Genomic DNA, 57413 nt, shown 5'->3' with positions numbered 1-57413 from the left:
ATCAGGTCGTAGATAAACCAGCCTAGCGCACCGAACTGTATCTGGAAGGCGGGGCCGGAGAGGATGTAACTGGCTGCGAACCGGCGAAAGCCGCCGTGCCGGAACACCTCCCACCCCGATGATCTGCGCGTGAAGATCAGGCCTGCACCCACCGATCGGTCCCTAAGAGCGACGATCATTTGCCGGGCATGCTCCGGCAGCGCGGCAAAGCGGCGCGTGCCGCTCAGGAGGCTCCGACGTGTCCAGCTGTCAGATAGCGCGACCATTCGGACGGTCCTGCCGTGCTGGTGTTTCTCCGCTGCCCCGTCCCTGCTCGACCGGGCCGGGGATCGCGTGCGCGCGTCGCTGAGACGTATCGCGAGCTGCGCGCAGTAGTCCGTGCGCGCTCATGGCTTCCGAAGCCGTGCGACGCTCTGAGAGCATGCGCGCATTCGATCATGCTTGCATGCTCTCAGGCGCGCACGAAAAAGCCCCGCTCGAGGGCGGGGCTGCCAGATCGTTGCGGCGCAGGCCGTTCGAGCCCTACTTGCTGCCGCCAGTGACGCCGGTGGGCGCGGTGCCGGCCGAAGGACCGGTGTTAGACACATCAACGTGCTGGGAGCGGACCGTCGTGTGCGTCGAGTGGACGGAGCCTGGTCCCGTGCCCGGCTTCGGGATCTCGGCACCAATATCGAAGGAGCCGGGAGACTGCGCGACGCCGTTGCCCGGGAGCAAGACCTGCATGGGCTGACCGTCATCGCCGTAGACGACTTCCGCCACATGGGGCTGGCCGTTCTGTTCGCTCTTGAGCGTGACGTGGTGGTCCTTCGTCGTCGGCATTATGGTTCTCCTCCCGATGATCGGGGCGGCGCGAATATCAGGGCGGCACCCCGGGAGCAAGCACGCGCCGTCGGCCTGGTGCAGCTCGCCGGCGGCGGCAAGGCCGAGGTCGCGCTCCGGCAGCGGATCGGCCGCGGGGCGCGCCGCAAGAAGACCGGTGCCAACATCTTCTTCGTCTCGGACCACTCGACCGGCCCGAACAGCCGCTTGTAGGGCCACGCCCGGGATCATCGAGGGCACCGACGGCTTCCGCGAGGGAATCCTCAAGCCGGGTGCCGAACACCCGTGGCATCTCGTTTCAACGTCGAAGCGGGCAGCGTGAGCGCACTTCGGCTAAGGACGGCGACATCCATAAACTTCGCCTGCCAAATGGGCGTCGAAACTATGCACACAATGTTCGCCAAAGCGCACATCTAAATTGTGCAGTTTTATTCTAACGATTTCGTTGCCAGTCTTTACACGAACCCAGGTGCCCCAACCCGGAAACTCACCTAATTTCGGCCATTTATACCCTACGGTTTTTCCTTTTGCGCATTCCGTGCCAGTGCCACCGCATTTTTTGCCAAGAATTTTAGGATTGTTTACTGCGGCGGGATCAAATTCAACGTCCAAAACGACTTCTGCGGCACAAACATTGGTCGCTAAAATGCCGAAGATTGCTGATGCAATGAATGTTTTGATTTTCTTTGGCAAAGCGGCACCTCAAAGCGATGACGGCGATCTTCAGCATGCCCGACGTGAGTTGCAATCGGCTCAGATCATCGCGTTTCGGCGACGAAGCGCGCAGCATGACGGCTTCGGAGGACTCTCGAAAACTTATTACTGGGTGCTCATGCGGTCTGTTGGTGGAGTAGGTTTATGGTGGTTGGATGCAAAACTTACTACGAAAAATACGATCGACCCGATAACCAAAATTATTGTGCGAACAATAATCCTATGATCATATACAAATTTAACGATATTTGTTTCGCCGATATAAGCAGCGTTGCTAATAACCAAATACCCCGTGCTGAATGGCAGGGAGAATACGCTGAAGATTGCGCAAATTATGAGTGCGCCTTCGTGCTTCACATGCGTTCCCGCGTTGGCGATTAAGATATAGACTACGATGACGGACGGAATTATAGCCAGGCAGGCAACTACATTCCCCTTACGCATGTGACCTTTCCGATCTAATCGGCCGGTTGGCGCATATCCTGGATCCATAAAGCAATCTTAGTAGAGCTTACTTACCAATTTCGGCTCAAATCGCGCGTTATCATCGCTATGATGTCTCCTATGCGCTCATTCGCAGGAACCGCGGCATGACACCCAAACAGCAGTTTGCCGTCCACCTCTTCGATGAGCGTGGGCACGCCCTCTCCTCCTACGACGTGCAGGAGACGGTCATCCAGCAGCTCCGGACGGAGAACGCCCGGCTGCGCGCGAACCTCGCCAAGCTCAACCAGATCCTGGCCAAGTCGAAGGCGGCCCACGCCGCGAACGCACCGCCCTGCATACACTAGCGGCGGCGGTTTTCCTCATCATTCACCAATGGCACAGTGTGCCCAAAGCCATCAGTCAGTGCTGAAATGATCCGTCTGGTCAGCGTCCCCTACTGGATGTCCTGTGCGGCGCCCCAGGCTGAGCCTCGCGGGCGCAGAGGAGCTGGTCAACTTCGACAACTTCGTCCCCTACGGCGAGGCGGATCCGGTGCTGATGGCCGATGAGGCGCTGTTCCACAGCAAGGGCAAGCCCGAGGCGTCGATGCCCAAGGTGACCCCGCTGCCGCCGATCGCAGGTCTCGGCCTCGCGCGGCCAGGCTCCCCGGACCTCGCCAAGATGCTCGCGGGCTCGAAGCTCCCGGTGTCGGAGCTGGGCAAGACGCTCAACCAGCTCGGGAAGGCCGCGGCGCAGGCCGGCTCCGAGATGCAGAAGGTGATCGACCAGGCCTTCAGCAGGGCGCTCAGCGATCGGGTGCGGTGAGCTCGGGCTTCGGCGACTCCGGGTGAAGATTGCTCCAACCTCCCCAGATCCCCTGGGCGCCCCAGGCGAGCACGAGGACGATGCCGATTGCGACCACAGTCAGAATGATCTTGGTGGACAGAGGCGCGCGCCTGTCGTTGTCGTTCATTCCGCCTGTCATCCGATCCCGCACCCTGGCTTCCGATGCCATTTGCTTACCGGGCATTCGTAAACGTCAGGGCGCCGGCAGCACCGTGCCGACCGTGTTGAGCGAGCCGTTGGTCTGATACGAGAGCTGGAGCGCCTGATGCGACGGCCACAGGGTCTCGACCCCGATGTAGAACACGGCGATCCCACACGGGAGCAAGATCGACGCGATGGCGATCCGTGTGCCCAGACCTAATCCTGATGCCTTCTTCATGATGTCCCTCCGCTGGTTGCGCGGGTGGTCATCAAGGATAGGCCGGGCCGAGGTGGTTGGTTCCCGCTACGAGTTCGCCCTGTGTTCCCGTAGCGGTTAACGGCTCGTGAACGTATGAGGGGCGTATGCGAGCATGATCGTCTACGCCCAAGCGCGAGTTCACCCGTGAAGACCCTCGCTGTGCTCTCCCAGAAGGGAGGCGTGGGGAAATCCACGATCGCCCGGCTGATGGCTACTGCCTACGCAGGCGTTGGCTGGCGCGTAAAGCTTGCCGACTTCCATACCAAACAGCTTGCCAACGTGGGGTGGGCCAGGCTGCGGATGGCCGCAGGGGTGCAGCCCAAGGTGCCGGCCGAGGCGTTCGCGAATGTCAGGAAGGCGCTGACACAGCAGACCCAATACGACCTGATGGTGTTCGACGGGAAGCCCAACTTCGACTCGGTTACGCTTGAGATCGCCCGGGAGAGTGACATGATCCTCGTCCCGGCCGGCGTGACGCTCGACGACCTGGAGCCGCAGGTGAAGTTCGCCCACGAGCTCCTGAGCCGCGGCGTCGAGCGGGCCGACATCCTGTTCGTCCTGAACAAAACGCTCGACAGCGCCGCCTCGGTCGCCGACGCCAAGGGCTACGTCGAGGCGGCCGGCTACCGCTGCGCGGCGACCGATCTGCCGCACAAAACCGGCTACCAGCTCGCTCAGAACGGCGGCCGCGCGATCAACGAGAGCCAGTATCCCAGCCTGAACGAGCGGGCCGACGCGCTCGCCCAAGAGATCATCGACCGCTTCACCGAGCTCGCAGAGACCAAGAAATGAGCCGCCTCTCCGCGCAGCCGCCCCCTCCCAAGGACGAGAAGCCGAAAGGTCGTATCGGCCATGCCGTGCCCAAGCGCGACGAGGCGCCCCAGAACATGGCCGCGGCCGACGGCAAGCTGTGGTTCGACATGTCGTTCAAGGTCACACGGGAGCAACTCGAGGCGTTCCGGCTCAAGGCGGCCAAGCGGAAGATGAAGCAGAAGGACCTTCTCCTCGCCAGGTGGGCTTTCTACTGCAACAACTTCCCGGTGCCCGACGTGTAGGACCCAAGGGAGATCTGCCGTGACCTACCGGGAGCGCCTCGCGCTCTCCGAGGCCTTTCACGAGTTCGAGGACCTCACCGGCCTGCACCTGTCGGAGGCCGAGCTCGAAGCCTTCGAGGAGCAGGCCCAAATCGAGGGCCTTTCCATGAGCGCCTACTTCGAGCGCTCGCTCGACCGGGTCAAGACGGCGCAAGCCGAGCTCCGGAGCGAGAACGTGACCAAGCACTGAGTGCGGGACCCGGTAGTGGATCCGCGGTGTTGGCCCGTAGGGGGTCCACTCTTCGGAGTGCCCGCAGTGACCTACAGAGAGCGCCTTATCTACAACGAGGATCTCCAAGACCTCGAGGATCGTCTGGGCTGCCGGCTTAGCAACGTCGAGCTTGGGGAGATGGACTCCAGAGCGCACCAATCGGGGCTTACCCTGGAGGAGGCCTTGGAGCATGCAGCCTTGAACGTGGAGCTCCACATCGACGAGCTGCTGCGCGGAGACGGAGTGCTGCATTGAGCGAGCCCTACGACCTCCTCGAGCACCACAGGCTCTAAGACGTGCTCAAGGGCGCGCGCGAGGTCCTGGCGATCATGACGCCCGAGGAGCGCGCGACGGCGATCGCAGAGGCGCGTGCCAAGGGTATCGAGGTCGAGGTGCTGGTAGCACGCGCCATGGGCGTGCTGCTGCGGGAGTTCCAGCTCGATGAGATGGCGCGTAACGACATGCAGCGCGCCAAGGCCAATCTCCCGCATATTGGACCCAAGGGCCTATGAGATCCGCTTTCGCTGCCGTCGCTCTCATTCTTACTGCCGGCCCCGTGCTCGCAGAGCCACTCCCTCAGGTAAACGTGGCTGCCGTCTGCAAGCGCTACTCATTGCGGCCGGAGAACCAAGCCAACTCCGAGGGTCGGTTTTCATACTGCCTGGAGAACGAGCAGAGGTGGTATGACCTCCTGAAAACACAGTGGGGTGATGCTGCCGAGGTAGACCAACGCACATGCATCTCTAAGACAGATGCTACAGTGGAGCGCTTCTACAGCCGCTTGGCGAACTGTCTGACGTTTGCACCTAGCGACCGAGATAGGCCGCCGCCCCAGAAAGAGTTCCGCTACTGAGGTCCGGGGTCGGGAGCGTGGCCCGCCGGCTAGAAGCGGCCTCCCAAGGTAAGGACGACGATGACCGAGGCGCTGGACGAGGGGCCGTTCTTTCACGGCACGATCGCGAAGCTATACGTCGGTGATTTCCTCATCGCGGGATACCGATCGAACTATCGTCCCGACGTGGTGATGAACCACATCTACTTTACCTCCCGTGTGGACGGTGCGGGGCTCGCCGCCGAACTCGCGGCGGAACTCATCGGAGGCGACGCAATCCCGCGCGTTTATGCGGTGGAGCCGACCGGGCCATTCGAGAACGACCCGAACGTGACCGACAAGAAGTTCCCCGGCAATCCCACCCGCTCGTATCGCAGCCGCGCCCCGCTCAAGATCATTGGCGAGATCACACACTGGACGAGATTGACGCCCGAGGCGTTGCAGATGTGGAGAGAACGGCTGATCGCGCGGCGCCCAGAAGAACGGGGCGAGATTATCAACTGACCTATACTGAGCGAGAGACCCAATGTCGGGAGCGTTGCTGGACCGTTCACCTGGTGTAGGCGCGTCTCCCAAGAATCGAACCGGGAGTATCTCATACCGAGCATCCGGCGGCGCGAAGCTGAGTGCCGTCTCGCACCAACAATCTGACCTCTGCGGGATAGGCAGGCCTTGGGTGGATCAGCTTCGATCCATCGCCAATGAGCGCTGTCCTCGTCTCCGAGCTGAAGAGCATGATGATGCGAGTGTTGTTTTGCGCCGGCATGCTTTCGCTTGGCTTGATCGTCGGAGCTCAGGCGCAGCCACGCGCTGATGCCGAAGGCGCGGGAAGCGCCACAGTATCTGAGCCGTGCAGTGGCGAGATGGATGACGACCAGGTCATGAAGTGCTTGAACCAGCAAGGTGAGAGCGCGGAGGCCGTGCTGTCGAAATCTTACGCGAGTAACGCGAAGGCACTGGACACGGCTTGCAGCGAAATCTTCATAAGAGGTCAAGGCGCCTGTCTCGAACGTGCCCTCCAGCTCGCCGATAAGAAGCTCAACGAAGCCTATGCTCTCGCCCTGAAGGCAATTGCCAAGAACGACCGTCCGAACTTCGGGCCAAAGCTTGATTGGCGCGGGGACCTCAAGCGGGCGCAGCAGGCTTGGCTCCACTTCCGCGAGGCCGATTGCAACAATCTGATAGGCGACGAATGGCGTGACGGATCTGGGCTGGGTCCGGCAACCGTCGCCTGCCAGTTGGGACATACCCTGTCACGCACCGCGGAGCTGCACCGTCGCTACGATCCAAGGCAGTAAGGGCGGGCACTTACCTCGTCCCAAGGTCGGGAGCTTCGCTCGACCGCTCATCGGGGTAGAGAGTGCCTGGTCTCCCAAGGATGGATCCGGGAGTAGAGAGGAGACCCGAGGCATAGCCTCCAAGATCACGCCAAATCTCTAGGACTTCGATGCGACGCGCAGCTCTCGGCGCTCATCTCAAGTAACAGCGCGAACTGTTGCTCGCTCGCAAATCACAGAATTTACAGATTACAAAGAAATTATAGATCACAATCTAAGATATAATATTTTTTATGTGAACGCTACAACGTAAACCCATCGAGGCGGATCATCTCTAAGGCATCGCGCATGGCCTCAATTGAAGTTTCATGCACATATTTGCCGCCGGCTGTCTGATCATCGTGGCCCGTGATGTCGTCGCTGATGGAGCGAGGCACGCCCGCCCGAGACAGGGCCGTTTTCAAAGTGTGGCGGAATGAGTGGAAGACCTTTCGGTCGTCGTTGATCCCGACGCTCGGCAGGTAGGTCCGATTGAACCAGCGCGGCAGCACCTGCGAGTAGGGGATGTTCCGCGCGCGGTCGGCGCCCGACTTCGGGAGGGCAGTTGCCTTGCGATACCAGTCCGGGAACAGATGCGTCTCACCGGCCGCCCGTAGCGCTGCGATGTGGCACTCTATGCCGAGCCGGATCAGCGTTGAGTGAACTGGCGTTAGGCGCACTGACCCGCGCGTTTTCACCTGCTCCTCAACGGCGAAGGCGAGAACGCCGCGCTCATGACGCACGCTATCCAGCCGGAGCTGCCCAATTTCGCTCGCCCGGAATCCGGTGTGTAGCGCGATCAACGTCGCCCACTGCCGCTCGCCCAGAGAAGCGCCGTTCTCGAAAAGGGGCGGCGCGAAGATCTTGGCGAGGTCACCGGGTGTGAACGGCACGCGGGGTGCGGCAGTCCCAGCGATCTGGTCGACCTTGACTCCGCCCGCCGGGTTGTCCGGCAGCACGTCGTTGTTCACGCACCACTTGAAGATGGACTGGATGCGGGCGAGCCACTTGTCGTTGATTGTCGTGGCGTTCAGCGTTGGGAAGGGGATGGCCCGCGCTTTGTTGCGCCTGATCGCCTCTGGCAACGTCGCATCGGGGAAGCGCTTCGTGTAGTTGGCCGGGGTGTCCATGAGGGCCGCCTTGTAAGACAGCACGTCGCGCCGTGTGATCGTGTAGACCGGCCGGGACTCGCCCAGGTGTTCCTCAAACATACGGACGGCGACGCCGTATTCGTAGGCGGTTGCGGCCTGCGCCTTCTTCTCCGCCATCATAAGGGGAACGATCTCACTCACGGGCTTGGCGCTGAGCGGCCCGAGAATGCGCGGCGAAACCGAGACCGGCGCTAGGGGCTGCTCTGCCATCAAGAGCGGGCTCGTGGTCGCTGCCGCGAGGTCGCCATCATCGCGGGCCGCCGAAACGGCTAGAGCTTCGTGCTCTGCGATCGCGAGGTCCATCGCCGTCTTTCTGAACTCGGGGGAGGCCGGCGTGATCTCTGTGTGCCCATGCAAGCGGAACTTCGCTAGGATGAGGCCCACGAGGGATTCCAGCTCCGCATTCGTGGCCGCGCCTTTTATCGCGCGTTTAAGGTCGGCGACCCGGATGTCGTCGATGAAGTTCAGGCTCGCACGTTCGTCGGTCTCTCTGATCTCCTGATCGAGCTCGATCTGAGCAAGGTAGTGCTGCCGCGCCATCTGCTGTGCTGTGAGCGGGCGACCGCGACGCGCGGGTGCGCGGGACGCCTCCCCCTCCTTCGCCCTGGCACGCGCGGCGTCGAGAATTGCTTGCATTTCGGCCACGGCACTCGGCAGCTTGCGCAGGGCCGCGACCCGGTCAGCGCCGAGGGCCTGTAGGAGCTCCCGCTTGCCGACGATGCCGCGTAGTGCTTCCGGCACAGCGAGGCGCGCCGAGTAGCGCCCGCGTGCATGTAGAAGGTGACGAACCTTACCCGCCACTGCCTGCTCCGAGCCCCGATTTTGTAGCTAATTTTGTAGCATGAGAATGGGTAAAAGCTATACAAAACAGCATGTTGCCTGTGGCACCAGCGACTTACGAAGCGATGGCGGAGGCTCCCTCCGTCTCCGCCACTTTAGTGGCCGAAACCACTGATACAATTAGGAAAATCGGCCCAACCAAGGCCTTGACCCCACTTTATAACCCACATTGTGAATCGGCTTGTACCGATCCGTTTCGGACGTTGACGGCCAATGGCCTCGCGCGCAAAGGCTGACGCCCCGCCTCGCTAGGCGGATCCGGCGTGCAGTCGGGTTGAGAGCCGGCACGTGGCGGCCACGCGGATCCGCTTCAGAGCCTAGCGGAACCGCCGCGGGCGTGAGAAGTCGATCTGGACAACGGTTGGCCCCTCGGGAGCAGCCTTGCGTAGGCCCGCCACGGCCGGCGTCTGACAGTTTGTCCCGGTTGGAGCTGCGTCCCACAACCGGCGCGCGAAGGATGTCCGCACCCCCGCCTCGATCAGCCCGCGCGCCTGGGGATTCTGCGGAACCATGCCCTCGCGCATCAGCGTGTCGATCACCTCGCCCAGTATGCGCGCAGAGTCGTCGAAGCTGATCTGGTCCGCGTCGGGATAGCCGCAGCGGTGCTGCTCGAACAGCCAGTCGTGAACGATGTAGGCCGGTCCATACCCCCAGGGCGAAAAGCCAGGGATGGGCTGGAGGATAGGCGGGATCGAGCCGCCATCGGTGTACATCGGCTGCGGGATGATGGCTCGGTTGTCGGTGGTCACGAAGGTGAGCGGGTCCTTCGGGTCCGGCAGGTAGGCAAACCGGTTCTCGCCTACCCATTGCACGATGAGCTTACCCTTCAGCCGTCCGCCCGGTCCCGGCTGGGCAAGAGTCGCGCAGCCCGCCAGCGCAGCCGCGCTCAGGCTGACTGCCACGCTGCGGCGAAGGAAGCGCGCGAGATCGGATTGGCGGCCCCGCTCGGGGGCTCTGGGACTTTGGCACTTGGTCACTGCCCATCTCCCCGTTTGCCGCAAGCTTGACCATAACGAGCGTGGGGACGCATGCCTCAAATAGGGGACGCGGTCGCATCCGGCCTTGTTGCGAGCAAGCCTTCTGTGACCAGTGATGAAGCGACCCAGGTGGGTGCGTTGATAGAGTTCGCGGTCGCGCACATCGGTGCCGAGGATCAATCCGGCGGTGCGCGGCGGAGAAAATAGTTCGATTCGCGCACCCCGCTACTCCGCCTTGCATAGCCTCATCAGCCGACCTCGGTTCCGCTGCCTCGCGCTCTTGAGATAGGCTGCCCGACCGGGCGTTCGCCGCCGCGCCAGCTCGGCGAGCACAGCTCCGACCTCAGCCTCACTGATGTTGCCGGGATCGTGGTGGCCGCCGAGCCGCGTCAGTATGGCCGTCGCTCGCGATGGCGCAGTTGGGTTACCGCCTGCACAAACCCTCCACCCTTCGATCTTGGGATCGCGGGTGCGGGGCACCCTGATGGATCGGCTCAGGGACGGGAAGGGGCTGCGCGGATGCCGGTGAGCAGGATGGACCTCGCGGATGCGGGCTCGCCGGAGGCGCTCGTCAAACGCATCCTACAGGCCGAGCCGAACCTTCCGGTGCCCGTGCCGATCCAAGAGCTGTGCGCGCGACTCGGCGTCCGCCGGATCGAGGACCACGACACCGACGAGTTCGAGGGCGGCCTCGTTACCGACGCGAAGCGGTCTGACGGCACCATCCTCGCCAAGCGCGGGGGCGAACCGCGGCGCCGCTTCACCATCGCGCATGAACTCGGCCACCTCCTGATGGCGCACCACGTCCCGGATCAGCCCGGCCGGTTCCTGTGCAACAGTTCCGACCTGCTCCGCGTCACAGCGAAGGAGGGCGATCAGCGGCAACGCAGGGAGGTCGAGGCCAACCGCTTCGCCACTCTCATGCTGATGCCTCCGCACCTGCTGCGAGGAGCCATGGCGGCCTTTCGCGGGCCCGATCTGCAGCACGTCCTTGTGCTCGCGCGCGACTTCGCGGTCGGAAAGGAGACGGCGGCCCGGGCCTACGTGCAACACCATCCTGAGCGGATCGCCATCGTCGTGGCGGGCAACGGCCGGGTGCAGCGGTGCTACCGCAGCCTTTCCTTTCCCGCCATCATCTGCGCGGTCGGCGGCCCGGTTCCGACAGGTTCGCTCTATCACAGCAGTCCACATCGGCCGAGCATCGCGAGCGACACCGCCGCGTGCAGGCCCGATCTCTGGATCGATGTGAAGCGCGACCTTCGCGCACCGGACCTCCACGAGCAGGTGTACCTTCAGCGGAACGGCTTCGCGATGATCCTGCTGCATCTGGACGCTGTCCCGGAGGAGAGCGCGGAGGAGCGCAGGCTCAATGAGGGCTGGCGTCACCGCTTCCACTCGGGGCGACGATAGGCAAGATCCAGCTCTGACGGAACAGCCCTGACGGCCATAGCCTTCGGCGAATGGCGTCCCATGTCTGTGATGGCGCTTGTGAGCCGCCCTTCACCGGCTCGGCTTGCCCGCAAGAACCTTTCGTTTTGTTGGATTCAGATCTCCGGATCGATCATTAGACTTGAAATCTTTATCGGCGAGACCTCGCCACCGCTTCCTTCGGGGACCGAAGAAGGGAGAAACCTCGCGCTGAGGATTTGACTTGCGCCTCATCGTGTTATTCAGGGGCGATCCAGCCATCCACAAGCACCATCTTTGATGGCGCGCTGTCAGGCTGTTATGAACCTATGGCGAGTTGAGAGGCCTGTCTGAGCATGAGGCAGACGGCAGCGACGAGGTGCAGGTCTGCCAGGGTGCTGGCATAGCGCTCGTAATCCTTGACGAGCCTGCGGAAACGGGTGGCCCAGGCAAAGGAGCGCTCCACGACCCAACGGCGTGGGAGCAGCACAAAGCCGCGCTTGGCCTCGGGCAGCTTCACCACCTTCAGCGCGATGCCGTGCTCACGTGCGGCTGTGGCCGGCTTCTCACCGGTGTAGCCCTGATCGACGAAGGCGACCTCGACACTCTCGCCGGTCGCCGCCTGCACGGCCTTGGCCAGCCGGCTCACCTGGGCCCGATCATCGGCATCGGCGGGGGTGACGTGCAGCGCCAGGAGGTGGCCGAGCGTGTCCACCGCCATGTGCAGCTTCGAGCCCTTCTTGTGCTTGGCCCCATCGTAGCCGGCCCGCTCGCCGCTCCCGGGTGAGGACCGTAAGGTTCGGCTGTCGAGCACGGCCGCCCTCGGCTCTGGCGCCCGACCTGCGGCGAGGCGCAGCATCGCGCGCAGATCCTCGGCCAGTTGCTCGAAACAGCCGGTTACTAGCCGGCGCTGGGCCTGCGGATACACGGCAAACCAAGGCGGCAGGTCGTGAGGCATCAGCCGCCACGGGCAGCAGCTCCTGACACCGTCCGACCAGCACCAGAACGGGGACGCGCATCTCGGATCGCTGTTTGGGCGCACTGCGGCCGGTCCAGGCCGATTGCGGCCTGTCCGCTTCGAGACCTGGGTCATCGATAAGCGAACGTCCGGCGCGGCTCAGGTGAAGGCCTAGAGGCGACCCTGATCGGTCATTGGCTGGAATGAATACCAAGGACTGCTCAACGTGGCGCAGCGGAGCTTCGGATGACAGTTGAAGGGCAAGCCAAGCTCAGGTTCGCCACGCCCCCGATCATGTTTACGGTTTGCGGCGGTTGGTCGAAGCAGGTAGCGCCAACGCCTTCTCGCATCTCATGCCCGAGGAGGCCCGGTCCGCGGCCCGCCGGGCCGAGGAAGCCTTGATGCGAGGGGGCCCGCTGGGGCTGCTCCACGGCCTGCCGGTCTCGGTGAAGGACCTGATCGCGGTGGGCGGTCAGCCCTACGCCTCAGGTTCGCGGGCCATGGCGGGCAACATCGCCGCCGCCGACGCCCCCTCGGTCGAGAGACTGCGCGCGGAAGGCGCCATCATCATCGGCAAGACCACGACGAGCGAGTTCGGAGCCAAACCTGTGGGTGACTCGCCGCTCACAGGGATCACGCGCCATCCCTGGGACCTTACGAAGACCCCGGGCGGATCGAGCGCCGGCGCGGCCGCATCGGTGGCGGCCGGGATCACGCCCTTCGCTCTGGGCACGGACGGCGGGGGCTCCCTGCGCATTCCCGCGGCGCTGACGGGCCTCGTCGGCCTCAAGGCGCAATTCGGGCGCGTTCCGGTCTGGCCGACTTCAGCGACACCGACACTCGCCCATGTCGGCTCCATCGCGCGCAATGTGGCCGATGCCGCGTTGCTGACGTCGGCGGTTGCAGGCCACGATCCCCGCGATCCCTTCGCGGTGGCCGGGCCCGTGCCCGACCTTCTGGGCGCGGCGAAGGCTTCCGTCGCCGGACTCCGGGTCGCCTGGAGCGCGACGCTCGGCTACGCAAGACCCAACCCCGACGTCGCCGCCGTTGCCCGTGCGGCGGCGATGGCGTTGGCAGACCAGGGTGCGATCGTGGAGGAGGTCGACGAGGTCTTCGAGTCCGATCCGGCCGATCTGTGGACCGCCGAGTTCTATGCCGGCATCGGCACACGCCTGCGCAGCGTTCTCGAAGCACGACGCGACCTCCTTGACCCGGCAGTCGCGGATGTGCTCGACGCCGCCCTCGCCCAGGAGATGCGCGCCTACTACGAGACGGTCTTCGCGCGCTACGCGTTGCGGGACCGGATGGTCAGCTTCTTCACCGGCTACGACGTCCTTCTGTCGCCGACACTGCCGATCTCCTCCCTGGAAACAGGCCGGAACATTCCCGAAGGTCTGGAAGACCGCAGCCTCGTCTCCTGGGCCTTCTACACCTATCCTTTCAACCTAACGGGCCAGCCCGCAGCCTCCGTCTGCGCGGGATTGGCATCGGACGGCATGCCGGTCGGTCTCCAGATCGTCGGCCGCAGCCTCGGCGAGATCGACGTGGTGCGAGCGGCTGCGGCGGTCGAGAGAACGCAGCCGCAGGGCTATAACCTTCGGCCGTTTACAGGTCAGTGAAGAGCAGCTGCGGTGGGGATGGCCGGAGGCAGGCTCCTGCTCCGGCGAAGTCGGTCAATTGCCTGAACCCCGGCTTCCATGTCACCGGGCTAGGACACGAGCGGCCCTTTGCTGCTCCTCTTGAGCGAATCTTGCACCTCTTACGCGTAGGTAGCCTGAAGCGAGCCGCCACTCCGATCGTGCGACTGGTCACGGAACCGGCCTTCGCGACCGTCTCGGGGTTATATGTGTCCGTCCCGGACGGCAAACCGTTGGTGCCGAACGCGCAGGGCGGCGACCGAGAAGCTCGGCTCAGGCTCTGGTCCGCCACGGCCGAGCTTCTTTGGCCCTTCCTGCAGACGTTTTGCAGAGTGCCGTCCGACGCACAACGCTCATGAGGAAGCGGGGCGGCTGCGAGCGATGTGCCTGTACGGGTGCCCCACGGCCACCCCATAGCCGTGCGACTGGCGCGTGGCAGAGGCAGTTCGCAACCGCGCGACGCCTCAGTGCCGCATCGGCTGGATCATCGGCATCGAGGGCTGAGACGATTGCGGACTGGATGACGGCGGCATCGCCGGCATCATGTTGGAATTCATGTTGCTCATAATCCAGACCGAGCCGCCGATCAGCAGCACCACGAACAGGACGCCGAAGGCCAGCGCCATAACATTGTTGATGTTATCCGGCCCGGTGGTGATGTGCAGGAAGAACACAAGATGCACGCCCATCTGGGCGATGGCGAAGACGATCACGGCCACCGGGACCGCCGGCGCCCATACGAATTTGGCGTGCACGATGGCGAAGGAGCAGACCGTCAGCAGGGCCGCGAGCGCGAGGCCGATGAGATAGCCCCGGATGCCTTTTCCGATATCCTCCTCAGCAAATTCCTCCCCCGGTGCGACCTCGGTCTGATGCCGGTCGAGGCCCTCCGCGTCGGCGTGGTCCGCGTGGCTCATGTGATCGACCCCATCAGGTAGACGACGCTGAAGACCCCGACCCAGACGATGTCGAGGGCGTGCCAGAACAGGGCGAAGCACAGGGTCCGGCGCACGATGTCGGACCGGAATCCCTTGGCCAGCACCTGCGCCATCATGGTGAGCAACCAGAGCAGGCCGATGCTCACGTGCAACCCGTGGCACCCAACGAGCGTGAAGAAGGACGACAAGAAGGCGCTCCGGGACGGCCCGGCGTTGCGCTGGATCAGGTCGTAGAACTCCATCGCCTCGAGCGCCACGAAGCCCGCGCCCAGGCAGAACGTCACCGCCATCGCGGTCTGGAAGAGCAGCATCCGGCGGGCCGAGAGCGCGAGGCTCGCCATGCCGCAGGTGAAGCTCGACAAGAGCAGCAGCGCCGTCTCGATGGCGATCCGGCTGAGGTCGAAGATCTCCGGACCTGTCGGCCCGTCCGAGACGCCGCCCTGCAGCACCGCGTAGCTCGCGAAAAACGACGCGAACATCACGATGTCGCTGAGGATGAAGATCCAGAAGCCGTAGGCGACGATGATGCGCTTCGGCGAGGGCCCGCCGGTCCCGCGTCCGGTGGCGCGGGACTCGCCGTGGCCGTCCCGGCTATGGCCGAGATGATACGGGTCACCGCGCAGCACGGTGACCGAGGCGGGGGATGCGGCGCCGCTCATGCCGCCCTCCTCTGACCCGCGCCGTGGAGCGCCTCGAGCCGGGTCGAACGGTTCGCGCGGTTGACCTTGGCGACCTCGGAAGCCGGGATCTCGTACTCCACCGTGTCACGCCAGGCGAAGACCACGAAGGTGACGAAGGCACCGAGGAACCCGGCGGCGGCGAGCCACCAGATGTACCAGATCATCGCGAAGCCGATCAGCGTGGAGAAGAAGGCGCAGATGAAGCCTGTCGGGCTGTTGAGCGGCATCTCGATGGGCTCATACGCGGGCTCTTCGCGCAGGCGCATCTGCTCGCGGGCGCGGCTCTTGATCGCCCAGTACGCCTCCTCGCCGTGGACCTCCGGCAGGGCCGCGAAGTTGAACACCGGCGGCGGCGAGGCCGTGGCCCATTCGAGGGAGCGGCCGTCCCAGGGATCGCCCGTGACGTCGCGGAGGGAGTCGCGGCGGCGGATCGACACCACGAGCTGCACCACCTGGCAGACCAAGCCGACGAACATCACCACGACGCCGAAGGCCGAGATCAGGATCCAGGGGCGCCAGTCGGCCACGTCGTAGTGCTGCATCCGCCGGGTCATGCCGAGGAGGCCGAGCCAGTAGAAGCAGCCGAAGACGATGACGAAGCCGGTGATGCCGAACCAGAAGGCGGCCTTGCCCCACCACTCGTCGAGCCGGAAGCCGAACGCCTTGGGGAACCAGTAAGTGTAGCCGGCGAAGGCTCCGAACAGCACGGCCGAGACCATCACGTTGTGGAAGTGCGCCACCAGGAACATGCTGTTGTGGAGCACGAAGTCGGCGGGCGGGATGGCCAGCAGCACGCCGGTGGCGCCGCCGACCACGAAGGTCACCATGAAGCCCAGCGACCACAGCATCGCGGTGGTGAGCCGGACGCGCCCGCCGTACATCGTGAACAGCCAGTCGAAGATCTTCACGCCGGTCGGCACCGCGATGATCATCGAGGTGATGGCGAACACGCCGTTGACGTCGCCGCCCGGCCCCATGGTGAAGAAGTGGTGCAGCCACACCATGAAGGAGAGGATGAAGATCGCCATCGTGGCCATCACCATCGACCGGTAGGCGAAGAGCGGCTTGCCCGAGAAGGTCGAGATCACCTCCGAGAACACCCCGTAGGCCGGCAGGGCCAGGATGTAGACCTCCGGGTGACCCCAGGCCCAGAACAGGTTCATGAACATCATCGAATTCCCGCCATGGGAATCGGTGAAGAAGTGGAAGCCGAGATACCGGTCGAGGATCAGCATCGCCAGCGTCGCGGTGAGGATCGGGAAGGCCGCGATGATGAGCAGGTTCGAGGCCAGGGCGGTCCAGCAGAACATCGGCATGCGCAGGTAGCTCATGCCGGGCGCACGCATCTTCAGGATGGTCGTGACGAGGTTGACGCCCGACAGCAGCGTGCCGACGCCGGAGATCTGGATCGCCCAGAGATAGTAATCGACGCCGACGCCGGGCGAGTAGGTCACCTCGGAGAGCGGCGGGGCGGGCCACCAGCCGGTGCGGGCGAACTCGCCCACGACCAGCGAGACGTTCACCAGGAGGGCGCCCGAGGCGGTCAGCCAGAAGCTGACCGAGTTCAGGGTCGGGAAGGCGACGTCGCGCACGCCGAGCTGGAGCGGGACCGCGAAGTTCATCAGCCCGATCATGAACGGCATGGCGCCGAAGAAGATCATGATCACCCCGTGGGCGGAGAAGATCTGATCGTAATGCTCGGGAGGCAGGTAGCCGCCGGCCTTGTAGGCGACGGCGTGCTGCGAGCGCATCAGGATCGCGTCCGAGAAGCCGCGGATCAGCATCACCAGGGCGAGGATGCAGTACATCGCGCCGATGCGCTTGTGATCGACGCTGGTGATCCACTCGCGCCAGAGATACGGCAGGTGGCCGGCGATCACGACCCAGGCGATGACCCCGAGCACGATGAGCGCGACCACCGCGCCCGCCACGAGGGGGACCGGCTGGTCAAGCGGGATCGCCGAGAGGGTGAGCTTGCCCAGCATGTACTGATGTCCTCGCAGTCAGGAGACGCGTCAGGTCGGGGCCCGCCCCCGATCAGGAGCCGCCTTTGGGCCGCACGCCCTCGACGCCGCTCCCGCCCGGTCCGGGGCCGGGCGGCACGGTCTGGGCAACGATGCCGTCGAACAGGCCGGGTTCGATCGAGCCGAAGCTGCGCGGGGCGTCGAGGGTGCCTGGCTTGGCGAGCTCCGCGTAGGACGCCCTATCGAGGGTGGCGCCCGAGCCCTGCGCGCCCTTCACCCAATCGGCAAAGGCCGCGTCCGAGACCGCCCGTACCGGGAAGTGCATGTCGGAGAAGCCGTCGCCGCTGAAATGGGTCGACAGTCCGCGAAGCTCGCCCTCCTGGTCGGCCATGAGGTTCAGCGTCGTGACCATGCCGCGCATCGTGTAGATCATGCTGCCGAGCTTCGGCACGAAGAACGAGTTCCAGACGCTGCTGGAGGTCAGCCGAAAGCGGACGGGCGTGGCGGCCGGCACGACTAGTTCGTTCACGCTGGCGACCCCCGCCTCGGGGTAGAGGAACAGCCACTTCCAATCCAGCGAGACCACCTGGACCTCGAGGGGCTTCTTGTCCGAGTCGAGCGGTGTGGCCGGGTCGAGCCTGTGCGCGCCGATCCAGGCGATGGCGCCCAGGAACGTGATCGTCAGGAGAGGGACCGACCAGACGACCAGCTCGATGCGTCCCGAGAACGCCCAGTCGGGCCGGTAGCGGGCGCGCGGATTGGCTTCCCTGTACCAGAGCGCGAATACCACCGTGGCGATCATCGTCGGCACAATGATCGCCAGCATGATGATCGTGGCGATGATCAGGATATTCGCCTCGGCGGCCCCGACGGGACCTTTGGCGTCGAGGATGTTGTGCTGCTGGCACCCGCAGAGGAGCGGCAGCACGGCAGCGAGCGCGAGCGGGCGGAGCAGTCCACCAAGACGGAGGAACGTCACACGGGTCAAGCGGCCGGACCGCTGCGCAAGCGCCGGAGTCGAAACGTGCTCATCCGGAAGCTCCCAAACAGCCTACTGCCTAGATCAACCAAGACACTATTACGTGGGACGGCTCATGATAAAAATAACACTGGTTATCTGGCGCTTTATAAAATAAATAACATAGATTTAAGTTTCGTCTTGGCGCCATTCAGGTATAGAAATACAAATAGATCCGCGATTTTAACATGGGTTTTATGGAGCGGCCGAGAACACGCATAGGGGATGATCCCACCGAAACCTTGATCGGGCCGCATGCACCTGAGTGTCCGTTTGATTGAGATCCGCCACCGAGCTGAGCCGGGGATTTTCTGGTGCGATTCCGGCACTCCGGTTCGTGCAAGGAGGCCGGAGTGATCGGACAAGCCAGCGCGCTCCTGCTGGCCGCCGGCTTCGCGTTGGGCTGCGCCGCGATCTACGACCTCCCTTCCCGGACGCGGGCCCGGCTGGGGATCCTGCTACGCGTCGCGCTGTGCCTCGTCCCGGCGATGTGCGTCATGGTTTTATCGCGATAGCGGAGGTACCTCGGACTGCGCGCTGCTTGGAGTGGCGTACACCACCGTCCCCGGCCGCATCCCTGGCTCTAGGCCGCATCCATCGCGGGTTCATCCACGAGGCCTTCGGCCTGCAGGCGCCACATATCCTCGAACAGGCCTCCGGCTTGCCGCAACTCCCGGATCGTACCGTCCTCCACTATCCGGCCCTCGTTGATGACCAGGATCCGGTCGAAGGCCGTCAGCGTCGACAGACGGTGCGCCACCGCGATGACTGTGTGGTCCCGCATGACCCTGACCACCGCAGCCTGGATCGCCATCTCAGTCTCGGTGTCGAGGGCCGAGGTCGCCTCGTCGAGGAGGAGGATGGGTGCCCGCTTCAGCAGCGCCCGCGCGACGCCGATCCGCTGGCGCTGTCCGCCCGAGAGCCGTGCGCCGCGCTCACCCACGATCGTGTCGTAGCCGTCCGGCAGCGCGCGTACGAAGCCGTCGCAGGACGCCGCCCGCGCCGCCGCGACGATCGCCGCCTCGTCGGCGTCGGGCTGTCCGAAGCGAATGTTGTCGATCACGGACCGGTGCAGCAGGCCGATTTCCTGCGGCACCACCGCCAGAGCGTCCCGGAGCGAGTCCTGGCGCACGGCCGTGATCGGCTGTCCGTCGATCCGGATCTCGCCGGCATCCACGTCGTAGAGCCTCTGGAGGAGGTGTACGAGGGTGGACTTGCCCGCACCCGAGGGGCCGACGATGCCGACCTTCTGGCCAGCGGGGATGGTGAGTGTGACCCTCGCGAGGGCGGGCCGGCCCGGTTCGTACGCGAAACTGACGTCGATGAGCTCCACCGAACCGCGTGCGGCCACGAGAGCCGGGGCGTTCGGAGCATCCCGCACGGTGGACGGCTTTGCGATGACCGCGAGTGTCTCGTCGATGAACCCGAAATGCTGCGCGGCATCGACCAGCGAGAGTGCCATGTCCTTGGAGGAGTGTAGGATCCGTAGCGTCAGGCTCGCCACCAGGACGACGCTGCCGGCGCTGACCGCCCCTAGGCTCCACAGCCGCAGCGTCCAGCCCAGGATGCCGGCGGCCAGCATCCAGAGCACCCCGTCGTGGATGAGGCGCGCCTTCTCCAGGTAGAGCCAACTGCGGCGCTGGGCCGCCGCCTCCTGGCGGAAGCCCGCTTCAAGCCGCGCGCGCTCCCGTGCCCGCGCCGAGAACGCCTTCACGGTCCACATATGTGCGATCGTATCGACGAGGTCGCCCGCGATGCGGGCGGCCTCGCCCGAATAGGCCTGATGGATTGGACGCCCGCGCGCGCCGAACCAGATCAGGCCGGCGGTAACCCCGAGGATGAGGGCGATCAGTGCCAGGGTCAGGACCCCGTCAAGCGTCGCGAAGATGATCACCGCGCCTGCCACATCCACGACCGGCGGGATGATGCGCCAGACGAAGGTGTTGACCAGGGCGCCGAAATTGCCGGCCGTGGCTGTGATGCGCTGGCCGAGGGAGCCGGCCCGGTTCTCGGCGAAGTAGCGCATCGCTTGACCACTCAGGTGGTCGAACAACTCGATGCGCAGGTCCACGCCCACTCCGACGGTGGTGCGGCAGGCGAGCCACCCAGTGAGTCGCGCCAGTGCCGCCTCGAGCGCGATGAGGACAAGGAACAGAATCGGCGCCGACAGCACGGCGGTACCGAGTCCCGGCGGGCCGGCCAGGGCGTCCACGAGGAGCTTCAGCCCGTATTGCTGGCCGACGCCGCACGCCGCCGAGATCACCACCAGCACCAGCAGGGCGAAAAAGTGCCCCCGCCACATCCTCATGTGGCGCAGGATGAAGCGGCCGCCGCTGCGCAGATGCGCGGCGGCCGGTCCGTCCTCAGCCGCGATGGCGCCCGCACCCGCCGGTGAATCCGCGCCCGCTGCCTGCCGCATCAAGCCCCGTCTCCTCGTCCTGTCGCGAGCCGCGCGCCCTGTTCGCGGATCTCGGCGGCGAGCGGCTGGTCGACCCGCCGGTGCCCCGCCGCGTCCGCGTCCGAGAAGAGGCCGACCGCGCAGGGGCGGTCGTTCTCCCATCCGGGGTAATCGAGGATCGGGTAGAGGCAGATCCCGAGGACCGGGACGCCCTCCGCCTGGGCGGCGCGCACCTCGGCGCAGACGTAGTGCAGCCACGCCGCCTTCGCGGTGCCCTCGGCCCCGGTCTCGGAGACGAGGAGCGGCCGGCGGTAGCGCCTGTAAGCCTCGGCGAGCATCGCGCGGAACGGCCGGTAGGCGTGGTGGCCCAGCGGGATCGTGCCGCCGCCTTGAACCCACTGGTTGTCCGGATAGAAGTTGAGCCCGACGATATCGAGGGCGCCCGGATCGCCGCCGAGTTCCGGCGCGATCCGTCCGGTCATCATGTCGAGGGCCTCGTACTGGACCTCCCGGTAGGCCGCCGCCGCGTCCCGGCTCTCGGCATCGGGGCCGCCGACGACGTGGATGGCCGGCTCGGCCTGAATGAACCGCGCCGCCGGCTCGACCGCGCGCACGGCCGCGGCCGCGGCGAGCGCGGCGCGCACGAGTTGCCGCTTGAGGACAGGCCCGGCCCCTATCGCGCACGGCCCGATCCGGCCGACATCGCCGCCCGCCCAGGCCCAGTAGGAAATCTCGTTGACGGTACAGAGCAGCGGCGGCGCGCCCGAGACCTCACGCACCAGCCGCGCCGCCGCGGCCGCGAAGGCTGCGAAGCGGGTGACGAAGGCGCCCGACCAGATGTCGAGATCGTCGGGCCAGCCGTAATGGCAGAGATCCCAGATGATCGGCAGGCCCGCCTCGCGCGCCGCCTCGAGCATCGGCCGGGCGCTGGACCAGTCGTAGCGCCCGGGCGCGGTCTCGATCCGGTGCCAGCGGAAGCCGTCGCGGGCCGCCCCGATCCCATGCGCGGCGAGCGCCCGGTAATCCGCGCGGGCGTGCCGGTCATGGCCGGTCGCCGCGATCAGGTCGAGGCGCCGTCCGTCGGCGCGGCGGTGGGTCGAGCACTCGAAGCCGGCGAGGAACAGGCTGCGAAACGGGGACTCCGCCGGACGCATGGGATCGCTCATTCCGCCGCCAGTCCCGAGATGCGCAGCGGCCGCAGCACCGCATCGGCGTAGCGGGCGACCGCGCCGTCGAGCGTCGGCATCACGGCGCTGCGCCCGCTCGCAAGGGAGATGGGCGGCCCGGATGCGATGCCGCAGCACGGTTCCGTCCCAGGCTGGCCGGCGGCCGCGGCAAGGCGGCGGACGAAGTCCGGCCACGTGGTCTCGCCGGTATTGGCGAGGTGCCACAGGCCCGTCTCGCCGTCGATCAGGAGGTCGAGGGCGGCATGGACGAGGTCGGGCAGGTAGGTCGGCGCGATGAGCGGGGCCTTCCGGAACGACCGGGACCACCCCTCCGGCGGATCGAGGAGGAGCTGGAGCGCGATGTCCCGCTCGTCGCCCTGACCGAAGACCAGGCCGGTGCGGGCGATCAGCGCCCCCGGATGCGCCTCACAGACGCGGGTTTCCCGTTCCGCCGCGCTCCGCCCGAAGAGGCTCGACGGGCGGACCGGGTCGGCCTCGGTCGGGGCGCCCGCCGCGCGGCCATCGAACACGAGGCCCGACGAGAAGGTCAGGAACGGCACACCGGCCTGCCCGGATAGGGCGGCCAGGCGCATTCCCGCCCGGATGTCCGACCAGAAGCTGCCGGCGGGATAGCGGTGGGCGGTGGCTGCGGTCGGCAGGGTCGTCGGGTCGAGGACGGCCCAGATCTTCGCGTATAACAAGGCCGCGGGCAGCGCCGCCTCGCCGAGGATGATGGCTTTCAGCCCGCGGGCCGCGCAGATCTGCGCTACCGCCTCGGCGTAGCGGCCGGCGTCCCGCATGACCGCGATCGCGGCATGGTCCGCATCGGCGTCCTGATCGCCCGGCTCGGCCTCTTGGGGATCCGGCGTGTAGTAGCGTCCGGATCTCCGCCACCAGCCGGGTGCGGTCAGCACCGGATGCGCGGTCTGCCCGGTTGCCGCCAGGTCCCGCGCCGCACGGCCGAGGGCCGTCAGCCGGGGCTGCGGGGCGCGGATGTCGAAGGCTCCGGGCTCGTAGTGGCCGTCCCGTCTGAGGAGCAGCGAGTTCCAGTCGACGGCGCCGAACAGCGACCACAAGGTGACGGCCTCGACCGGCACGTGGCCGGCGCGCAGGTCCAGGGCAGCCTGCCAGACCTCGGTAAACCAGCGCAGCTGGTCGTCGCGGCTGCAGCCGTGATGCACCTCGGTGACGGCGAGCCTCTGCCGGTAGCGCTCCCAAATCTCCATGAGGCGCGCCTTCGGCCCGGTCTGGTCCGCGAGGTGGCGCATCCGCACCGCCTCGACATCGGCATACCGGTACCGCCCGTTCCCGCCGCGCAGCGGCTTCGGATAGGTCCGGACCCGCCCGTCCAGGTAGCGCTCGCTCGTGAGGTAATGGTTGGCCCCGATGAGCGCCGGGCACGCGTCCTCGGTCAGGAAATCCTCGAGATCCGCCTGGTTCACACCATGCGCGAGGCAGCGGCCGAACCACGGGTGGAACCGGTCCACGCGGCCGCAGAGCAGGTCGAGGCTGAGCCAGCGCCGCTCGTTCTCGTAGGCCGCCTGATCGGCGAGCGCCGGGGTGCTGAAGGTTTTCCCGATATCCTCGGTCTGGATGAGCTGCGCCCCCGGGGTCACCGTCCGGATCGCCCGCATCGCCAGCAGGACGGCGCGGCACTGGTTGACCACCATCCGCAGGAAGTCGCCTTCCGAGCGGCGGTGGGGATACCAATGGCCGTAGAGCCCGGCGAACCGGGCCGTGGTCAGCGGTTCGTTGACGGGCGTGAACCGGTCGATCCACGGGTAGCGCGCCGCCACCTGCCGGGCGTACCGGGCGAGCCGCGTCGGGAAGGCCGGATCGGCGAGGCTCGTGTAGCGCGGGCCGCTGCCATGGTGCACGAGGCCCGCGATCACCCGGATCCCGAGCCGGTGCAGGCCCGGCAGCCGCGCGTCGTGCCACGACCAGTCGAGGTTCTCCGGATCCGCGGGGGCGACGTGCTCCCAGAGGATCGGGTAGCGCAACGTCCTGATCCCGAGCCCGGCGATGGCGTCGAGATCCGCGATCCGATCACGGTGGCCCGTCTCGGCGATCTGGTCACGATAGGCGCTCCGGATGCGCACGACACTGCATTCCACGCCACCCCAGAGCTCCAGCATCTCGTCGACTCTCGCGCAGGATCCGGCCGTTACGCTGTGAGAAGACCCTAGGCGGGGTGAAAAGTTTCCCCGATGCAGAGGCCTGGGCGCCGACTATCATAGATTATCGCGCGCCTCATGCGGCATTTAGAAAAATCTAACTCAGATCAGCAACATGAATTACTTGCGGAATTGGAAAAAATAACACCTCTGCCGTCGAACAACCGGCACCTCACGGGGATTGTTCGACTGTTCGTGGTGTACAAAACAGAGGTGATGGTGTGAGCGGAACCCGTGTCTCCGAGGGCCATGCCGCTGCCGTGACACACACCCAAGATCGGGATCGGCCGCACACCGGAACTGGCAAGATCGCGTCGCCGAGACCGCGGCTCGTCTGCTTCTCGCACCTGCGCTGGGGCTTCGTCTGGCAGCGCCCGCAGCATCTCCTCGTCCGCGCGGCGCAGTCCTTCGACGTCCTCTTCATCGAGGAGCCGGTCTTCGAGGCGGAGGACGATGCCGACCGGCTCCGGATCCAGGAGGTTGCTCCCGGTGTCGTCGTGGCCGTTCCGGTCCTGTCCCCGGCCAATGCCTACCGGGCCGACCGCCTGCAGGCGGACCTGATCCGGGACCATCTGCGCGGCCGCCCGATCACGCGGCAGGTCTTCTGGTATTACACGCCGGCGGCAATCAGCATCTCGGCCGATCTCCCGCGCGACCTCACGATCTACGACAATATGGACGAGCTCTCGGCGTTCCAGGGCGCGTCGCCGGAGCTGATCGCGCAGGAGGCCGATCTCCTCGATCAGGCCGACCTCGTCTTCACGGGTGGGCGAAGCCTCTACGAGGCCAAGCGCGACCGGCACGACGCCCTTCACTGCTTCCCCTCCTCGGTCGACGCCGCGCATTTCCATCGCGCCCGGGAGACGGGACACCCCGATCCGGAGGATCAGGCCGGGATCCCGCACCCGCGCCTCGGCTTCTTCGGCGTCATCGACGAACGGCTGGATCGGGAGCTGCTGGCTGCCGTCGCCGATCAGCGGCCGGACTGGCACGTCGTGATGATCGGACCCGTGGTGAAGATCGACCCCGCGAGCCTGCCGCGGCGGCCGAACATTCACTGGCTCGGCCCGAAATCCTACGCGGCGCTTCCCGACTACCTCCGGCACTGGGATCTCGGCTTCATGCCGTTTGCGCAGAACGAGGCGACGCGCTTCATCAGCCCGACCAAGACCCCCGAATTCCTGGCCGCCGGGTTGCAGGTCGTCTCGACGCCGATTGTCGACGTCGTGCGGGATTACGGCGAGGCCGGTCTTGTCGCGGTCTCGGATAGCCCGAGCGGCATTGTGCTGTCGGCCGAGGCGCTGTTCGCCGGACGGAAGGAGTTCTGGCGCGAACGGGTCGACCAGCGCCTCGCCAGCAGTTCCTGGGACGGGACCTGGCAGGCGATGCACGACCTGATCCGCGAGCGCCTGCAGAGCCCCGCGCCCGAGGCGCTCGATCTCCTGCCGCAAGACGCTCCCACGGTCTGATGCTTTCGCGAATTGGAGGCCGAGCCACATGTACGACTGGCTGATTGTCGGCGCCGGTTTCGCCGGCAGTGTCCTGGCCGAGCGACTGGCGAGCCAGCGCGGAGAACGGGTCCTGGTGGTGGACCGCCGCAATCACATCGGCGGCAATGCCTACGACCGGCTGGACGAGGCGGGCCTGCTCATCCACCAATACGGGCCGCACATCTTCCACACCAACGCGGACGCGATCGTCGCGTATCTGTCCCAGTTCACCACGTGGCGCCCCTACGAGCACCGGGTGCTCGCGATGGTCGACGGCATGCTGGTGCCGATCCCGATCAATCTCGACACGATCAACCGTCTCTACGGCCTGTCGCTGACTCCGGAGGAGCTGGCCCCCTGGTTCGCCGCTCGCGCCGAGGCGGTCCCGGAGATCCGGACCTCCGAGGATGTGGTGGTCTCGACCGTCGGCCGGGAACTCTACGAGAAGTTCTTCCGCGGCTACACGCGCAAGCAATGGGGCATGGACCCGTCTGAACTCGACCGGCAGGTCACGGCGCGTGTGCCGACACGGACGAACCGCGACGACCGCTATTTCAACGACGCGTTCCAGGCCATGCCGGCCGAAGGGTACACACGGATGTTCGAGCGGATGCTGGCACATCCGAAGATCCACGTGATGACGAACGCGGATTATCGCGATGTCCGCGACGTCATTCCGCATCGGCGGCTGATCTACACCGGGCCGATCGACGGATATTTCGACTGCCGGTTCGGGCCCTTGCCCTACCGCAGCCTGCGGTTCGTTCACATCACCCGGAACGTCGCCTGCCATCAGCCGGTAGCGGTGGTGAACTACCCACAGACGGAAGCCTATACGCGGATCACCGAGTACAAGCATCTCACCGGACAGGAGCATTCGAAGACGTCGCTGACGTTCGAGTATCCGAGCGCCGAAGGCGATCCGTACTACCCGATCCCGAGACCCGAGAACCAAGCCTTGTTCAAGCGCTACGAGCGACTGGCGCTCGCCGAACGGAACGTGTGGTTCGTCGGGCGGCTGGCGACCTACCGCTACTACAACATGGACCAGATCGTCGGGCAGGCGCTGGCGACCTTCCGGCGGATCGACGCCCAGCTGGGACCCTCCGGCCCCGTCCGCCCGACCGCGCCGGCCTTCGACGCGCATCTGTCAGCGCAGGCCTAGGAGCGCCGATGGCCGAGCACAACATCCGCAACTTCGCGATCAATTTCGGCCCGCAGCACCCGGCGGCGCACGGGGTGCTCCGGCTCGTGCTGGAACTCGACGGCGAGGTGGTCGAGCGGGTCGACCCGCATATCGGCCTGCTCCACCGCGGCACCGAGAAGTTCATCGAGTACAAGCCGTACATGCAGACGATCCCGTACTTCGATCGTCTCGACTATGTCTCGCCGATGGCCATGGAGGAGACGTACGTCCTCGCCATCGAGAAGCTCGCGCGCATCACGGTGCCCCGGCGGGCCCAGCTGATCCGGGTTCTCTTCCTCGAAATGACCCGCATCCTGTCGCATCTCCTCAACGTCACGACGCAGGCGATGGACGTCGGCGCCCTCACGCCCCCGCTCTGGGGCTTCGAGGAGCGCGAGAAGCTGATGATCTTCTACGAGCGCGTATCGGGCGCGCGGCTCCATGCGAATTACTTTCGGGTCGGCGGCGTCCATCAGGACGTGCCGCCCGGCCTGCTCGATGACATCGAGGCGTGGTGTCACACCTTTCCGGGGGTGCTGGACGATCTCGACGCCCTCGTCATGGGCAACCGCATCTTCAAGCAGCGCACCGTCGATATCGGCATCGTGTCGGTGGACGAGGCGATGGAGTGGGGCTTCTCCGGTCCGATGGTGCGCGGCTCGGGCATCCCGTGGGACCTGCGCAAGGCGCAGCCCTACGAGTGTTACGAGGAGATGGAGTTCGACATCCCCGTGGGCAAGAACGGCGACACCTACGACCGGCAGGTGATCCGCATGGAGGAGATGCGCCAGTCGGTGCGCATCATGAAGCAGTGCGTCGCCAAGCTGCGCGAGCCCGCCGGCCAGGGGCCGATCGCGGCCCTCGACGGCAAGTTCGCGCCGCCGCCGCGCCGGGCCATGAAGCGCTCAATGGAGGCGCTCATCCACCACTTCAAGCTCTACACCGAGGGCTTCCACGTGCCCGAAGGCGAAGTCTACGTGGCGACCGAGGCGCCGAAGGGCGAGTTCGGCGTGTATCTGGTGTCCGACGGCACGAACCGCGCCTATCGCTGCAAGATCAGGTCTCCCTGCTTTGCGCATCTTCAGGCGATGGACTGGATGTGCCGCGGGCACCTCCTGGCCGACGTGTCCTGCGTGCTCGGCACGCTCGACATCGTGTTCGGCGAAGTGGACCGCTGACCGGCACCGCCCGCGATCACCTGCGCGCCGTCGCCCATGCCCGGCACCGATCCCGTCTGCTGCGCAGCCGTCTATCTGAGGCGATGAGGCAGGCGGAGGCGTCGTGAGACCTGCCTCTCGAGCCGCGGGTGACACCGACGCCAACTTCGGACACGGCGATGGTGTGATTTCAAACGGGACCCGCGCACCGCCCCGAGGGTTGGCTAAATACAACGACCATCTCCGCAGGATAAATCATGTCACAGGTTAAGAACGAGCTGAAAATCAATACTGATACTCAGGTTCTTCTTACGGCGATCTTTCGCAATATTCCTGTCGCTCGACGTGCCGCAGAAGCCAGAGGTCTCAGCGGCAGATCAGACGGGATATCCCGGAAAGCATCGTAACGCGCGCTCTTACCAGGATAAACTGAATATTTGTCCTGGTTTCTCGAGTAAATTCCAAGCGGACCCCTTTACATGCTGCACTTACATTTCGGCGCAGGCCGCCTTGGCCTGGGCCTGGTCGTACCCGCGTTCCAGGGGCCGGCCACGGAGAGTGTGATCCTGAACCGCTCCGTCTCCGTCGCGAACGCCACAGGATCCACGGCGCTCGGCGCCGAGCGGCGCAACATTCTGCTGCGGGACAATCCGGATGCGGCCTACCACCTGCGGATCCTCGATGGCACCGAGGCCCGGACGGAACGGATCCGCTACGCGGGCTTCCACACCTACGAGGGCGGCGACCTCGCCGCGCGCACCCGGGCGATCGCCGCGGCGTCGGCGGCGAAGCGCCGAGCCGTCATGGTCACGGCCTCGGTGCTCAAGCGCGAGAATTACGGACCGGTGGTCGAGGCGCTCGGCGCCCTCGCGGCGCTGCGCGAGGCCGGCGAGCCCATCGGCCCCCTCTTCCTGGTCGCCTGCGAGAACATGGTCTCGGCCCAGGAGGTCCTCGACGATCCGGATCTGGTCGGCCCCGACGCGGCACTTCTCCGGCGCCACGTCACGCCGGTGGCCGCGCTGGTCGACCGGATGTGCGTCGATCTGGAGGAGGATGCCTCGGCGTCCGGCCCGACCGTCTGCGTGCGCACCGAGCCCTACGCCTCCCTGAAGCTCGCCCTCAATCCCGACACCGAGATCCTGCGCGACCTCTGCGCCGGGAGCCTGATCACGTTCGGCCGGCATCTCGACGTCGAGAAGCAGATCAAGGGCTGGCTGCTGAACGGCACCCATTGGCTGATCGCTCTGCGCGCCTTCCAGGCGAGCGGGGGCGACCGCGCCATGAAGCTCAACGAGTTCATCGCGGCCTCGCCGGAGGAGCGGCGACACGCCATCGCGGTGATGGACGAGATGCGCGAGGGTGTCGCGCTCCTGCTCCGGCAGGATCCGGCCTACGCGGATTTCGTCCGCGACGTCGATGCCGACGCCTACCTGGCCGGGGCCGCGACGGCGATCCTTCAGCGGTTCTTCTCCACCGAGGACCCGATCACCCGCATCCTCGCCCGGTTCCAGGCCCCGCCCCCCGGGGATCCGACGCCGATCGAGGCGTTCAGCACCCGCTTCGCCGACCGGATCAACGGTCCGCTCGGCGCCTACGAGGCGGCCAAGGGCGAGTTGCCGCCGGCCGCCAGCCGGGGCCTCCTCAGCCTGCTCAACCTCGTGCAATCGGGAACCTTCATCGATGCCCGTGCCCAGTGACGCGGTGCAGAGCCCGACGCTCCTCTTCGACTGCGACGGCGTCCTGATCGACAGCGAGATCCTCGTCTGCCGCCTGGTCAGCGAGGAGCTGACCGCCCTGGGCTACCCGATCAGCGTCGCGGACGTGATCGCGCGCTTCGCGGGCCGACCGGAGGGCGAGATGCTCGCCGAGATCGCGGCGGATCGCGGCGCCCCGCTGCCCGACAGCTTCCTCACACGGACGCGGGCCAGGACCGCCGCCAGCTACGAGACCGAGTTGCGGGCAGTCCCCGGCGTGGCCGAGGTGCTGGGACGCCTGCGCGTCCCGGCCTGCGTCGCGTCGAGCAGCGCGCCGGGGAAGCTCCGGCAGGGGCTCGCGGCGACCGGGCTCCTCGGGCATTTCGGCGGCAACGTCATCAGCGCGGCCGCGGTGGCGCGCGGCAAGCCGGCCCCGGACGTCTTCCTCTACGCGGTCGGCTGGATGCGCAGCACCGTTCAGAGCTGCATCGTCGTCGAGGACAGCGTGCCGGGCGTGACGGCGTCCCGCGCCGCCGGCATCCGCACCTTCGGCTTCACCGGCGGCGGCCACTGCCCGCCGGATCTGGAGGCACGGCTCCGGGCGGCGGGGGCGGAACAGGTCTTCAGCGACATGCGCGCGCTGGAACGGCTCGTTCCGGCCGCCTTCGCCGGGCCGCTGGCCGCGTGACGCGGCTCAGCGGGATGGCAGCGCCTCGAGGGCCGCGAGGGCAGGCCGGTCCGTCGCCCGCGTGGCCGCCCGGGTGCGCAGATAGGACGTCGTGAAGCCGAGGAGACCCAGGCAATCGCAGGTCAGGCCGACCACCGACCCCATCAGGATGTTGTGGCTCGCCCAGCCGAGCGCGGCACCGATCAGGAGCAGCCGCATGGTCTGCGGCGAGGCCTGAAGGCGCGCGGCAGTAGCCACCAGCGCGGCGAGGCCGGCGAAGGCCGAAGGAAGGCCGGTCCAGGTGGCGACGATCAGGAGCGCGGCCAGCACGAAGGTTCCGGCGAAGACCGCGTCGAGCCAGGCGGGCCGGCCGCGGGCGGTCACGAACCGGGCGGCGAGCAGGCTCTGGGCGACCCCGAGCAGGTTCATCGCGGTGCCGGTGGGCGAGCCGAGACGCAGGAAGTGGGCGCTGAAGCACAGGCCGCAGGCGGCCGAGCTCAGCAGGATCAACCGGCGCTGCGGCATCAGCCCGGTGGCGAAGCCGAAGGCGAGGCCGAGGAGGCCGAACAGGTCGAGATGGCCGGCGGCGGCGGCGCGCGCGAGGACCGGCCAGGCGTCGGGACTGAGCATGGTGCGGGGTCTCGGAGGCGGGGTGTGTTGAGCCCGCCCGTCCTCGGCGGTGCAGATGGCGCGATTAAGGAGTTTCGGCGGCCTATTGCGGCGCAGCAGAGGCATCGGAAGGGCCGCCTCCGGCCCCGGCGCGGCCGGGACGTGACGGGGAATAGCGGGCAGGACAGGAGCGCGGCATGACTCCCTTCATGTGGCTGGCGGCGGCGACGGCCGCGATCGGCGGATTCCTCTACGGCTACGACACCGGCATCATCGCGGGGGCATTGCTGTCCATCACCGCGGATTTCGCGCTCCCCCACGCCATGCAGGAGATCGTCGCCGCCGCGATCCTGTTCGGCGCGACGCTGGGTGGCCTCGGCACGGGGGTCGTGTCGGACCGGTTCGGGCGGCGGCACACGATCATCGGGATCGCCGCCCTGTTCACCCTCGGCGCCGTTGCCGCGAGCCTCGCGCCCGACGCCATCCTCCTCGCCCTCGCACGGGTGGTGCTGGGCATAGCGGTCGGCGCGGCCTCGCAGTCGATCCCGGCCTACGTCGCGGAACTCGCGCCTGCGGAGCATCGCGGGCGCCTCGTGGTGGCCTTCAGCGTCGCGATCGGCCTCGGGATCCTGACCGCCAGCCTCGTCGGCTACGGCCTCCATGACGTGCTGTCCTGGAGGCTGATGATCGCCGCGGGCGCGGTGCCGGCCATCGTGCTGTTCGCCGCCATGTTCGCGCTGCCGGAAAGCCCGCGCTGGCTCGTGGCCCAGGGCCGGCGCGACGCGGCCCACAGGGCCCTTGCCCGGGTGCGCCCTGGGGGCGCCGATCTCGACGGCGAGCTGGACGGGATCTCCGATGCCATCGCGCAGAGCGACACGTCCACGCCCGGCTGGCGTGGCCTGGCGGACCAATGGGTGCGCCCGGCCGTGATCGCTGGATGCGGTACGGCGGCCTTCACCCAGCTCGTCGGCATCGAGATGATGATCTACTACGCGCCGACCCTGCTGAAGGGCCTCGGCTTCGGGGAGGGCAGCGCCCTGCTGACCAATGTCGGTATCGCGGCGATCTACCTCGTCATGACCGCGACGGGACTTGCCATCGTGGACCGCGTCGGGCGGCGGCGGCTGTCGCTCGTGACGCTGCCGGGCGCCGCCCTGTCGCTCGCGGTTCTCGGCGCCCTGTTCGCGACCGGCCGGACCGGCCCGGAGGATGCCCCTTTCGTGATCGGCTGCCTCTTCTCGTTCATGATGTTCCAGGCCGGGGGGCTGCAGGTGATCGGCTGGCTGACGGGTTCCGAGGTCTACCCGCTCCGGGTGCGGGCGGCCGGCACCAGCGCCCAGGCCGCGACCGTCTGGGGTTCGAACCTGCTCCTGACCGGGACCGCCCTGTCGCTGATTCACCATCTCGGCGCGGGCGGCGCCATGTGGGTCTATGCGGGCCTGAACGCGCTGGCCTTCGTGTTCGTCTGGCGCTGGCTGCCCGAATTGAAGGGCCGCAGCCTGGAGGAGGTCGAGGACGCGCTCCGGCAGAACCAATTCACGCCCGCGCATTTCGCGGCGGAGCCGGTCCGCTTTGGGGACGTCCGCGCGACGGCGTAGGCCTTCGCGGCGGACTCGGCGCGGGCGGGCTCGGACGGGCGCGCTGCCCAGGGCCCATCGGCCTCGTCCTGTGTGAGGTGGGCGTGCAAGGCTGCGCTGCCTCGTGGCGAAGGCGCTTCGCATCCTGGTTTGCCTTGCCGGCGGCGAGCGAGTCGTCTCCGGCACATGTCAGAGCTTCCGTGAGGCGGGATCACGCCCAGTCACGCAGTATAATAAAATATATATACCTACATTAGTATCGTCAGCACCTGTATATGCCGATTACTATTTCAAGAACTGGAAACCGTTGCGCTGGTTTGCTGAGATGAGTGCCTCCGGCGTACGGGGCGCGACAGGAACCTCGGCATGCGAAACGTGAGCGCCGTCCTCGCCCTCGTGGCACTGACCTGCACGGGGCAGGCGCAGGGTGTCCGGGAGGGAACCGGTCAGCCGACGGGACAGGGCACCGGTACGGAAGGCCCCTCGGGGCAGACACCGTCCCCGGAAAAGGAGCGCGCCGCCAATCCGCACGTCCTCGAACCGACGGTGCGGCCGGCCCGGGAGAGCGCCTCGAAGCCGACGCTCCCGCCCTTCGCGCAGAGGGCCGACCAAGCCACGGCGGGTCACTGGACGAGCCCGGGCCGCAACACCGCGCTCACGCGCTACAGCGAGCTGAGCGAGATCAACGCCGGGAACGTCAAGACCCTGCAGGTGGCCTCGACCTTCTCGGTCGGCACCAATCGCGGTCAGGAGGGCTCGCCGATCGTCGTCGGCGACGTGCTCTACGTCGTCTCGTCCTTCCCCAACATCCTCTACGCCCTGGACCTGACCAAGCCCGGCTTCCCGATGAAGTGGTCCTACGATCCGAAGCCGGAGATCGCCTCCCAGGGCGTGGCCTGCTGCGACGTGGTCAACCGCGGGCCGACCTACGCGGACGGCAAGATCATCTACAACACCCTCGACAATTTTACGGTCGCAGTCGACGCGAAGAACGGTCAGGAAGTCTGGCGGACCAAGAACGGCGACATCAACCAGGGCCAGACCATGACGATGGCGCCGCTGGTGGCAGGCGACAAGGTCATCGTCGGCAATTCGGGCGGCGAACTCGGCGTGCGCGGCTGGGCGAAGGCGCTCGACCTGAAGAGCGGCAAGGAAGTCTGGCGCGCCTACACGACCGGGCCCGATTCCGACGTGAAGATCGGCGCCGGCTACAAGCCGTTCTACGAGCAGGAGAAGGGCAAGGATCTCGGCGTCACCTCCTGGCCGCAGGACATGTGGAAGCAGGGCGGCGGCACGGTCTGGGGCTGGGTCAGCTACGATCCGGAGTTGAAGCTCGTCTATTACGGCACCGCCAATCCGGGGCCCTGGAACCACGAGCAGCGACCGGGCGACAACAAGTTCACCGCCGGCATCTTCGCCCGCGACGTCGAGACCGGCGACGCCCGCTGGTACTACCAGTACAGCCCGCACGACTATTTCGATCATGACGGCGTCAACGAGAACGTGCTGGTCGACATCGAGTGGCAGGGCAAGCCCCGCAAGGTCCTGATCCACCCGGACCGCAACGGCCACATCTACCTGATGGACCGGACCAACGGCGAGATCCTCTCGGCCGGGACCTATCACTACACGAACACGAATTTCGGGGTCGATCTCAAGACCGGCCAGCTCAAGCACAACGTCGAGAAGTCGCCCAAGGTCGACAAGGTCACTCGCGACATCTGCCCGAGCCCGCCGGGCGCCAAGGACTGGAGCCCCTCGGCCTACTCGCCCAAGACCGGCTTCCTGTACCTGCCGCACAACAACCTCTGCATGGACGAGCGCCTGAGCGAGGTCGGCTACATCGAGGGCACGCCCTATGTCGGCGCGGACGTGAACATGAAGCCGGGGCCCGGCGGCCATCGCGGCGAGTTCACCGCCTGGAACGTCACCGACGGCTCGGAGGCCTGGACCATCCGGGAGACCTTCCCGGTCTGGGGCGGGGCGGTGGCGACCGCGGGCGACCTCGTCTTCTACGGGACGATGGACGGCTGGTTCAAAGCGGTCGATGCCCATACGGGCCGGGAGCTCTGGAAGTTCAAGACCGGCTCGGGGATCATCGGGCAGCCCAGCACCTGGAAGGGGCCGGACGGGCACCAGTACGTCACGGTGATGGACGGCGTCGGCGGCTGGTCCGGCGCCATCGTGTCGGGCGGGCTCGACCCGAAGGAGGGCACGGCGGCGCTCGGCTTCGTGGCGGCGATGCGGGACCTGCCGAAGGTCACGGCGGCCGGGGGCACGCTCTATGTCTTCCGTCTGCCGTAACGGCCTTCTGGCGCTCGCCCTGCTGTCGGCGCCGGGCGCCGAGGGGCGGGAGCTGCGCATCTGCGCGGATCCGAACAACCTGCCCTTCTCGAACCAGGCCGGCGAGGGTTTCGAGAACCGCATCAGCGCGATCGTCGCCGCGGATCTCGGCGCGACGCTCACCTATACGTGGTGGGCGCAGCGCCGGGGCTTCCTGCGCAACACCCTCCATGCCGGCCTGTGCGACGTGGTGCCGGGCCTGCCTGTGGGGACGGAACTGGCGCGCCCCACCGCGCCGCTCTACCGCTCCGGCTACGCCTTCGTGCAGCGGCCCGATGCCCCGCCGATCAGCAGCTTCGACGATCCGCGCCTGAAGGACCTCCGCATCGGCGTGCAGATGGTCGGCAACGACGGCTACAACACGCCGCCCGCCCACGCGCTGTCCCGCCGCGGCATCGTGCAGAACGTGCGCGGCTACGCGCTCTACGGCGACTACAGCACGCCGCACCCGCCGTCGCGGATCGTCGAGGCGGTGGCGCAGGGCGAGATCGACACCGCGGTCGTCTGGGGGCCGCTGGCCGGCTACTTCGCGGCACGCCAGAGCCCGCCGCTCCAGGTGACGCTGGTGAACCCGCCCTTCGACGGCGCGCGCCTGCCGCTCGCCTTCGACATCGCCTTCGCGGTGCGCCGGGACGACGACGCGGGCGCCTTCGCCCGCGAGGTCGGCGGCGCGCTCCGCCGGCACCGGGCCGAGATCGACGCGATCCTGGCCTCCTACGGCGTGCCGCGCCTCGACACCCCGACCACCCTGGAGACGCGATGATGCCGATGGTTGCCACCCTTCGCATGGCGGCTCTCGCCGCCGCCCTCGCGGGCGCAGGCCTCACCCTCGGGGTCGCCCGGGGCGCGGCGGATCCGGAATCCGGCGCCGGCCAGGGCGAGCCGCAGGTGGTCCTCACGCCGCAGGCCGTCGGCGGCGAGGCCGTGCCGACGACGGGAGCGAAGCGCGCCGCGCAGTACGAGAACAACAAGGACGCGATCGAGGCCGGCCGCGGCCTCTACGCGGCCTACAACTGCTCCGGCTGCCACGCGGGCGGTGGCGGCGGCTTCGGGCCCGCCCTGTCGGACGACCAGTGGCTCTACGGCGGCTCGCTGGAGAACATCGTCGCGACCCTCTACGAGGGCCGCCCGCGCGGCATGCCGGCATGGCGCGGCAAAATCCCGGACGAGCAGATGTGGCAGCTCGCGGCCTACGTGAAATCGCTGAGCCAGCCGGGCGGCATCGCGCCCCCGCTGTGACCGCCCGGCCGTCGCCGTGACGGCGCTCACCGATCGGTGCCCTCCCGCACCCCTTTGCGCGGGGGTGAATACCGTCGCTCCTGCCTCCCGCCGGCTCGTGAACTGCTGAAGGGCAGACGTAACCTCGCGATCACCGGATAGACGGCGGGCAGGACCACGAGGGTCAGCAGGGTCGCGCTGATCAGGCCGCCGATCACCACGGTGGCGAGCGGGCGCTGCACCTCCGCCCCGGCGCTGGTCGAGACGGCCATCGGCAGGAATCCCAGGGCGGCAACGAGGGCGGTCATCATCACCGGGCGCAGCCGCATCTCGGCGGCCCGGGTGGCAGCCTCCCCTGGGTCGAGGCCTGAGCCTTCGAGGTCGCGGATGTAGCTCGTCAGCACCACGCCGTTCAGGATCGCGATGCCGAAGGTCGCGATGAAGCCGATTGCCGCCGAGATCGAGAACGGCATGTCGCGCAGGGCGAGTGCGAGGATGCCCCCCGTGGCGGCCATCGGCACGTTCAGGAAGATCAGGCCAGCGAGGCGGATGTCGCCGAACATCACGACGAGGAGGACGAGGATCCCCGCCAGCGCCGCCGGCACCACGACCGACAGGCGGGCGGTGGCCTCCTGCAGGTTCTGGTATTGGCCGCTCCATTGCAGCGCGTAGCGCGGCGGCAACTTCACTTGAGCGGACACGGCCTTCTGTGCGGCGTCGACGAAGCTTTGCACGTCCCGGCCGCGGACATTGGCCTGGATCGAGATCCGCCTCTGCAGCCGCTCGCGGCTGATCTGCGCCGGGCCGGAAGTGACGTCCACCGAGGCCACCATCGAGAGCGGCACCGTCGTCTGCGGCCCGTTCCCCTTGCCCGGCCGTCCGACCGGCAGGGCGCGGATCCGCTCGATGTCGCTGCGGTCGGCAGGATCGAGCCGGACCACGATGTCGGTGATGGAGTTGTCATCGCCGTAGACCATGCCGGCGGTACGTCCGCCGATGCTCTCGACCACGTCGAGCACGTCCGAGACGTTGATGCCGTAGCGGGCGGCCCTGGCGCGGTCGACCTGGATCGACAGCGCCGGCATCCCGGCCTGCGCCTCGGCCTTCACGTCCGCCGCGCCCTGGACGCCCGAGACCACGCGCACGATGGAATCGGCCGTGTCCTTCAGGACCTTGAGGTCGTCGCCGTAGAGGCTGACCGCGACGTCGCCGCGCACGCCCTCCAGCAGATCGTCCATCCGCATCTGGATCGGTTGCGAGAAGCTGTAGGCGACGCCGGGCACCTCCTCCCGGAGGCGCTTGTCGAAGGCCGCGACGAGACCTTCCTGGCTGTCCGCCGTCTTCCAGGTCGACGGGTCGGTGAGGGTGATGAAGCTGTCGGCCGATTCGACGCCCATCGGGTCGGTCGGGATCTCGGCGCTGCCGGTGAGGGAGACGACCCGCTTCACCTCGGGGAAGGATTTCAGGATCCGCTCGATGCGCGTCACCGTGGCCAGCGAGGCGTCGAGAGAAATCCCGGGCAGCTTCTCGGACGTGATCACGATCGACCCCTCCGACAGCTTCGGCAGGAACTCGCCCCCCAGCCGCGTAGCCACCACGCAGGAACCGGTGAACAGGGTGGCCACCGTGAGGACGGTCACGAGCGTGTGCCGCTTGGCCCAGCGCAGCACCGGCGTATAGGCGCCCCGCACCACGTGGACGAGGCTCGTCTCGCGCTCGCCGATCTCACGCCCGGACAGGAAGATCGCCGCGAGCGCCGGCATCAGGGTTAGCGTGACGATGAGCGACGAGCCGAGTGCCAGGATCACCGTGAACGCCATCGGGGCGAACATCTTGCCGGCGACGCCTTCCAGGGCGAGGATCGGCACGTAGACGATGATGATGATCGCCACCGCGAAGATCACCGGGCGGGCCACTTCGGCGGCGGCGTCGCGGATCAGGTCGTGGGCCGGGCGATCCGGGTGCTCGCCGCGCGCACGGAGCACGTTCTCGATCATCACCACGGCACCGTCGACGATCAGCCCGAAGTCGATCGCGCCGAGGCTCATCAGGTTGCCCGACAGGCCGAGCAGCCGCATTCCGGCGAAGGCCATCAGCATCGAGAGCGGGATCGCGGCAGCGACGATCAGCCCGGCGCGGAGATTGCCGAGCAGCAGGAGCAGCACCACGATCACCAGCACCGCTCCTTCGAGGAGATTGTGCTCCACCGTGTGGATCGTGCGCTCCACCAGGGCGCTGCGGTCGTAATAGGGAGCGATCTCGACCCCCGGCGGCAGCTGCTGACGCAGGTCCGCGATCGTCTTCTTCACCCCTTCGACCACGGAGCTGGCATTCGCGCCGTACCGCATGAGCGCGATGCCGACGACGGTCTCGCCCTCGGCGTCATGGGTGACGGCGCCGAGCCGGACCTTGGGAGCCTCCTGCACCGTGCCGAGGGTGCCCAGCGTCACTGGAACGCCGCCGGGGCCGGTCGCGACGACGATGTCGGCGATGTCCTCCGGACTCTTGGCGAGGCCGAGGCCGCGGATCGTCTCCTGCTGGTCGTTGTGCTCGATATAGGCACCGCCCCGGGCGGCATTGTTCTCCATGAGCGCCGTGTAGACCTGGGCCAGGGTCACGCCGTAGCGGCGCAGCGCTTCCGCCGGGACGCGGACCTCGTCGGTCGGCATCTGGCCGCCGTAGATGTTCACGTCGGCGATGCCCGGGGTGAGCTTCAGCTTCGGCGCGATGGTCCATTGCAGGATGCGCTTCAGCTGCATCGGCGTGTAGGCGGGCCCGCGCAGCTCGAACTGGTAGATCTCACCGAGCCCCGTCGCCATCGGGCCCATCTGCGGATCGCCGACCCCTGCCGGCATCAGACTCTTCGCCTGGGGCAGGCGCTGGAACACTTCGGCCCGCGCCGATGTGACCGATACGGACTCGTCGAAGGTGACGTAGACCGCTGAGACCCCGGCCCGCGAGGTCGAGCGGACGTTGGAGAGTCCAGGTGCACCCGCCATCGCGTTCTCGACCGGGAAGGTGACGAGCCGCTCGACCTCCAGGGGGCCGAGCCCCGGCGAGAGGGTCAAGATCATCACCTGCTTCGGCGAGATGTCCGGCACCGCGTCGACGGAGAGCCCTTCGAGGTTGGCGACCCCGCCCGCCGCCGCCGCGAGGGCGACCACCAGCACGAGGAAGCGGCGGCGGACCAGGAGGGCGAACCAGCTCCTCATCGTCGCTCCTCAATCCGTCGATCCGAGGAGGCTGCGCAGCAGGATGGCCTTGAGGCCGAAGCTGCCCGCGGTCGCGACGCACTCGCCGTCCGCCACGCCTTGGCGCACCTCCACCCAGTCGGTGCGCTGGATGCCGAGCGTGAGGGCCCGCCGCTCGAACCGGTCCGGGGCCTTGCGCACGAAGGCGATGGGGCCGGCTTCCGTCTGCTGCACGGCCGCCGCCGGGATGGTGACGCCGCCGCGACCCAGATCCGCCGCCACCGTTACGGAGACGAAAAGGTTAGCGCGCAGGAGATCCTCCGGGTTGTCGAGCTCGATCCGCGCCGGGGCCGTGTTCGTCGCCGGGTCGACGGTCACGTTCACAGAGCGGACATGGCCCTCGAAGGGCGGATGGTCGGGCATCGGGCTCTCCACCGAGGCCGCGTCTCCCGCCCTCACCCGGGCGATGTCGGCCCCGTACAGGTTCGCCAGCACCACAACGCGGGTTGGGTCGGCCACAATGAAGGCGTCCCGCCCGGTATCGACCACCTCGCCCAGCGTGATGCCGACGCTCGTCACCACGCCGCCGATCGGCGTGACCACGGCACTGGTGCCGGGTGCGGCGCCCTCGGCCGGAGCGAGGCGCTGGTACTGCGCCCGGTACATGTCCGCGTTCGCCTGCGCCGCCTTTACCGCCGCCTGGGCCTTCGCGAGATCGACCTGACGCCGCTCGACCTCGGCCTGGGCGACGCCGCCGAACTTCAGCTGCTCCAGCCCACGCTTCACCTGCAACGCCGCCACAGCCTCGGAAGCCTGAGACTCGCCGAGTGCCGCCTGCGCCGCCTGGAGCCCGTTGCGGGCGTCGAGGATGCCGGCAGCATCGAGGGTCGCGAGCGTTTGTCCTGCCGTGACACGTTCGCCGGGCTGGACGGCGAGGCTCAGCACCCGCCCCTGCGTGCGCGGCTTCAGATGCGTCACCCGCCGCTCGTCGAAGGTGACGGTGCCGGGCGCGCGCACCGGCAGCACGATCCGGCGCGTCACGGCTCGGCCGAAGGCGAGACCCATCCGCTTCTGTCCTGCTTCGTCGAGGGTGACGAGATCGGGGTTCGCTGGGGCGTCGCCGGATTTGTCCACCTTCGCGTCGGAAGCCGCTGGAGGGGCGAGGCCGAAGGCGTCGAGGATGGGGCCGCGATAGGTCCAGCCCGCGAAGGCCGCAACGGCCAGCACAGTCAGGACGACGAGTGCTCGGCGCGCGGGGCTCCGGCGCACGTCTTGAGCGGACGAAGAGGCATCCTCAGACTCCAAGCCGTCGTTCTCGATAATGTCGGACGCCTCCGCGCGGCGCGCGGATGATTCGGCGTTCAGCGACATGGGCAGGCGGGCCGCCGGCCGGTCGAACCGAATTCCGCGCGGGCGAGGGAATGGGTCATGCGTCGAAGCCCGAGGGGAGCACCTCGTCGCTCACGAAGCGACCGGTCTCGACCTCGCGGATCACCACGTCGAAGCCTTCGCCCCGCAGTTCCCGCAGCCGCTCGACGGAGACATAGGTGCGGGTCTCGACATCGTATAGCCGGCTCTGAGCGTAGCGATTGATCAGGCGGCGGGGCCGCCGCTTCCGGGGCATGGGGGCGTTCCCTCAGCAGCTGGGGATCGCGTCGGATGCGGCGGCGGCGCTGGGCGAGATCAACATCGGCAGGGCTCGGAACAGGAACGTCCCCGCCCGAATGGGAGCCGAGGTACGCGCTAGAGTCGTTCTAATAAGTTGGGTGAAGCCGATGGGGCGCCACTAAATTCGGGTTCACAGTCGTGTCCTTGCGCAGACCGCCGGGCCGATATGCGACAGAATGGAGAGCGCGGGAGGGACGGGCTGGCGTGGCGAGGCTGTTGCTGATCGAGGATGACGGGGACACGGCCGGGGACGTGCTCGATGATCTGCGCGGGCGCGGCCACGAGGTCGCCTGGGTGGCGACCGGGCCGGACGGCGCCCGGTCGGCGCGGGAGGGCGGCTGGGACGCGATCATCCTCGACCGGATGCTGCCGGGCCAGGACGGGCTTGGCGTCCTTCAGGACCTGCGCCGGGATGGCGACCGGACGCCCGCCCTCGTCCTGAGCGCGCTGGGCGATGTGGACGAGCGCATCCGCGGCCTCCGGGCCGGCGGCGACGATTACCTCGCCAAGCCTTTCGTTCTCGGCGAACTCGCTGCGCGGATCGAGGCGCTGCTCCGCCGCCCGGTCGACGGCCGCGAGACGCTGCTGCGAGTCGGCAGCCTGGAAATCGACCTCGTCGCCGGGACCGGCCGGCGCGGCGCGCGGAACCTCGACCTCCTGCCCCGCGAACTCAAGCTGCTCGCCTACCTGATGCGCTCGCCCGGCCGGATCGTCACCCGGGCGATGCTGTTCGAGGAGGTCTGGAACTACCGCTTCACCCCGAAATCGAACCTCATCGACGTCCATCTCGGGCGCCTGCGCCGCAAGCTGGAGGCCGCCGGGGAGGTGCCCCTGATCCAGAACGTCCGCGGCGTCGGCTTCACCCTCACCCCCGATGACTGACGTCCTGCGTTCGACCACCCTGCGGTGGGCGCTGGGGATCGCCCTGTGGTCGGTGCTCCTCGCACTGACGATGTTCGCCTTCATCTATTGGCAGACCGCCTCGTATCTGCGGGAGGAACTCGCCGAGACCCTGCGGCTCGAAGTCCGCGCGGCCGCCGCCGACCCCGCCGCCACGGCTTTGCGGGTCGACACCTGGACCGCGATGGATCCGCACGCGCGGCACTACGGCGGCTTCTTTGCGCCGAACGGCACCCGCCGCGCGGGCAACCTCGATACGATCCCGAAGGGTTTGCCGCAGGACGGGGACGCCTATCGCGTGAACGCCACGGTGGTGGTTGGGGGCCGCAGCCTCGCCGATGAGATCTGGGCGTCTGCCCTGTCGCTGCCCGGCGGCGGCACGGTGGTGATCGCCCATGACACCGACGACATCGACAAGGTGCGGGTCACGACCTTGCGGGCCCTGGGCCTCGGGCTGTTGCCGATGCTGGCGCTTTCGGGGATCGGCGGCATCGTCCTCGCCCGCCGGGGCCGCCGGCGCTTCGCCGCCACGGAGGCGGCACTCGCCGAGGTGATGCGCGGCAACCTCGGCAAGCGCCTGCCGGTCGGGAAGCGGGGCGATGAGTTCGATCGCCTCGCCGCGAACGTGAACCGGATGCTCGACGAGATCGAGCATCTGATGGGCGAGGTCCGCAGCGTCGGCGACGCCGTCGCCCACGACCTGCGCACGCCGCTCACCCGCCTGCGGGCCCGGCTTGAGCGCAGCCGGGCGCAGGCGAAGACGGTCGCGGAGTTCCACGAGGCGATCGACCAGGGCCTCGCCTGGATCGACCAGACGCTCGCCATGGTGACCGCCGTGCTGCGGATCGGCGCGATGGAGGAAGGCCGCAGGACCGCCTTCGCCCCGGTCGATCTCGGCGAGCTGGCCGCGGCGGCGGTCGATTTCTTCGAGCCCGAAGCGGAGGAAAGGAGCGTCCGGCTCGTCCTCGCAGCCGACGCCGAAGTCCCCCCCGTCCATGGCGACCGGGACCTTTGCTTCGAGGCCCTGTCGAACCTCATCGACAACGCCCTGAAGTTCACGCCTTCCGGGGGGGCCGTGCGCGTCGAAGTCGCCCATTCCAGTCAGGCGGTCGAGGTGGCCGTCGAGGATACCGGCCCGGGTCTGCCCGCGAGCGAGCACGATAAGATCTTCCGACGGTTCTACCGCGCGGAGATGTCCCGCCAAACCCCCGGAAACGGGCTTGGCCTGAGCTTGGTCGCCGCTATCGCCAAGCTTCACGGCGCAAGCGTCTGTGTTCGCGCGGCGGAAGAGGGGGGTTGCCGTTTCACGATGAATTTCTCGAAATTGATCATCGTCGTCAACATGCCCTTCGCTGATTGAATTACTTTGGCGAAATGCCTGATTATTAATGATTGAATGCAAAACGTACAGATTTATGGCTCGTCGGCCGACAGGACTTGGGTACCGAGACGGTCGGCATCACCCTGGATGAGATGCGCGACCGGCTTCGGGATGAGCACGATCTGACCGTCGGGACCGGCACCCTGTGGAGCTTCCTCGACGCGCGTGACCTCACCTACAAAAACAGACAGCTCACGCCGCAGAGCAAGATCGCCCGGACGTGCAGGCTGCGCGCGACGCCTGGTCCGAGGGCCAGCGCGATCTCGACCCTGAGCGTCCTCTGTTTCTCGACGAGACCTGGACCTCGAACAACATGGCCCGCCGGCGCGGACGGTCTCCCCGAGGCGAGCGGCCGCGCTCGCCCGTGCCGCATGGCCACTGGAAGACGACGACGCTGGTGGCGGGCTTGCGTCTGTCCGGGATCACAGCGCCCTTCGTGCTCGATGGGCCGATCAACCGCGACGCCTTCCAGACTTACCTCGAGCGCGTGCTCGTGCCCGAACTTGTTCCCGGTGACATCGTCGTCATGGACAACTTCGGCAGCCACAAGGGGCCGGCCGTGCAGGCGGCGATCGAAGCGGCAGGCGCGCGACTGCTGTTCCTCCCGCCCTACAGCCCGGACTTCAACCCCATCGAGATGGCCTTCTCCGAACTCAACGCTCTCCTGCGCAAAGCTGCCGAGCGAACCGTCGAGGGTTTGCGGTCCGCCATCGGACGCCTCGTCGACACCGTCACACCCGACCAGTGCGCCAACTTCTTCGTCGCCGCAGGATACGAACCAGATTAAACCGGAGACGCCCTAGCCGTAGCGACGGCGCTTGCTGCATCATTCGAAGATCGCGGGCGGTCCCGACCACAAACCGCCTGATCCATTCGGCAATCCGCTTTCATCCGATCACCTTGTAAAGGCATGCTGCTCGCCGGGTGTGTCCGGGCGCATTGTGGCGCCCGGACACACCGGTTTCAGGGGTCAGCCGCATACTGGCCAGCAGCATAGTGACCACGGAATTCTCGGTGGGTTGGCAACTCGGCGTGCGGCGTTCAGCGCCGTCCCTGTGCGGCGCCGAAGGTCCGCTTCTCCGATTTGAACGCCGCAAGCGGCAAGGTCGCCTTCGGCCGGCCTCGGTCATCGAGAGATTCGCGCGCGTGCCTCAGACAGGTGGTTTGTAGACTTGCGCGAGTTCGCATGATCAATTTTATGATGTGGAGCGATATTCTGCCGACCGTGGGGTAAAGTGCAAATATAGTAGAGCTCCCGGGCCACTTACTTTCCCGATCGCCGCGCTCAGAGCACATCCCGATAAACAAAACGAGCTCAGGTCACCGCTCATGCTCCGCGATGTGATAGAGGACGATCGCCACGTCACTCGTTCCGTTCATGTCGCGCGGCTATGTTCGAACGCCCGGGGAGTGGTGGCGCGTGAGGGCATGAACAGCACAGGCTCCGCAGATCGAATATTGAGCCCCACCTGACGCGGTGACAGGCGGCGACTGACGACGAGGGTCGCGATCTTGCCGCCGTCAAATGTGAGGTCACGCGAATGCCGCGACGATTCTGAGCGCGAGCCGAGCCGCACAACATGCCTCGAGCGAGGGGTAAGGTCTGATTCAGCTTGCTCGATCTTTGGCCTGTTGCCGAGAACTCGCGAGGAACAGTCTTTCAACATCTTGGAGACCAGAAGGCGACTGGGGCATGGGATGACGTACGAGGAGCGCAATACCCGTGTCGGGAATTCGATCGACGCCCGCGACCGAACTCCGGCCTGCCGCTGCCCTAGTCGCGTCGTTCGTTGTACTGACCTTGGTGATCGCGTTAAGCGCGACGCTCTTCATCGGCGACATGCACCGGCAAGCTGTGCAGGACGTCGAGCATAATCTGGTCGGGCTTTCAACGGTCCTCGCCGATCAAGCGGACCGCTCCCTGCAGGCCATCGAGATGGTCCAGGAAGCCGTCATCCAGGGCATGCACGAGGCAAACGTTGTCACGACCTCGGATTACGCTGCCGCGGCGAGTCGGCAGGAGCTGCACGTGGCGCTCAAGGCCCGGATCGCCGCGCTCCCGCAGGTCAACGCCATCACGCTCATTGACCACGCCGGCAAGCTCCTGAATTTCAGTCGGTACTGGCCGATCCCCGAAGTGAATATCGCGGACCGGGACTACTTCAAGGCGCTCGCCGCTGATCCCAAGCTCCAACGCTTTACCGGTCAACCGGTTCAGAATCGCGGCGACGGGGAATGGACAATCTACGTTGCCCGCAAAATTTCGGCACCGGACGGAACATTCCTCGGCCTTGTGCTCGGCGCGGTTGAACTTGGCTACTTCGAACGGCTCTATCAGAAGATCACACCGGCCGACGATGCTGTCGTTTCAGTGTTTCGCAATGATGGCATGCTGCTCGTGCGCCATCCCCATCGGGAGGCCGTCATCGGCACGGTATTGCCGGCGACGGGAGCCGCGCTGATCGCCGCTAAGAACCCGGCCGGCGGCGTCATCCGCAATGTCAGCCCCATTGACGGTCACGAGCGTATCATCGCGACGCAGGCTCTCGGCCGGTATCCCTTCATCCTGAGCATCAGTCGCACGGTGGAAGCGAGCCTTGCCCCTTTCCACCGACAGGCGGTGGTTGTCGGTACGGCGGCGACACTCCTGTTGGTCTGCATCGCGGCCCTGTTCCTGCTCTTCCTGCGGCGGGCTCGCGTCGAACGGCGCATCGCAAGCGCCGAGGAGCGCGCCCGCAGCGAGCGCGATTTGCGCGCGCATTACGAGCGCTTCGGCGTCGCGCTCGACAACATTGTTCAGGGACTATGCCTGTTCGACGCGTCCGACCGTCTCGTCATCATGAACGAGCGTTTCGCCAGTCTCTACGCGGTCCCTCACCATCTCCGGCGGGTGGGAACGAGGGCTGCGGACCTTCGCCGATACATTCTAGAACAACGGGGGGAGGCGGCCGGCGCCTGGGACACTGTCATCACCCCTCCGACACCGCGCGCGTCTCTGGACTACGCCGGCATCGTTCACTTGGCCGACGATCGCGACATCAGCGTCCGCCGCGTGCTCCTTTCTGACGGGGGCTGGATCTCGACGCACGAGGACGTCACGGAGCGCCGCCGCAGCGAGGAACGTCTGCGCTTTCTCGCGCGTCACGACGTTTTGACCAAATTGCCGAACCGGTTGCAGTTCGAGGAGATCGTCGAACGGGGCTTGGCGATCTGTTCCGAGACGGGCGAGGAGGTCGCCCTTCTCTGCCTTGATCTCGACGGCTTCAAGCAGGTCAACGACCTGTTCGGCCATCCGACCGGGGACCGCCTTCTCTCCGAGGTCGCCGCGCGCCTGCGGGGACTGCCCTGCGAACGCTGCACCGCCGCGCGCCTCGGTGGCGACGAGTTCGCCGTGTTTGCGACAGGTCTCGATGTCAGGACGGCCGACATGACCGCACAGGTCGTGATCGACGTGCTCTCTGCGCCCTATGCGGACGGCGAGCGGCGCATCGATATCGGTTGCAGCGTGGGGATCGCATCGTTTCCGCGTGATGGAGGCACCTACGAGAAGCTTCTCTCCGCCGCCGATATGGCGCTGGTTCGCGCCAAGAAGGAGGGGAAGGGAACTTACCGGTTCTTCGAGTCGATGATGGATGCGGCAGCGCGCGAGCAGCACCAGCTCGCGCTGGATTTGCGCGCCGCCATCGGCACCGCGCAACTCGAACTGCACTACCAGCCCCAGTTCGAGGTAGCCTCGAACCGCGCCTGCGGCTTCGAAGCACTCCTGCGCTGGACGCATCCGACCCGCGGGCCGATCTCGCCCGGGCAATTCATACCGCTTGCAGAGGAGACGGGGTTGATCCTCCCGCTCGGCGAGTGGGTCCTCCGCGAGGCCTGCCGCGAGGCCGCGGCCTGGGAACTCCCCCTCGGCATCGGCGTGAACGTCTCGATCGCGCAGCTCCAGCAAGCCGATCTCACGGACGTCGTCCGCGCGGTGCTTGAGAAGACGGGGCTGAAGCCGGATCGGCTGGAGCTCGAGGTAACCGAGAGCCTATTCCTGAAAGGTTCGGCACGCTCGCAGGAGGTGCTGCGCGACCTGAAAGCGCTCGGCGTGCGCATCTCGATCGATGATTTCGGGACGGGTTACTCGTCGCTGGCGACACTGCAGGCGTTCCCCTTCGACAAGATCAAGATCGACCGGTCGTTCGTGGGGCAGATCGGCGTGACGAGCACAGGCGGCGAGATCGTGCGCGCGATCATCAGCCTGGGCGAAAGCTTGGGCATCCCGGTGATCGCGGAGGGGATCGAGACTGAGGAGCAGCTTGCGTTCCTGCGGGAGCATCGCTGCGCGGAGATTCAGGGCTATCTGTTCGGCAGGCCGCAATTGATTGCGGCTTACCGCCCGCTCCTCACGCCCGTGGCGGATCTCCGCGTGGTCTAGAGCCGCTCCCGATCGGATTGGAAGGAGGAGGATAGTCGAGCCCATGCCGAGTGGCGCGCAATCCCACACGATCTGGGGCCGTCGGACGCGCCGCTCGGACCTTCATCCGCTGGGCTCGTCGCGACACGCGACGGGAAGACCGCCGCCAGCTTCAGCGGCATCCTCTGTTTCGCCAATGCCCTCGATCACCTCAGGTGACGACGGACCCTGGTTGAAGCACGCGACGCGGCGGTCCGCAGCCTCGTGATCGTAGATCTCGGGATCGGCGTGGAATCACCAATCGCCTCGCGATCGGTGAACCTCACGTCGGTATAGGGCAATTCGAGCGCGAGTTCTGCTCTCAGCGATCGCGCGAGAGGCTTGCCGGGCCCAGGGCATCAGCGCCGCCGGTGCCGGCGTGCCCGCCTTATTGGTGATCGTCATTCACCTGTATCGCATCGATAGCAGACCTCTTCGCTGGGAGCTGGCAGCAATCCTATTTAGCCAAACCGCTGTTTTAGAACGACAATTATCGCATCAATCTTTTATTGATGATCACATTTTATGTAGCTTATTTGTCATAATAATAATATAATTGTCGATTTAACGCCTCAAATAAACGTATAGAAACGTGCCTCTCAGAGATTTTCTGAGGGGCACGTTGCATCGGAACCATGTCAGCGCCGGCTGTAATCCTGCATGCCTCTGATCTCTTTCTGCCGCTGCTCGTATGCGGTCATGAACGTATCGCGAGCTTTCTTCATGCCATGCTGCCGGTAGTCGTTGGCGACCGCGCGACCTTTTGCGTAGACTTGCTTTCCGTAATAGGCAGTCATCGCACCAGCGCCCGCGGCCGTCCCGCCACTGTGTAGCAGCGCGGCCGTTCCGCCGCCGGCGGTGAGCAGGCCTACGCCGACTGCTGCGCCGATCTTGGCTTCCTTCGTGCGCGCGGCCTTGGACACGTCATCGGCCAGCGGCTTGAAGACTTTCAGAGGCGTATTCTCGATGACCTTTCCAGCCGCGTGATAGTACTTTGAAACCGCTACTCCGACGGGCTTGGCGACCTTCATGTACGCCTTCGGCGCAGCCTTCGCGGTCTTGACGGCGTCCTGGCCGACGCTTTCAGCGGCGCGACCAATGCCCTTGGCGCCCCGTTCCACGGTCCTGCCAACAGCCTTTGCACCCTTCTCGGCCGTCCTGCTTACGGTCTTGGTGGCCTTCTTGACTTCCTTCACGGCGCCTTTCGCGATCTTGACCGGATTGAGATCGCTGAATCCGAAGGCGGATGCCGGACCAGTCACAGTGAGCGTCAGCGGAATGGCGAGGCTCAAGACGAGGATAGGACGATGGAATGTCATGGACGTTCTCCGCAGTAGCAGCCCTGATTGGCGGCCCGGGAAAGGAAATCCTTTTCGTCGTGACCTTCTGTGACCAAGTTCACATGCGACTGGACGAGCAACACAGAACAGACTCTGCAGTCACGACGCAGAGGCTCGTCACGACACGTCAATCCAGAGCTACATTGAGCGGTCGCAACTCACGCGTCTGGGCTCGACCAGGCACATGCCAGTCAGCGTTGCCGATGTCGCGCGCGGACGGTCCGGAACATCGGCAGCGAACGCGTCCGAGCAGACCTGCGGCAGGCACGATGCGCGCACTCCCACGATCAAGAGGCGCGCACGCTATCTATAGGCTGGACCAGCAACAGAATCCTCTGCTGAAACCGGGTCAGGGTCCGGGCCGATCCTCCGACAAGGCCACGAGCTCGAATGCTGCAACCTCACGCAGGAAACCCTTGAGGGGCAGATTGCCCAGGGGCCGCGCTTGCGCGACTGCTTGGACAGCGCTGAACACGGAGCGGCTCACCACGATCTGCCCCGCCTGGGCCACGTCGCAGAGGCGGGAAGCCAGATTGGTCACGCTTCCGAGGGCCCCGTATTCGAAGCGTCCCTCGAAACCGAACTGACCGAGAGTCGCGTAGCCTCGGGCGAGACCCAACCCGAAACCGATCGAGTGGCCGCGCGATTCCCACTGCCGCGACAGGCTGCCGACGCGCTCGCGGAGAGCAAAGGCCATGCGCACCGCGCGCTCGGTGTGCTCTGGGCAAGGGTACGGATCATTGAAGTAGGTCATGATGCCGTCGCCGGCGAAGTGCTCCAACGTTCCTTCATATTGGAACACGGCTTGGCCGACAGTCGCATGATACTCGCGAAGGACCGCGACCACCTCTTCCGGCGCGGCCGTATCCGTGAAGGCCGTGAAGCCGCGCAGGTCACAGAACACCACCGTGATCTCGCGCCTGTGCGGCTGCAAAAGCGCGTGGTCGTCGCGATCTGCGGCGACGAGATTGGCGATCTGGGGTGAGAGGAACCGCCGCAATCGACCGATCCGCTCGAGTTCGGCGGCCTTGACGGCGACCTGGCTCTCGAGATCACGGTTTGCCTCGGCGAGCGCCGATTTCTGATCCGCAAGCTCGCGCGCCTGCGCTCGCACTGTGTCGGTCAGCGCTTTAAGGCGCAGCATCGAGCGGACCCGCGCCATCAGAGCAGCATGCTCGTAAGGTTTCGTCAGATACTCATCCGCGCCGGCATCGAGCCCCTCGACGACGTCGCGCGTCTCCACACGCGCGGTGAGCAACACGACGGGGACGTAGCGCAGAACCTCATCCGTCTTGAGGCGACGCAGAACATCCAGTCCGCTGAGACGCGGCATCATCACGTCGAGAAGGATAAGGTCCGGCGGTTGGGCAGCGGCTCGCGCCAGTGCAGTCTCGCCGTCCGGTGCGAGCCCAACCTCGTAACCCTGCGCCTCCAGGCGGACGCGCAGGATCTCCAAGTTCTCAGGATTGTCGTCGACGACGAGGATTTGCGCCGGCACGGCCTCCGCTCCGCCTCAGACGTCAACGAGCATCTGGCGAACGAGGCTCAGGACCTTGCGCGGGCTGAACGGCTTGGCGACATAGCCGTCGCAGCCCGCGGCGAGGGCTCGATCTTCGTCGCCCGAAAGGGCGTAGGAGGTCACGGCAACGACCGGGATGTGACGCGTCGAGGGATCAGCCTTCAGGCGCCGGGCGGCCTCGTAACCATCCATCACGGGAAGCTGGATATCCATCAGGATGAGGTCGGGCTGCTCGGCTTGCGCCACCTCGACTCCTCGCTGCCCATCCGGAGCCTCGACGATGCCATAGCCGGCAGCCGAGAGAAGGTCGCGCAGGATGCGACGATTGTCCTCCGTATCCTCGACGATCAGTATCCGCTTCATGAGGCCTTTTTCCTCTCGACAGCCGTGCGGATCGGAAGGGTCACCTGAAACACCGCACCCTGTCCCAACTCCGATCGCACCTCGATCCGGCCACCATGCAGGAGGACGAGTTGGCGGGTGATCGAGAGGCCCAGTCCCGTACCGCCCTGCTGGCGCGTGCTCGAGCTGTCCACCTGCTGGAATTCGTCGAATATCCGTGCCTGATCGACTGGCGCAATACCGGGGCCTGTATCGGAAACCTTGATGACGAAGTTGTCGTCGACGGCCTGCGCAGACACCTTCACGAAGCCGGATTGCGTGAACTTGATGGCGTTGCCCACGAGATTCATGAGCACTTGCGTGAGCCGCCGCTCGTCGCCCTGTCCGACCGGCAGCGTCTGCGGGACGTCGATCTGCAGGGCGAGGCCCTTTGCCTGAGCCAGCGAGGAGGCCGCCACCGTTACGGATTCGATCAAGGCACCCAGCGCGTAATCCTGGATATCAAGCGTGAGCAGGCCGGCCTCGATCTTCGTGAAATCGAGAACGTCATTGATCAGGCTCAGCAGGTGGCGGCCGTTGATCTGAATACGCTCCAGGGCCTCGCTGGCCTTCTCGCTGAGCGGACCGTACAGCCCGTCGGCCAGAAGCTCCGAATAGCCTAGCACGGCGTTCAATGGCGTGCGGAGCTCGTGGCTCATGTTGGCGAAGAACTGCGTCTTATGGAGATCTGCGGCGGCGAGCTGTCGGCCTTTCTCGTCGACCTCTTGGAAGAGACGCGCGTTCCGGATTGCGAGAGCGGCCTGATGCGCGAACGTGTGCAGGACATGCTCGGAACTGCCCAAGGGAGCGGCGTCTCGAGCGAGCAGGAGGAGGAAGCCGAGGCGGCCGTCGCTGTCGGCGAGGTTGATGAGCGTGGCGGATTGAAACCCTTCCGCAACGCCTGTGAGAAGTCCGCTGATCGTGGTCAGGTCGCGGACCAGGATGACTTCGGCCGCAGCGTCGCCGGCTTTGTCCAGGGCATTGGCGGGGAGTATGTCGCTGACCGCGCTGGGCGGCAGACCGTGGTCACCAGCGCGGCGGAACGTCTCGCCCGGCGCCTCGACCAAATAGACGGCGCTGGCGTCGGAACCCGCGAGCGTCGCGGCCCGCGCGGCGATCGCCCGCACGACGTCATCGATCTGAAGGGAGGCGACGATGGCGCGCCCGGTTTCCTCGAGAGCCCGCAATTCGCTGACGGAGCGGGCGAGATCCCGGGTCTGTCGCTGGATCTCGCTCTCGAGCCGCGCATACGACGTCGAGAGTGCGTCGGCCATGGTGTTGAAGCGCGTCGCGAGCGCCTCGAACTCGTCGCCCGTGCGCACGGCGATGCGGTGCTCGAAGCGGTTGGCCGCGAAGTGCTCGGCCCCGGCATGCAGCGCGCGGATCGGCACGAGCATGCGGCGGGCCAAGAGGAGACTGGCGCAGATCGCCACGACGAGGCCGAACGCGAGGAGCCAGACGAGCCGGATGAGCAGGTCGCGCACAGGCGCCAGCGCCTCGCTCAGGGGCTGCGCGACGATGAGCGAGGCGGGTAGCACAGCGAGGGCATATTGGGTGGCCAGGACCGGCTGTCCCGCGCCATCGGAGACATAGGCCACCGAACCGGGTGTCGGCAGGGTCAGGCGATCGCCCGTCGCATGCGGGCTCTTGTCGGAGCGGGCCACGCTGATCCCGTCCGGCGTGACGAGGTCAGCGTAGCTTCCGACACCGGCGGCCGCGGACGGGAGGCTCCCCGTCAAGGCGGTCAGCCGGACACGGGCCAGGGTGGCGCCGGTCCCCGCGCCCGGATGCGGCAGGAGAAGGTTTGTGTAGATCTCGCCCCCGACGATCTGGAGGTTCTGAAATCCCTTGTGCTCCGGGACCGGTCCAAGATCAGCCGATGCCATGGGATCAGCGCTGTCCGGCCGGCTGGCTCGGACACGCTCGCGGCCCTCGTCATCGAAAAAGGCGAGCGTCAGGACGATCGGTGTCTGGTCGAGAAGCGCAGCGTAGTCCTCGCGGTGCTGGGCGAGGCTCTGCGCGCTTGCCCGTGTCACCCAACCCACCTGTCGCTCGATCTCTGCCAGCGTGTCTTCGACGGCCGCCGTCGCGCTGGCCGCGAAGGCGGCCTGGACGCGGGCGACGCGCTCGACGGTTTCCCGATACAGAAACCAGGTCTCCACGGCCGCGTTGATCGTCAGAACCAGGGCGACAAGACTTACGAGCGTCAGGACGTATTTGCGGAACAGGCTGCCTCGCCAAGTCAAGCTCGGCGCCGACGAGAGTGCGCCCTCCGTCCGCATCGGCAGACTCCGCAATGCTGGGCTGGCAGGGACGGATTGTCCCCACAATAGGTGACGTGAATCGCCATCGAATGCTCTATAGCCAGCATGGTCGAACAAGGAAAATTGGGCAACTGAAAACAAGCCGTTGCGCGATGACCTGCGTTCGCGTGAGAATCTGGCGCTCTTACGTTCTCGGGGTGGCGGTCATGTCGAAAGGCTCCGGTTTCGGTCCGCTTCTGCGCGTGAACCCGCTGTTCGCGGACCTCGGCCCGGAGGTGATCGACAGTCTTGCCGAGATGGCGACGGCGCGCATGCTGCGAGCGGGCGAAATCTTATTCCAGGTCGGTGATCCTGGTGACACCCTCTACGGGATCAGGCGCGGGGAAATCCGAATCGAAACCGGGACCGAGGCCGGACGACGCATCGTGCTCAACAGCCTTGGGGCGGGCGACCTGTTCGGTGAGATTGCCCTCCTCGACGGAAACGAGCGCACGGCCGATGCGGTGGCCGTCGTGGCAAGCGAGGTTTTCGTCCTGCGGCGTTCCGATCTTCTCGCCTACCTCACGCGCGAGCCCGACGTCGCCATCCGGTTGATCGGTCTCCTCTGCAGCCGGATCCGCTACATCGCCGGCCAGATGAACGAACTGGCCACGCTGTCGCTGGGAGTCCGGCTCGCCCGCCGACTGGCGGTACTGGCCGAGGATTTCGGCAACGAGATCCAGATCTCCCAGGAACAACTCGGCGCTTTCGTGGGTGGCACGCGCGAGAGCGTGAACCGCCAATTGCAGGTTTGGCGCCGCGCCGGGTACATCGATCTGCGCCGGGGCTGTGTCGTGCTCCTCAATACCGAGGCGCTGACCCGCATGGCACAGGAGCCTTCCTCCGGGTGATCCGAGGATGTGCCGGAACGGACCCCGCGTCCCGATGGCGAACAAGCTCGCGCGCCCGGTCACGGCAGCCCGCGCACCACCCGGAACCCGTTGGCATAGTACCGGACATCGGCATCGTACCGGAACCGCGCCGAGGGCTTCACGTAGCTGGCCGAACTATCGAAGGAACCGCCCCGGAGCACCCGCTGGCTGCAGGTCCCGGTGAGCCAAGCCGTTCCATCCTGCGGGGCGCCTCGGTAGGAATCGTTCCAGCAATCCTCAACCCATTCAGCTGCGTTGCCCGCCATGTCGAATAGGCCGAACCCATTGGGCGCGAAGCTCGCGACGCTCGACAGTTCGTGGCCGCCGGTCCGGCTGCACTCGCGGCAATTGGCCTTGCTGTCGCCGACCTGAGGCCCCCAGGAGAAGGCGGTGCTTGTGCCACCGCGCGCGGCGTACTCCCATTCCGCCTCGCTCGGCAGGCGGTAGGTCCGCCGCGTCAGCGCGCTGAGCCAAGCGACATATTCCTGCGCGTCGAACCAGCTCACGTTCGTGATGGGCTGCGTGCCGGCCTGCTCGTCCACGACCTTCGGCCGGTACTTGCAGGCCCCTGCCTCGACACAGCTGCGCCACTCGTTGATGGTCGCCTCCCGGCGCGCGATCGCGAATGGGCGCGGGATCGTCACCCGATGAACAGGACGGTCGAACGGCTGAGCGCCGGCGCCCATCTCGAACGTCCCGGCCCGCAGGATGACGAGTTCGGGGCACGTCTCACAATCCCGCAGGCTCTGTCCCGCCGCCTGACGGCTCTCCTGCATCGGCGCCTGAGATTGCGGTGGGGCTGGTGGGCTTGGAACGGGCAAGGCCGCCGCGGTCTGCGGAACGGCCGTCGGAGGCGGTTTCGTGGATGGCGCCGGCAGGGGCGGCGCGGCTGGTTCGGAAGGCGGGCGACGTGCGACGGGAGGCGGCTCGCCCTTGCTGGTCCGGTCCGGCACAATCACCGCCGGAGCGTTGGCCGGCGCGACGGCGAAGCGAAACTCTTCGATCAAGGACGAGGAGATCCATGGAACGCGCTCCGCCTTCGATGCGCGCGATACCCCGATCCGGGTATGGGTGAACGCCTCTTCCGCTGTTAGGTTCGGCGCGCGCAATTCCTTCCCGAGTTCGCTCACGAACAGGCTGACATCACCGTCATCCTCGCGCACCACCTTCCCCGGCGGGGCCGAGAAGAGGATCAAGCTCCCTTCCGGAGCGTCGACCGGCGCCAAACCCGCCGACGAGGCTCGGAAGCGGCGCTCGAAGGGATTTTGCCGAGCCGCGTCAACCACCGCGATCTTCACGCGCACGCCGCGACGGTTCAACTCGCTCAGGATCGCATCGAGGCTGATGCCATCACGACGGACTTCTGTCTCGGACCAGATCTGCGCGTTGACGGGAAGGAGATAGCTCTGGCGCTCGACCTGGATGCCGTATCCGCCGAAGTACACGAACGCGGCCGCACCGGCGTTGAGCTTGGCATAGAAGGTGTCCAAGGTCGCCTGGACGTCCTCTCGCCTCAGATTTTCGCGCAGGTCGACGTCGAAATCGCCTCGCCGCAACTCTTCCGCGAGGAGGCGTCCATCCTTCACGATCGTCGGCAAGGAACCCTGGGCATCGGGGTAGCGGCTGTTGGCGATGAGCAGGGCAAACCGCCGCCCGGCTCCGATCGGGTTCTGGGCCAGGCCGGGCCGCACCGCCAGCAGCAGTTCGCTCAGCGCGAGGAATGCCAGAAAGATCAGCACGCCGCTTCCGCCGATGCGGCTGCGTAACCCTGCCCGAGGCGTCAGCTCCGGAGGGCTCCCAACATAGATCCGTCCTGACATGAACGATGACCTGTACGCAATGATCGGACGAGCGAGAACTGCAGTGTAGGTAGAAATGGCCGAAGCGCAATCATCGCTGATCCCGAAGTTTCGTTCATTCCTGGGTCCCGACGCCTAAACAAGATATCAATAGGTTTCAATTGCCATTCCAGCGACGCCGTTGTAAGGATCAAGCGTCGTGCCGCTCGAATCGAGAAGACATCGCACGCCCTCAAAATGCGAGCTCTGATCAGCGCGTTGCGCAGGAGGCAATGTGATTGATGCGGCGAAATCAATTGCGGGCGGCCTGCCTCGAGCGGCTCTTGTTCTGCTGCTGACCGCGTCGACCGTAACGGCGCAGGAGCGCAAAGGCGGCCCGACGCCATCGCCGTCAGGCGCAGCGGTCTACTTCGTCGATGTCAAGAACGGCAGCACCCTCCCGCCCAAGGCGACGATCCATTTCGGCCTGCGGAACATGGGTGTGGCACCGGCGGGCCTGGATCGCCCGAACTCCGGACACCATCATCTTCTGATCGACACGCCGATGCCGGCTGCGGACCGGCCGATCCCGAACGACTTCAACCACATGCATTTCGGCGCCGGGCAGACCGAGGCTGAGATCGAGCTGACGCCAGGCGAGCACACGCTCCAATTGCTGCTCGCCGATAAGGACCACATTCCGCATAATCCCCCTGTCGCGTCCGAGGTCATCAAGATCCGGGTAGCATCCCAGGTCGCCGAGCCGGTTGCCGCGACAGAGGGAGGGGCCGTCCAACAGCGCCCGTCACCGCCGGGAGCGCGCGTGTACTTCGTTCAGCCGCGCAACGGCGACGTCGTCGCACGCAAGACCCTCATCCGCTTCGGCCTGACCGGAATGGGCGTGGCACCGGCGGGTTTCGACAAGGCCAATACAGGTCACCACCATCTGCTGATCGACACCTCCCTGCACGCGCTCGATGAACGGATCCCGAATGATTTCGAGCACCTGCATTTCGGCCTCGGACAGACGGAGGCGCTGGTCACGCTGCCCCTCGGCACGCACAGTCTGCAACTTGTTCTCGCCGATGCAGACCACGTCCCCCACAAGCCGCCCGTCATGTCCAACGTGATTCGGGTGACCGTGACGCGGACCGGACGTAAGCCGCGACCACGGCGCCACCACAGCCGGTAGATAATACGGGGTGCTTCATCGGATCGCGCCGCCGGCCTAGCGGTTGGCGGTGGAATTCGTGACGGGCTCTCCGCGCCTGGGCAGGCCGTCGAGAGCAGCTCGCTGTGCGAGAAGAAGATCCAGGTCGCGCCAGATCTGGCATTTGACGCGTAATTCGGTGGAGCGTCTCATGGCGGCATCCCGTCAGTTCGTCTTCTGAGGGCGAGTATCGCCTCGCGCGCGGCCACCGGCTGTGACGAAGATCACGAAGACGCGCCTCATGCGGCCAGAGGTGCCGTGAACAGACCGGGATGCTCACCGACATTTGACCGAATCGGCTGGACTTGAATGTTCCCAGCGAGCCCGGCCGCGCGACTGTCAGACGAAATCGTGCCCCGCCAGGTTCACCTGGCGGGGCACGCTGTCATGGGCTTATGGCCGTTGAGTTTGGCCGATTACTGAATTCAGTGGAACATGCCCATGTCGAGAACGTGAGCATCGACGTGTCCACCCATGTCCTGGTGAGCCGGCATCTGCTCGTGGCCATGGTCCGCAGGTCCGCTT

The 57413-nt window shown here is 66.4% G+C and carries 49 protein-coding genes and 3 pseudogenes (1 of these 52 running past the window's edge); 28 read left to right on the top strand and 24 right to left on the bottom strand.

Going from position 1 to position 57413, the window contains the following annotated elements:
• Window positions 1-266 carry the 5' portion of a hypothetical protein gene (locus tag BLT59_RS06645; protein ID WP_091777753.1) on the bottom strand. It extends 43 nt beyond the left edge of the window, so 266 of the gene's 309 nt are visible here — the first part of the coding sequence; it begins with the start codon at window positions 264-266; its stop codon lies beyond the left edge, outside the window.
• Window positions 267-522: 256 nt separating this feature from the next.
• On the bottom strand, window positions 523-819 hold the full coding sequence (locus BLT59_RS31200; RefSeq protein ID WP_091777752.1) for a hypothetical protein: 297 nt from the start codon (window positions 817-819) through the stop codon (window positions 523-525).
• Between the two features lie 78 nt (window positions 820-897).
• Here BLT59_RS31200 and BLT59_RS32110 point away from each other — a divergent pair, with 78 nt between their 5' ends.
• Window positions 898-1032, top strand: coding sequence for a hypothetical protein (locus BLT59_RS32110; RefSeq protein WP_280141036.1), 135 nt, complete (start codon window positions 898-900; stop codon window positions 1030-1032).
• A gap of 120 nt (window positions 1033-1152) precedes the next feature.
• Here the strand turns inward: BLT59_RS32110 and BLT59_RS30565 are convergent, their stop codons facing one another.
• The gene (locus tag BLT59_RS30565; protein WP_139173988.1) at window positions 1153-1512 is read right to left on the bottom strand and encodes a hypothetical protein; all 360 of its coding nucleotides are present in this window, start codon (window positions 1510-1512) and stop codon (window positions 1153-1155) included.
• Window positions 1513-2123: 611 nt separating this feature from the next.
• Between BLT59_RS30565 and BLT59_RS06630 the strand changes: the two genes are divergently transcribed.
• On the top strand, window positions 2124-2324 hold the full coding sequence (locus tag BLT59_RS06630; protein WP_091777748.1) for a hypothetical protein: 201 nt from the start codon (window positions 2124-2126) through the stop codon (window positions 2322-2324).
• A 103-nt stretch (window positions 2325-2427) separates the two neighbouring features.
• On the top strand, window positions 2428-2784 hold the full coding sequence (locus tag BLT59_RS06625; protein ID WP_091777746.1) for a hypothetical protein: 357 nt from the start codon (window positions 2428-2430) through the stop codon (window positions 2782-2784).
• Here the strand turns inward: BLT59_RS06625 and BLT59_RS31195 are convergent.
• Both BLT59_RS31195 and BLT59_RS06620 read right to left on the bottom strand, forming a co-directional pair.
• Entirely contained in the window at window positions 2765-2932 is a 168-nt protein-coding gene (locus BLT59_RS31195; RefSeq protein WP_175543956.1) for a hypothetical protein, read from the bottom strand. The genes BLT59_RS06625 and BLT59_RS31195 overlap by 20 nt on opposite strands.
• A gap of 66 nt (window positions 2933-2998) precedes the next feature.
• Window positions 2999-3184 (bottom strand): hypothetical protein, encoded by a 186-nt coding sequence (locus BLT59_RS06620; RefSeq protein ID WP_091777744.1) that lies wholly within the window; start codon window positions 3182-3184, stop codon window positions 2999-3001.
• A gap of 165 nt (window positions 3185-3349) precedes the next feature.
• On the opposite strand from BLT59_RS06620, the gene BLT59_RS06615 reads away from it, so the two are divergent.
• The 7 genes from BLT59_RS06615 (at window position 3350) to BLT59_RS06585 (ending at window position 6640) form a co-directional block, all read left to right on the top strand.
• On the top strand, window positions 3350-3997 hold the full coding sequence (locus tag BLT59_RS06615; protein WP_210185966.1) for a ParA family protein: 648 nt from the start codon (window positions 3350-3352) through the stop codon (window positions 3995-3997).
• Window positions 3994-4260 carry a hypothetical protein gene (locus tag BLT59_RS06610; protein ID WP_091777740.1) on the top strand — a complete coding sequence of 89 codons (267 nt, stop codon included), beginning with the start codon at window positions 3994-3996 and terminating at the stop codon, window positions 4258-4260. The genes BLT59_RS06615 and BLT59_RS06610 overlap by 4 nt, the downstream gene beginning before the upstream one ends.
• 19 nt (window positions 4261-4279) lie before the next feature.
• Window positions 4280-4489, top strand: coding sequence for a hypothetical protein (locus BLT59_RS06605; protein ID WP_091777738.1), 210 nt, complete (start codon window positions 4280-4282; stop codon window positions 4487-4489).
• A 66-nt stretch (window positions 4490-4555) separates the two neighbouring features.
• A complete protein-coding gene (locus BLT59_RS06600; protein WP_091777736.1) occupies window positions 4556-4765 on the top strand; it encodes a hypothetical protein in 210 nt (69 codons plus the stop codon).
• A gap of 41 nt (window positions 4766-4806) precedes the next feature.
• Window positions 4807-5022 (top strand): hypothetical protein, encoded by a 216-nt coding sequence (locus BLT59_RS06595; RefSeq protein ID WP_091777734.1) that lies wholly within the window; start codon window positions 4807-4809, stop codon window positions 5020-5022.
• 401 nt (window positions 5023-5423) lie between these two features.
• Window positions 5424-5846: an NAD(+)--rifampin ADP-ribosyltransferase gene (gene arr / locus BLT59_RS06590; RefSeq protein ID WP_091777732.1), complete on the top strand. Its 423-nt coding sequence runs from the start codon at window positions 5424-5426 to the stop codon at window positions 5844-5846.
• 197 nt (window positions 5847-6043) lie between these two features.
• Window positions 6044-6640, top strand: a complete 597-nt coding sequence (locus BLT59_RS06585) for a lysozyme inhibitor LprI family protein (RefSeq protein ID WP_091777730.1) — start codon at window positions 6044-6046, stop codon at window positions 6638-6640.
• Window positions 6641-6921: 281 nt separating this feature from the next.
• Here BLT59_RS06585 and BLT59_RS06580 read toward each other — a convergent pair whose 3' ends face one another.
• Together BLT59_RS06580 and BLT59_RS06575 are read right to left on the bottom strand one after the other, a co-directional pair.
• Window positions 6922-8610: a site-specific integrase gene (locus BLT59_RS06580; protein WP_091777728.1), complete on the bottom strand. Its 1689-nt coding sequence runs from the start codon at window positions 8608-8610 to the stop codon at window positions 6922-6924.
• A 356-nt stretch (window positions 8611-8966) separates the two neighbouring features.
• Window positions 8967-9551, bottom strand: coding sequence for a DUF1353 domain-containing protein (locus BLT59_RS06575; RefSeq protein WP_091777726.1), 585 nt, complete (start codon window positions 9549-9551; stop codon window positions 8967-8969).
• Window positions 9552-9998: 447 nt separating this feature from the next.
• Between BLT59_RS06575 and BLT59_RS06570 the strand changes: the two genes are divergently transcribed.
• On the top strand, window positions 9999-11036 hold the full coding sequence (locus BLT59_RS06570) for an ImmA/IrrE family metallo-endopeptidase (RefSeq protein WP_244513881.1): 1038 nt from the start codon (window positions 9999-10001) through the stop codon (window positions 11034-11036).
• A 316-nt stretch (window positions 11037-11352) separates the two neighbouring features.
• Here BLT59_RS06570 and BLT59_RS06565 read toward each other — a convergent pair.
• A pseudogene (locus tag BLT59_RS06565) lies at window positions 11353-12018 on the bottom strand (IS5 family transposase); the annotation flags it as partial.
• A 308-nt stretch (window positions 12019-12326) separates the two neighbouring features.
• Here BLT59_RS06565 and BLT59_RS06560 point away from each other — a divergent pair.
• A pseudogene (locus tag BLT59_RS06560) lies at window positions 12327-13610 on the top strand (amidase family protein); the annotation flags it as partial.
• 482 nt (window positions 13611-14092) lie between these two features.
• Here BLT59_RS06560 and cyoD read toward each other — a convergent pair.
• From cyoD to cyoA, 4 genes are read right to left on the bottom strand one after another with little or no spacing between them, the layout of a single operon-like run.
• Window positions 14093-14545 carry a cytochrome o ubiquinol oxidase subunit IV gene (cyoD, locus tag BLT59_RS06555; RefSeq protein WP_091777722.1) on the bottom strand — a complete coding sequence of 151 codons (453 nt, stop codon included), beginning with the start codon at window positions 14543-14545 and terminating at the stop codon, window positions 14093-14095.
• The gene (gene cyoC, locus BLT59_RS06550; RefSeq protein WP_091777720.1) at window positions 14542-15225 is read right to left on the bottom strand and encodes a cytochrome o ubiquinol oxidase subunit III; all 684 of its coding nucleotides are present in this window, start codon (window positions 15223-15225) and stop codon (window positions 14542-14544) included. The genes cyoD and cyoC overlap by 4 nt, the downstream gene beginning before the upstream one ends.
• On the bottom strand, window positions 15222-17231 hold the full coding sequence (locus BLT59_RS06545) for a cbb3-type cytochrome c oxidase subunit I (RefSeq protein ID WP_091777718.1): 2010 nt from the start codon (window positions 17229-17231) through the stop codon (window positions 15222-15224). The genes cyoC and BLT59_RS06545 overlap by 4 nt, the downstream gene beginning before the upstream one ends.
• Before the next feature lie 52 nt (window positions 17232-17283).
• Complete coding sequence (gene cyoA, locus BLT59_RS06540) at window positions 17284-18189, bottom strand: ubiquinol oxidase subunit II (protein ID WP_244513893.1); 906 nt, start codon at window positions 18187-18189, stop codon at window positions 17284-17286.
• 392 nt (window positions 18190-18581) lie between these two features.
• Here cyoA and BLT59_RS31190 point away from each other — a divergent pair, with 392 nt between their 5' ends.
• Window positions 18582-18743: a hypothetical protein gene (locus BLT59_RS31190; protein WP_175543955.1), complete on the top strand. Its 162-nt coding sequence runs from the start codon at window positions 18582-18584 to the stop codon at window positions 18741-18743.
• 68 nt (window positions 18744-18811) lie between these two features.
• Here the strand turns inward: BLT59_RS31190 and BLT59_RS06535 are convergent, their stop codons facing one another.
• From BLT59_RS06535 to BLT59_RS06525, 3 genes are read right to left on the bottom strand one after another with little or no spacing between them, the layout of a single operon-like run.
• Entirely contained in the window at window positions 18812-20647 is a 1836-nt protein-coding gene (locus tag BLT59_RS06535) for an ABC transporter ATP-binding protein (RefSeq protein ID WP_091777716.1), read from the bottom strand.
• Window positions 20647-21792, bottom strand: a complete 1146-nt coding sequence (locus tag BLT59_RS06530; RefSeq protein WP_175543954.1) for a beta-glucosidase — start codon at window positions 21790-21792, stop codon at window positions 20647-20649. Before BLT59_RS06530 ends, BLT59_RS06535 begins: the two co-directional genes overlap by 1 nt.
• Window positions 21789-23927 carry a sugar nucleotide-binding protein gene (locus BLT59_RS06525; protein ID WP_091777713.1) on the bottom strand — a complete coding sequence of 713 codons (2139 nt, stop codon included), beginning with the start codon at window positions 23925-23927 and terminating at the stop codon, window positions 21789-21791. Before BLT59_RS06525 ends, BLT59_RS06530 begins: the two co-directional genes overlap by 4 nt.
• 260 nt (window positions 23928-24187) lie before the next feature.
• Here BLT59_RS06525 and BLT59_RS06520 point away from each other — a divergent pair, with 260 nt between their 5' ends.
• The 5 genes from BLT59_RS06520 to BLT59_RS06500 all read left to right on the top strand — a co-directional run bounded on the left by BLT59_RS06520 (window position 24188) and on the right by BLT59_RS06500 (window position 30181).
• Window positions 24188-25435 carry a glycosyltransferase gene (locus tag BLT59_RS06520; RefSeq protein WP_244513880.1) on the top strand — a complete coding sequence of 416 codons (1248 nt, stop codon included), beginning with the start codon at window positions 24188-24190 and terminating at the stop codon, window positions 25433-25435.
• A 28-nt stretch (window positions 25436-25463) separates the two neighbouring features.
• Window positions 25464-26621 (top strand): UDP-galactopyranose mutase, encoded by a 1158-nt coding sequence (gene glf, locus BLT59_RS06515; RefSeq protein WP_175543953.1) that lies wholly within the window; start codon window positions 25464-25466, stop codon window positions 26619-26621.
• An 8-nt stretch (window positions 26622-26629) separates the two neighbouring features.
• Window positions 26630-27820 (top strand): NADH-quinone oxidoreductase subunit D, encoded by a 1191-nt coding sequence (locus BLT59_RS06510; RefSeq protein WP_091777711.1) that lies wholly within the window; start codon window positions 26630-26632, stop codon window positions 27818-27820.
• 458 nt (window positions 27821-28278) lie between these two features.
• Complete coding sequence (locus BLT59_RS06505; protein WP_091777710.1) at window positions 28279-29496, top strand: hypothetical protein; 1218 nt, start codon at window positions 28279-28281, stop codon at window positions 29494-29496.
• Window positions 29480-30181 (top strand): HAD family hydrolase, encoded by a 702-nt coding sequence (locus BLT59_RS06500; protein WP_091777708.1) that lies wholly within the window; start codon window positions 29480-29482, stop codon window positions 30179-30181. The genes BLT59_RS06505 and BLT59_RS06500 overlap by 17 nt, the downstream gene beginning before the upstream one ends.
• A gap of 6 nt (window positions 30182-30187) precedes the next feature.
• On the opposite strand, the gene BLT59_RS06495 is transcribed toward BLT59_RS06500, so the two are convergent.
• On the bottom strand, window positions 30188-30790 hold the full coding sequence (locus tag BLT59_RS06495; protein WP_175543952.1) for a YgjV family protein: 603 nt from the start codon (window positions 30788-30790) through the stop codon (window positions 30188-30190).
• A gap of 176 nt (window positions 30791-30966) precedes the next feature.
• Between BLT59_RS06495 and BLT59_RS06490 the strand changes: the two genes are divergently transcribed.
• The 4 genes from BLT59_RS06490 to BLT59_RS06475 all read left to right on the top strand — a co-directional run bounded on the left by BLT59_RS06490 (window position 30967) and on the right by BLT59_RS06475 (window position 35928).
• The gene (locus tag BLT59_RS06490; RefSeq protein ID WP_091777705.1) at window positions 30967-32367 is read left to right on the top strand and encodes a sugar porter family MFS transporter; all 1401 of its coding nucleotides are present in this window, start codon (window positions 30967-30969) and stop codon (window positions 32365-32367) included.
• A gap of 345 nt (window positions 32368-32712) precedes the next feature.
• Window positions 32713-34650 (top strand): methanol/ethanol family PQQ-dependent dehydrogenase, encoded by a 1938-nt coding sequence (locus BLT59_RS06485; protein WP_091777704.1) that lies wholly within the window; start codon window positions 32713-32715, stop codon window positions 34648-34650.
• Window positions 34631-35452: a substrate-binding domain-containing protein gene (locus tag BLT59_RS06480; RefSeq protein ID WP_091777702.1), complete on the top strand. Its 822-nt coding sequence runs from the start codon at window positions 34631-34633 to the stop codon at window positions 35450-35452. The genes BLT59_RS06485 and BLT59_RS06480 overlap by 20 nt, the downstream gene beginning before the upstream one ends.
• Before the next feature lie 5 nt (window positions 35453-35457).
• A complete protein-coding gene (locus BLT59_RS06475) occupies window positions 35458-35928 on the top strand; it encodes a c-type cytochrome (protein ID WP_244513879.1) in 471 nt (156 codons plus the stop codon).
• Window positions 35929-35954: 26 nt separating this feature from the next.
• Here the strand turns inward: BLT59_RS06475 and BLT59_RS06470 are convergent, their stop codons facing one another.
• Genes BLT59_RS06470 through BLT59_RS06460 form a run of 3 tightly spaced genes read right to left on the bottom strand, consistent with a single transcriptional unit; the run spans window position 35955 to window position 40722 of the window.
• On the bottom strand, window positions 35955-39119 hold the full coding sequence (locus tag BLT59_RS06470; protein WP_091777700.1) for an efflux RND transporter permease subunit: 3165 nt from the start codon (window positions 39117-39119) through the stop codon (window positions 35955-35957).
• Between the two features lie 9 nt (window positions 39120-39128).
• Entirely contained in the window at window positions 39129-40469 is a 1341-nt protein-coding gene (locus BLT59_RS06465; protein ID WP_091777699.1) for an efflux RND transporter periplasmic adaptor subunit, read from the bottom strand.
• Window positions 40470-40524: 55 nt separating this feature from the next.
• Entirely contained in the window at window positions 40525-40722 is a 198-nt protein-coding gene (locus BLT59_RS06460) for a polyhydroxyalkanoate synthesis regulator DNA-binding domain-containing protein (RefSeq protein ID WP_091777698.1), read from the bottom strand.
• A 248-nt stretch (window positions 40723-40970) separates the two neighbouring features.
• On the opposite strand from BLT59_RS06460, the gene BLT59_RS06455 reads away from it, so the two are divergent.
• The 4 genes and pseudogenes from BLT59_RS06455 to BLT59_RS06440 all read left to right on the top strand — a co-directional run bounded on the left by BLT59_RS06455 (window position 40971) and on the right by BLT59_RS06440 (window position 47467).
• A complete protein-coding gene (locus tag BLT59_RS06455) occupies window positions 40971-41648 on the top strand; it encodes a response regulator transcription factor (RefSeq protein ID WP_091777697.1) in 678 nt (225 codons plus the stop codon).
• Window positions 41641-43026, top strand: coding sequence for a HAMP domain-containing sensor histidine kinase (locus BLT59_RS06450; RefSeq protein ID WP_091777695.1), 1386 nt, complete (start codon window positions 41641-41643; stop codon window positions 43024-43026). The genes BLT59_RS06455 and BLT59_RS06450 overlap by 8 nt, the downstream gene beginning before the upstream one ends.
• A 98-nt stretch (window positions 43027-43124) precedes the next feature.
• A pseudogene (locus BLT59_RS06445) lies at window positions 43125-43834 on the top strand (IS630 family transposase); the annotation flags it as partial.
• 936 nt (window positions 43835-44770) lie between these two features.
• Window positions 44771-47467 (top strand): bifunctional diguanylate cyclase/phosphodiesterase, encoded by a 2697-nt coding sequence (locus tag BLT59_RS06440; RefSeq protein WP_139173980.1) that lies wholly within the window; start codon window positions 44771-44773, stop codon window positions 47465-47467.
• A gap of 656 nt (window positions 47468-48123) precedes the next feature.
• Here the strand turns inward: BLT59_RS06440 and BLT59_RS06435 are convergent.
• The 4 genes from BLT59_RS06435 to BLT59_RS06420 all read right to left on the bottom strand — a co-directional run bounded on the left by BLT59_RS06435 (window position 48124) and on the right by BLT59_RS06420 (window position 53007).
• Complete coding sequence (locus BLT59_RS06435; RefSeq protein WP_091777691.1) at window positions 48124-48804, bottom strand: hypothetical protein; 681 nt, start codon at window positions 48802-48804, stop codon at window positions 48124-48126.
• Between the two features lie 370 nt (window positions 48805-49174).
• Window positions 49175-50323, bottom strand: coding sequence for an adenylate/guanylate cyclase domain-containing protein (locus BLT59_RS06430; RefSeq protein WP_091777689.1), 1149 nt, complete (start codon window positions 50321-50323; stop codon window positions 49175-49177).
• A 15-nt stretch (window positions 50324-50338) separates the two neighbouring features.
• Window positions 50339-50707, bottom strand: a complete 369-nt coding sequence (locus tag BLT59_RS06425) for a response regulator (protein WP_091777687.1) — start codon at window positions 50705-50707, stop codon at window positions 50339-50341.
• A complete protein-coding gene (locus BLT59_RS06420; RefSeq protein WP_091777685.1) occupies window positions 50704-53007 on the bottom strand; it encodes a HAMP domain-containing sensor histidine kinase in 2304 nt (767 codons plus the stop codon). Before BLT59_RS06420 ends, BLT59_RS06425 begins: the two co-directional genes overlap by 4 nt.
• A 188-nt stretch (window positions 53008-53195) precedes the next feature.
• Here BLT59_RS06420 and BLT59_RS06415 point away from each other — a divergent pair, with 188 nt between their 5' ends.
• The gene (locus BLT59_RS06415; protein WP_091778100.1) at window positions 53196-53879 is read left to right on the top strand and encodes a Crp/Fnr family transcriptional regulator; all 684 of its coding nucleotides are present in this window, start codon (window positions 53196-53198) and stop codon (window positions 53877-53879) included.
• A gap of 59 nt (window positions 53880-53938) precedes the next feature.
• Here the strand turns inward: BLT59_RS06415 and BLT59_RS06410 are convergent, their stop codons facing one another.
• Entirely contained in the window at window positions 53939-55639 is a 1701-nt protein-coding gene (locus tag BLT59_RS06410; protein ID WP_175543951.1) for an SUMF1/EgtB/PvdO family nonheme iron enzyme, read from the bottom strand.
• Between the two features lie 334 nt (window positions 55640-55973).
• Between BLT59_RS06410 and BLT59_RS06405 the strand changes: the two genes are divergently transcribed.
• Window positions 55974-56870 (top strand): DUF4399 domain-containing protein, encoded by an 897-nt coding sequence (locus BLT59_RS06405; RefSeq protein WP_091777681.1) that lies wholly within the window; start codon window positions 55974-55976, stop codon window positions 56868-56870.
• Window positions 56871-57413 lie beyond the last annotated feature (543 nt).

Source organism: Methylobacterium sp. UNC378MF (genome assembly GCF_900103195.1).
Taxonomy (GTDB): Bacteria; Pseudomonadota; Alphaproteobacteria; order Rhizobiales; family Beijerinckiaceae; genus Methylobacterium.
The sequence above is the reverse complement of the archived record's forward strand: the minus strand, read 5'-3'. Positions and strand labels throughout refer to the sequence as shown.

What these genes read in the sequence shown, in the direction of transcription:
- BLT59_RS06415 (WP_091778100.1), top strand. Translation starts at nt 53,196, where the DNA reads ATGTCGAAAGGCTCCGGTTTCGGTCCGCTTCTGCGCGTGAACCCGCTG.
- BLT59_RS31195 (WP_175543956.1), bottom strand. Translation starts at nt 2,932, where the DNA reads ATGAACGACAACGACAGGCGCGCGCCTCTGTCCACCAAGATCATTCTG.
- BLT59_RS06610 (WP_091777740.1), top strand. Translation starts at nt 3,994, where the DNA reads ATGAGCCGCCTCTCCGCGCAGCCGCCCCCTCCCAAGGACGAGAAGCCG.
- BLT59_RS06480 (WP_091777702.1), top strand. Translation starts at nt 34,631, where the DNA reads ATGTCTTCCGTCTGCCGTAACGGCCTTCTGGCGCTCGCCCTGCTGTCG.
- BLT59_RS06545 (WP_091777718.1), bottom strand. Translation starts at nt 17,231, where the DNA reads ATGCTGGGCAAGCTCACCCTCTCGGCGATCCCGCTTGACCAGCCGGTC.
- cyoC (WP_091777720.1), bottom strand. Translation starts at nt 15,225, where the DNA reads ATGAGCGGCGCCGCATCCCCCGCCTCGGTCACCGTGCTGCGCGGTGAC.
- BLT59_RS06630 (WP_091777748.1), top strand. Translation starts at nt 2,124, where the DNA reads ATGACACCCAAACAGCAGTTTGCCGTCCACCTCTTCGATGAGCGTGGG.
- glf (WP_175543953.1), top strand. Translation starts at nt 25,464, where the DNA reads ATGTACGACTGGCTGATTGTCGGCGCCGGTTTCGCCGGCAGTGTCCTG.
- BLT59_RS06510 (WP_091777711.1), top strand. Translation starts at nt 26,630, where the DNA reads ATGGCCGAGCACAACATCCGCAACTTCGCGATCAATTTCGGCCCGCAG.
- BLT59_RS06525 (WP_091777713.1), bottom strand. Translation starts at nt 23,927, where the DNA reads ATGCTGGAGCTCTGGGGTGGCGTGGAATGCAGTGTCGTGCGCATCCGG.
- BLT59_RS06460 (WP_091777698.1), bottom strand. Translation starts at nt 40,722, where the DNA reads ATGCCCCGGAAGCGGCGGCCCCGCCGCCTGATCAATCGCTACGCTCAG.
- BLT59_RS06425 (WP_091777687.1), bottom strand. Translation starts at nt 50,707, where the DNA reads ATGAAGCGGATACTGATCGTCGAGGATACGGAGGACAATCGTCGCATC.
- BLT59_RS06620 (WP_091777744.1), bottom strand. Translation starts at nt 3,184, where the DNA reads ATGAAGAAGGCATCAGGATTAGGTCTGGGCACACGGATCGCCATCGCG.
- BLT59_RS06475 (WP_244513879.1), top strand. Translation starts at nt 35,458, where the DNA reads ATGGTTGCCACCCTTCGCATGGCGGCTCTCGCCGCCGCCCTCGCGGGC.
- BLT59_RS06505 (WP_091777710.1), top strand. Translation starts at nt 28,279, where the DNA reads ATGCTGCACTTACATTTCGGCGCAGGCCGCCTTGGCCTGGGCCTGGTC.
- BLT59_RS06420 (WP_091777685.1), bottom strand. Translation starts at nt 53,007, where the DNA reads ATGCGGACGGAGGGCGCACTCTCGTCGGCGCCGAGCTTGACTTGGCGA.
- BLT59_RS06490 (WP_091777705.1), top strand. Translation starts at nt 30,967, where the DNA reads ATGACTCCCTTCATGTGGCTGGCGGCGGCGACGGCCGCGATCGGCGGA.
- cyoD (WP_091777722.1), bottom strand. Translation starts at nt 14,545, where the DNA reads ATGAGCCACGCGGACCACGCCGACGCGGAGGGCCTCGACCGGCATCAG.
- BLT59_RS06535 (WP_091777716.1), bottom strand. Translation starts at nt 20,647, where the DNA reads ATGCGGCAGGCAGCGGGCGCGGATTCACCGGCGGGTGCGGGCGCCATC.
- BLT59_RS06450 (WP_091777695.1), top strand. Translation starts at nt 41,641, where the DNA reads ATGACTGACGTCCTGCGTTCGACCACCCTGCGGTGGGCGCTGGGGATC.
- BLT59_RS06530 (WP_175543954.1), bottom strand. Translation starts at nt 21,792, where the DNA reads ATGAGCGATCCCATGCGTCCGGCGGAGTCCCCGTTTCGCAGCCTGTTC.
- BLT59_RS06500 (WP_091777708.1), top strand. Translation starts at nt 29,480, where the DNA reads ATGCCCGTGCCCAGTGACGCGGTGCAGAGCCCGACGCTCCTCTTCGAC.
- BLT59_RS06585 (WP_091777730.1), top strand. Translation starts at nt 6,044, where the DNA reads ATGAGCGCTGTCCTCGTCTCCGAGCTGAAGAGCATGATGATGCGAGTG.
- arr (WP_091777732.1), top strand. Translation starts at nt 5,424, where the DNA reads ATGACCGAGGCGCTGGACGAGGGGCCGTTCTTTCACGGCACGATCGCG.
- BLT59_RS06435 (WP_091777691.1), bottom strand. Translation starts at nt 48,804, where the DNA reads ATGACATTCCATCGTCCTATCCTCGTCTTGAGCCTCGCCATTCCGCTG.
- BLT59_RS06485 (WP_091777704.1), top strand. Translation starts at nt 32,713, where the DNA reads ATGCGAAACGTGAGCGCCGTCCTCGCCCTCGTGGCACTGACCTGCACG.
- BLT59_RS06470 (WP_091777700.1), bottom strand. Translation starts at nt 39,119, where the DNA reads ATGAGGAGCTGGTTCGCCCTCCTGGTCCGCCGCCGCTTCCTCGTGCTG.
- BLT59_RS06465 (WP_091777699.1), bottom strand. Translation starts at nt 40,469, where the DNA reads ATGTCGCTGAACGCCGAATCATCCGCGCGCCGCGCGGAGGCGTCCGAC.
- BLT59_RS06495 (WP_175543952.1), bottom strand. Translation starts at nt 30,790, where the DNA reads ATGCTCAGTCCCGACGCCTGGCCGGTCCTCGCGCGCGCCGCCGCCGCC.
- BLT59_RS31200 (WP_091777752.1), bottom strand. Translation starts at nt 819, where the DNA reads ATGCCGACGACGAAGGACCACCACGTCACGCTCAAGAGCGAACAGAAC.